Genomic DNA, 57,671 nt, shown 5'->3' with positions numbered 1-57,671 from the left:
AACTGCTTGGTCACCCGGTCGACCACCACCGCGCGGGGCGCGGCGCCGGCCGCGGCGTCCCCGGTCATGTCCCTCGCCCCCAACTCCGTGCCCGGCTCACAACTCGTCCGCGAACCGGCGCTGGAGCCGGCTGAAGATCTGCTGGCCCAGCGCCAGCAGCACCACGGCGAACACCATCAGGATCCCGGCGTCCCTGGTCAGGTGTTCCGGGAACACGAACGTCCGGGGCGTCGTCGGCCACCAGAAGGCCCGCTGGAACAGCAGCACCCCGGTCGCGATCGGATTGGCGAGGTACAGGCCCACCGCCCAGTCCGGCGCCGTCTCCCGCACCACCGTCCACGGGTAGATCATCGGCACCGACCACGTGACGACGAGGGTGGCGATGTCCACCACCTTGTTGGTGTCGCGGTAGAACACGTGCATCGACGCGCAGATCAGCCCGAGCGCCATCGCCAGCGTCGCCACCAGCACGAATCCGAGCAGCGCCGAGCCGATCGCGAGCAGCGACGGACTCCAGCCCCAGGCGATCGCGACACCCAGCACGATCACCACCCCGGGCAGCAGGTGCACGAACGACACCAGCAGCGAGGCCACCGGGAACAGCTCGCGCGGCAGGTACACCTTCCGCACCAGCGGCGCGTTCCCGAGCACCGAGTGCGTCGTGTTGATCAGGGTCTCGTTGAAGAACGACACCAGGATCAGCGCGGAGAACATGAAGATCGGGAAGTGGTCGACCCGCTTGCTCATCCCGAGGAAGATCCCCGAGACGAAGAAGAACACCGCGAAGTGCGCGGCGGGCCGCACGTACGACCAGCCGAGCCCCAGCACGGACCCCTGGTAGCGCTGGCGCAGCTCCCGCCGCACGATCAGCCGCAGCAGGTAGCGGCGGCGGAACACCTCCGCGAGGCCGCCGCCGCGACCGGGCTCGACGAGCTCCGGATCGTCCGCGGCGGCCCCGGCGGGCGCCCCCGAGGCGACGGTCACCGCTCCCGCACCGCCCTGCCGAAGGTCTCCCGCCACTCCTCCTGCGAGGTCAGGGCGGGCAGCGCCTCCTTGTACCGCTCGCTCAGCGACGCCCAGTCCTTGCCGAGCCGCGCGTGCAGCGCCGACGCCCGCCGCATCAGCGACCAGAACCGCTGCGGGTCGCGCTGGTACCAGGCGACCTTCGTGCCGTCCGCCGACGACACCAGCGCGCTGTTGAACTTCGTCAGCAGCCACCACGTCTGGTCGACGTGCGGGACGACCGCCTCCGGGTGCTGCTTCGGGTGCTGGCCCACCGGCTTGATCTGCCGGGCCGCGCCCATCAGCGCCGTCTGGAACATCGCCCGCCGGTTCTTCGGCGGGACGACGTCGCGGCCCTTGCGCGGCGGCTTGCGGCGCCGGACCGCCGGGAACTCGTCCAGGTCCGCCTTGGCCTGCGCGTCGGGGAACTCGGCCCGCAGCTGCCGCAGCTCGCCCATCTTCGTCACGATCGACGGGTGCAGGTCCTCCGGGCCCTTCAGCGCGTCCTCGATCGCCAGCAGCATCAGCTCGGCGGTCGAGTACTGCATCGCCAGCGCGTGCTTGATCGTGATGAACAGGCTCTCCTTGAGCATGTTCCCGCCCCGGTCGTACGGCGAGTACATCAGCGCCGTGATGATCCGGTTCCGCTCGGTGAAGTACGCCTGCCAGTCGGTCATGACGTCCTTGGAGTGCCACGGCACGTGCCAGACCGCGGCGCCCGGCAGCGACACCGTCGGGAAGCCCGCCGCCTTGGCGCGCAGCCCGTACTCGATGTCGTCCCACTTGATGAAGTACGGCAGCGACAGCCCGATCTTGCGGATGACCTCGACCGGGATCAGGCACATCCACCAGGCGTTGTACTCCACGTCCGCGCGGCGGTGCAGCCACGGGGTGTGCCGCAGCGGGTTGTGCGCCAGGTCGTGCGACATGTGGGTGTGCGCGGCCGGCACCATCCACCAGCGGTAGCGGGCGATCGACTCGCCGAACACGTGCAGCACCGACCGGTTGTACAGGTCGAGCATGTGGCCGCCGACCAGCATCGGGCCGCGGGCCAGGTCGGCGAACGTCACCGACCGCAGGATGCCCTCCGGCTCCAGGATGACGTCGTCGTCCAGCAGCAGCGAGTAGGTGCTGCGGCCCGCCTCCACGGTCTCGTGCATGACCCGCGCGAAACCGCCGGAGCCACCCAGGTTCGCCTGGTCGATGACGCGCAGCCGGTCGCCGAGCGCCTGCGCGGCGGCCGGGAAGTCCGGGTGGTCCTCGATCCGGTCGGTGCCCTGGTCGACGACGACGATCTCGTCCACCACGTCGAGGACGTCGCCGGCGGCGGCCAGCGCGGTGAGCTGCTCGACGCAGAACTTCGGCCGGTTGAAGGTCGTGATGCCGATGGTGGCGGTGCCCGGCGCGGTCCGGTCGGTGACCGCGCACCACTCCGCGCTGTCCAGCACGGCGGTGCGCCCGTCGGCGACGATGTCGAACCAGTACCAGCCGCCGTCGATGAACGGGGCGAGCGGCAGGTCGACGGTCTCCTCGACGGAGGCGTCGGAGTCGATGTGCAGCGACTTGATGCGCTCCAGGTGGCCCTTGCCGGTGGAGCGGTAGATCAGGATGGTCGCCTCGCCGCGGGCCCGCACCCGCAGCCGGACCTCCTCCACCGTGCTCCAGCGGCGCCAGTAGCCGGCCGGGAACGCGTTGAAGTAGCTGCAGAACGACACCCGGGTGCCGGACGGCACGACGATGCTGCGGCGGCCGATGATCTCGGCGCTGTCGTCCTGGGAGGCGGGCCGGTAGCGGCCGCTGCGCAGCGCGTCGCCGTCCTGCTCGGCGCGCACCTGCTCGGCGGCGCTGCTCAGGTCGGCGGCGCGGCGGCCGAACACCGCGTTGCCGTCCACGTAGAGCTTCAGCACGTCGAAGTCGCGCTCGGCGGGCATCACGACGCGGTGCAGGACGCGCAGGCCCGGGCCCGCCGCGGCGGTCTCGTCCTCGCGCAGGCCCTCGGCGTGCTCGTCGCGGCCGCGGTCACCGGACGGCGCGCCGTCGGGGCGCTCGTCCGGACGTTCGCCGGGCCGCTCGTTCGCGGCCGGTTCCAGGTCGGCCGGATCGGCCGGGGCCTGGTCCGCCGCGGCCTGCTGGACGAGGGTCCACTCGTCCGCCTCGCCGGCGGCGCCGGTCTCGGGAGCCTGCTCGGTCATGCGTCCACTCCTCCGCTGATCAGCTGCGCGCCCTCCGCGAAGTGGGGCCGCAGCCCGTTGTCGACCATGCCGAGCGCGCTCGCGATCGCCATGTGCATGTCGAGGTACTTGTAGGTGCCGAGCCGCCCGCCGAAGAGCACGCCGTCCTCGCGGCGGGCCATCTCGCGGTAGCGCAGCAGCCGCGCCCGGTCGTCGGCGGTGTTGATCGGGTAGTACGGTTCGTCGCCCCGCTCGGCGAACCGCGAGAACTCCCGCATGATGACGGTCTTGTCGTCCGGGTAGTGCCGCCGCTCCGGGTGGAAGTGCCGGAACTCGTGGACGCGGGTGTAGGGGACGTCCTCGTCGGCGTAGTTCATCACCGGGGTGCCCTGGAAGTCGCCGGTCGGCTTGACCTCCATCTCGAAGTCGAGCGTGCGCCAGCCGAGATCTCCCTCGGCGAACCCGAAGTAGCGGTCGAGGGGGCCGGTGTAGACGACGGGGACGCGGCCCACGACGTCGTCGCGCATGTCGAAGAAGTCGGTGTTCAGCCGCACCTCGATGTTGGGGTGGTCGGCCATCCGCTCCAGCCACGCGGTGTAGCCGTCGACCGGCAGCCCCTCGTGGGCGTCGTTGAAGTACCGGTTGTCGAAGGTGTACCGGACGGGCAGCCGGGTGATGATCTCCGCGGGCAGGTCGAGCGGGTCGGTCTGCCATTGTTTCGCGGTGTAGCCGCGGATGAACGCCTCGTACAGCGGCCGGCCGATCAGCGAGACCGCCTTCTCCTCCAGGTTGCGCGGTTCGCGTCCGGCCAGCTCGGCGGCCTGCTCGGCGACGAGCGCGCGCGCCTCGTCCGGCGAGAACGCGCGGCCGAAGTACTCGCAGATGGTGCCGAGGTTGATGGGCATCGGGTAGACGCGGCCCTTGAACGTCGAGTAGACGCGGTGCTGGTACCCCGTGAACTTCGTGAACCTGTTGACGTACTCCCACACGCGCTCGTTGGAGGTGTGGAACAGGTGGGCGCCGTACCGGTGGATCTCGATACCGGTCTCCGGCTCGTCCTCGCTGTAGGCGTTGCCGCCGATGTGGTCCCGGCGCTCCAGGACCAGCACGCGCAGGCCGAGTTCGGTCGCGCAGCGCTCGGCGACGGTGAGGCCGAAGAACCCCGAGCCCACCACTACAAGATCGACGTTCACGGCCCCCATCTTTCTCCGCGACGCCCGCCGGGCCCGCGCTGATCCAACCTGCTTGCGTGGAAGGAGTTACTTGCGAACTTTAAGGTGATTAGTAGTGTTGCGCGGCTAAGATACCGGCGCCGCGACCGGGATGGGACGGGAACCGTCCAGGTCGAGCGGTCGTACCCGCACGTCTTCCGCGCCCGCCCGCCCCGGGCGCGCGAGCCCCACGCGAACAGGAGCCCGCAGGTGGCAGAGGCCCTCGACGGCACCCCGCCGACCGTCTATCTGCACATCGGAGCGCCCAAGAGCGGCACCACGTTCCTCCAGGGCGTGCTGTGGAACAACACCGCCGCGCTCGCCGAAGCGGGCGTGCTGCTGCCCGGCGGCTCGTTCGCCGCGCAGGTGCGGGGCATGCGGGACCTGCGCGGGCTGGAGCCCGAACCCGGCGAGCCCGACGCCGACTGGCACGGCGCCTGGGACGGGCTCGCGGCGGAGGTCCGCGCGTCCTCGGCCCGGGTCGCCGTCATCTCCAGCGAGGTCATCTCGGCGGTCGACCCCGCGGGCGCCGCGCGCGCCGTCGCCTCGCTCGCCCCGTGCGAGGTGCACCTGGTCTACTCCGCCCGCGACATCGCCGGGCTGCTGCCGTCGGAGTGGCAGGAGTACGTCAAGCACCGGTTCCACTACGACTTCGACCTCTGGCTCCGCGAGGTGGTCGACGGGCCGCGCGACCAGGGCGCCGCCGAGTGGTTCTGGAAGGTGCACGACATCCCCGAGGTCATCGGCCGCTGGGCCCCGCATGTCCCGCCCGAGCGGGTGCACGTGCTCACCGTGCCGCGCTCCGGCGCGCCCCGCGACCTCCTCTGGCGCCGCTTCGCCGCCCTCGTCGGCATCGACCCGGACGTCGCGGACCTGTCGGACGTGCGCAGCAACGCCTCCCTCAGCCACACCGAGACCGAGTTGCTCCGCAAGATCAACAATGCGGTCGGCGAAGAGGCGCCGATGTGGCTCTACCACCGGTACGTCACCAACCTGTTCGCGCTGGAGGTGCTGCCGGGCAAGGGCGTGCCCGGCAGGGTCGGGCTGCCGCCCGCGCGCGCCGAGTGGGCCGGGAAGAAGGCGCACGAGCTGGTCGAGCACATCCGCGCCGCCGGCTACGACGTCGCCGGCGACCTCGACGAGCTGCTGCCGCCCGACACCGGCGGCGCCGCCCCCGCCGAACCCGCGGCCGCCGACATCGCCGACGCGGCCGCCGCGGGCATCGTCGGGCTGCTGGACCGGATCGGCGCGCTGGAACGGGAGATCGAGGAGCTGCGCGAACGGAACGCCGGGCAGCGCAGGGAGCTCGACGCCCTGGTCGAGGAGATGCACCGGCAGCGCGCGGAGCAGCAGCAGACCCCGCTGCCCAAGCTGATGGCCCGCGAGCTCAGCGAGCGGAACCCGGCCGTGTGGAAGATGCGGGTCGGCTACTGGCACCTCGTCGAGCGGCTCCGCGGCGTCGAGCAGCCGGACGAGGACGCCCCGCGGGAGGAGGGCCCCGAAGGCGCCGAGGCCGCGCCCGAGCCTCCGCCCGTGCCCGTGCTGTCGCGGCGGGGCGACCCGCGATGAGCGGCCCCCGGGTCGTCGCCGTCGTCGTCACCTACAACCGGCGTGACCTGCTCGCCGAGGCGCTGACCGCGCTCGGCGGCCAGACCCGGCCACCGGACGCGGTCATCGTCGTCGACAACGCCTCGGCCGACGGGACGCCCGCCATGGTCCGCGACCGGTTCCCCGGCGCCGACCTGGTCGAGCTGGCCGGCAACACCGGCGGCGCGGGCGGGTTCGCCGCCGGCCTGGCGCGGGCGCTGGAGCCCGGCGCCGCCGCCGACCCGGACGCGGAGCCCGACCTGATCTGGCTGATGGACGACGACACGGTCCCCGAACCGGGGGCCCTCGCCGCCCTCCTCGACGCCCGGGACCGCGCCCCCGAAACCCCCGCCCTCGTCGCCAGCCGGGTCGTGTGGACCGACGGACGCGACCACCCGATGAACACGCCGCGGGTGAAGCCCGGCGCGTCCAAGGCGGAGCTGGCCGCCGCCGCCCGGGCCGGCTGCACCCCCATCCGCTCCGCGTCGTTCGTCTCGGTGCTCGTCGACGCCGCGCTCGTCCGCGAGCGCGGGCTGCCGGTGGCCGACTACTTCCTGTGGAACGACGACTTCGAGTTCACGACCCGGCTGCTGCGCGGCCGGACCGGGCTCTACTGCCCCGCGAGCGTCGTCGTCCACAAGACCAGGACCTTCGGAGGCACGGACGCCGACCCGGGCGACCGCTTCTACTACGAGGTCCGCAACAAACTCTGGCTGTTCACCCGCAGCCCTGGCCTCGCCCCCGCCGAACGCGTGCTGTACGCGGGGTCGTCGCTGCGGCGGTGGGCGCGCACCTACGCCAGGTCGCAGGACCGCGGCACCCTGCGCAGGGGCCTGCGGAACGGGCTGCGGGACGGGCTGCGGCGGGCGCCGCGGCCGACCGACGAGGTCATCGCGGCCGCGATGCGTCGATATGATCCGTGACGGCGCCGGCGCAGTGCGCGCCGGCCGACAGCGAGCAGGGCCGACGGGAGGGCGGGTGTGACTCCGAAGGGGACACCGGACGACGAGCACGACGGCGACCGTCAGGACCAGGCCGGTCCGGGACGGGCACCGGCGCCGCCGCCTCCGGGATGGCTCGGCCAGGGCACGCCCCCGCAGGGCGCGCACCTGCTGCCGGAGCCCGCCGAGCAGCCGCCGCCGTTCGGGGAGCCGCTGCCCGAACCGCAGGACGACGAGTCCGACCGGACGGTCAGCGACATCGACATCAGCGGCACGATGCGCACCCAGGTGTTCTCGCCGGGCGACCAGGCCGCCGGCGGTGCCGCCGGGCCCGCGCCGCTCCCCGCGTTCCCCGGCGCGCCCGGCCAAGGCGGCGCCGGCCAGGGCGGCCCCGGCTCGGGCGGCGCCGAATCCGGTGGCGGGGTCGGCGACCAGACGATCCTGGACGCGTCCGAGTGGCTCGGGAAGACCGGTGCCGGCGCGGACGAGGACGACGAAGCCGACGTCACCCGCGTCGAGCGTCCCGGCGCCCCGAAGCCGCCCGCCGCCCAGCCGCCCGCGCCGCAGTACTCCGCACCCCTGCCGCCCGCCGCCCAGCCTCCGGCACCGCAGCCGCCCGCGCCTCAGCCTCCCGCGCCGTTCCCCTACGCGCAGGACGTCCCGGGCACGCCCGCCGCGCCCGCCCCTGAGCCGTTCCCGTGGGCTCAGGAGATCCCGGGCACCCCGCAGGCCGCGCTGCCGCCCACGCCGCAGGCCCGTCCGGAACCCGCCGCGCCGGTGCAGCCCAGCGCGCCGGAGCCGTTCCCCTGGGCGCAGGAGATCCCGGACGACAAGCCGAACCCTCCCGCCCCGGAGCCGTTCCCGTACGCGCAGGAGATCCCCGGCGCGCCCCCGTCGCCCGCCCCCGAACCGTTCCCCTACGCGCAGGAGATCCCCGGCGCGTCCCCGGCTCCCGAGCCGTTCCCGTACGCCCAGGAGATCCCCGGCGGCGCCGCGGCGCTGAACCCGTCCGCGTACCCGCAGGAGGCGGCGCCGCCCGCGCCGCAGCCCGTCTCACCGCCCCCGCCGATCGACGAGCCGTGGCGCACCACCACCGGCGGCGGAGGCAAGCGCCGCGGCGGCTCCGGCAAGAAGATCGTGCTCGGCGCGGTCGGCGGGCTCGTCGCGGCCGCGCTCGTCGCGGGCGGCGTCTACGCCGTGTTCCTGCGCGGCGACTCCGGCGGCGACGGCGGTGACGGCTCGGCCGGCGGCGCGCGCCTGGCGGGCAGGCTGTTCGCCCCCGACCCCGGCGCCCGCGCCGACGGCCGCGACCAGCAGCTCACCGGCGTCGCGGCGTCCGGCGGCACGGTGGTCGCGGTGGGCGGCGAGTCCGACCCCGACGGCGGCCGCGGCGTCTTCCTGGTGTCCACCGACGGCGGCCGCTCCTTCAAGGCGGCGGCCGTGCAGGGGACGGGCGGCGCGGGCGAGGTGCCCGATCAGGTCGCCGGCGGCCCGAACGGCTGGGTCGCGATCGGCTCGCGGCCCGGCGGCGGCGCCGTGTGGACCAGCCCGGACGGGAGGTCGTGGACGCGCGAGCCGGACCGCGCCGGCGACGTGTTCGGCGGCGGTTCCCGCGTCGCCCGGGTGGTCGCGACCGACAAGGGGTTCCTCGCCGTCGGCGAGCACTCCCGCAAGGGCGACTTCAGCGACTCCGTCCCCGCCGCCTGGCTGTCCCAGGACGGCCGGACCTGGCAGGCGCTGATCGGCGACCAGGTCGGCATCCCGGTCCGCGGCACGGTCGTGCTGGACGAGGCCGCCTCCTACGGCGGCGTCATCCTGCTGGAGAGCGTGCACACCCCGAAGCCGAAGAAGCCGTCGTTCCGGCGCGTGTGGACCTCCTCCGACGGCGGCCGCACGTGGGCGCCCGCGAAGGTCCCGGCGCCGAAGGACACCCACGGCCTGGTGATCGGCGGCGGCAAGGCCGGCCTGCTGGCCGTCCGCGAGGCCGGCTCCGGCAAGTCGGCGTACGGGCAGGCGTACACCTCCACCGACGGGACGCACTGGAAGCAGGGCGGCAAGCTCCAGACGTCCGGCTACCAGCGGGTCGAGCGGCTGCTCGGCACCGAGAACGGCTACGTCGGCGTGGTGGTGCGCGGCCGTGACGTGCTGGTGTCGCGCTCCGCGGACGGCGGTTCGTGGCAGGACGCGGGCACGCTGCCCGCGACGGCCGGCCGGACGCTGCTCGGCGCGTCCGCCACCGGCCAGGAGACCGTGCTCGTCGGCCGGGACCCCGGCAACGGCGACGGCGACCCGCTGCTGGCGGTCCGGAGCGCGAACGGCACCGAGGTGCCGGTGGACGCGTCGAAGATCCCCGGTGCGTTCGGCAGCGACCAGGCGGTCACCTCGGTGGCGGCGCAGGGCGGCCGGGTCGTCGCGGCCGGCAGCACCGGCGGCGACGCCGCCATCTGGACCAGCGCGGACGGCGCGTCCTGGGCACGCGCCCGGTTCTCCGGCGGCGTCGCCCGGCCGGGCCTGCAGCGGCTGAGCTCCGTCGCGGCCGGCGGGAAGGGCTGGGTCGCGGTCGGCGACGGCGGCGGCCCCCAGCGCAAGCCGCTGGTCCTGGCCTCCGCGGACGGGCAGCTGTGGGAGCAGGCCGACACCGCCCCCGCCTTCGCCGCGGCGGGCCGTCCGCTGGCGACCTACGGCGCCGCCGCGGGCCCGTCCGGCTACGTCGTCGTGGGCGAGGACGGCACGTCCGGCGCGGTGTGGTTCTCCACCGACCTGCGGAACTGGCAGCGGGGCGGCGGTGTCGGGCGCAACGACCTCACCGCCGCGCCGAAGGCGAACCGGTGGCTGCGCGCCGCGGCCGCCGGGACGTTCGGGTTCGTCGCCGTCGGCGGCGTGCAGGACCCGAGCGTGCGGAACGGCCCGTCGCAGCGTCCCGCGGTGTGGACCTCGGCCGACGGCCTCAAGTGGAAGCTGCAGCAGCTCCCGCTGCCCGCCGGGGTGCCGGGTGGCTGGCTGACGCAGGTCGCCGCCAAGGGCGGCACGCTCGTGGCGCAGGGGAACCCGGGCGAGGGCACGCAGGCGGCGCCGCTGAGCTACGTCTCCACCGACGGCGGCAAGACCTGGCGGGAGAGCGCCCTGCCCGGCGCCGGCGCGCAGGGCCCGGCCCGGGTGTCCGCCGTCGCCGCCACTCCGCAGGGCTTCACGGTCACCGGGACCACGGGCAAGGCGGGCTCCGCCGACGTCGTGACGTGGACGTCGGCGAACGGCACGGGCTGGAAGGCCGAGACGCCCGGCGGCGACGTGCTGGCCGGGACCGGCACGCAGGAGATCACCGGGCTGGCGGCGTTCAAGAGCACGCTGATCGGCGTCGGACGCTCCGCCGGGGCCTCCGGTGAGCAGCCGGTGCTGTGGAGCCGTCCCGACTCCTGACCGGACCGTCCCGTGAAAGGGCCCGGCGCCGATGTGCGGCGCCGGGTCAGCCTTTGCGGGGGTCGGCCTTTGCGGGGTCAGCCTTCGCGGGGGTCGGCGGCGGCGGGGTCGTGCGAGCCGTAGCCCGGCCAGATGTCGTAGCCGGTCTGGACGTCGTCGTCCGGGCGGGCGTGCCTCGGCCGGTACGCCGACGTCTCCGGGACGGTCATCGTCGGGTCGGGGGCGGACGCGACCGGGTCGCGGAGGGTCACGGTCGGGTCGGGGACGGGCAGGCTGGGCAGCCGGGCCGCCGCGTTCGCGGCCGCTGCCTGGGCGGCCTCGGCCGCCTTCGCCGCGTTGCGGCGCGCGCCGTACGGGGCGACGAACGTCCGGTAGAAGGGCCGCCGGATCGCGGTCGGGACGAGGCGGTAGCCGCCCCGGACGACGACGTTGCGCACGTACTGGCGCCGCGAGATGAAGCCCTCGGTGAGCATCTCGCGCTGCAGCCGCAGTTCCGACCGGAGCAGCGCCCGGCCGCCGCGGCGGTGGTAGGCGCCGTCGCCGACGCGGTAGTAGACGAGCGGTTCGGCGACGTTCACCAGCCGGGCGCCGGCGGCGATCATCCGGACGAACAGCCAGTAGTCCTCCATCAGCGGCAGGTCGCCGTAGCCGCCGGCGGCGATGACGGCGCTGCGCCGGTAGACGACCGTCGGATGGTTGAACGGGTCGTGCAGCCGCGAGTAGCGGACGATGTCGGTGGGGTCGCTCGGCGGGATGCGGCGGCCGACGACGTCGGCGGTGTCGCGGCCGAACTCCAGCAGCCCGGCGCCGACCAGGTCGGCGCCCGCGCGCACCAGCGGGACCTGCAGCTCGAAGCGGTGCGGCATCGCGATGTCGTCGGCGTCCATCCGGGCGACGATGTCGTGCCGGGCGGCCTGCAGCCCCGCGTCCAGCGCCGGGCCGAGCCCGCGGTTGACCTCCAGCGGCACGAACGTCACCTCGACCGGGCTGCCCGCCACGAGCTCCTTCAGCGCGGCCAGCAGCTCCGGCGGGACCGGGCCGTCCTGGACCAGCACCACCTGGTCGGGGCGGAGCGTCTGGTCGTCGACGGCGCTGCGGAAGGCGTCCCGGACGTACTCTTCCCGGTCACCGCCGTAGACGGTCATCAGAAGGGTGAAGGGTTCGGGCTGCATCGGTCCGTTTCCGGGTGAGGCCGTGACGGCCTTAGGAGCGCGAGCCGCGGGGAGGCGTGGCTCCTCAGGGGGTGGTCGGGCGGTCGGGGACGGGGGGCTGGGACGGGGGGCGGGCGGAGGCACCGTCGTTCATGTGACGCTTTGGTGTGGTTGATGGTTGCGCGCCGCCAAGATACCGGTGTGGTGGAACATCTGACGATGGAACGTGCCCGCCGCGGTCCGGCGGCGCCCGATCCGGCGCGTCCCGGTCAGGTCTGCGCGCATACGTCGCGGTCGGCGCGGATCTCGCCGGCCACCTTCGGCAGCGCCGGGCCGCCGCCGCTCAGCTTGGCGCCGTCCTTGCCGATGATCAGGTAGACGTAGCCGGGCTTGGCCTTGGCCGAGAGGGCGGGCGGGTGGCCGGGGACCGCGATCGCGGCCCGCGCCGCCTGCCGCTCGGCGCCCGCGCCGTAGAGGATCCGGGTCTTGGCCGCGGCCTTGACGGTGCCGACCTTGACGACCTTGAAGCCGCGCTCGGTGAGCTGGTCGGCGGTGCGCTGGGCGAGGCCGTGCTCGCTGGTGCCGTTGAAGACGCCGATCCGGACCTGGGCGGGCGGGACGGGCTGGACCTTCTGCTGCGCGGGCACCGGGGTCGGGGCGGGCTCGGGCGGGGTGTTGTCCTCGCGGATCGCCTGGAACAGCGGCTCGGCGAGCGCCTGGTTGAACTGGACCCGGTTCTTGTCCTTCGGGTACGCCATCGTCGGCACGGTGACGAACCGGACCTTCCCGGCGCTCATCCCCTTCAGCCCGCTCGCCAGCTTCTCCATCACCGACAGCGTCAGCTTGTCGTCCGCCTTGATCGACTTGGTGGTGGCGGACAGGAACGAGTAGGTGCGGCCCGGGTCGGTGAGCATCCCCTTGTCGGTGGCCTTCTTGACGACCGAGGCCATGAACGCCTGCTGCCGCTTGATCCGGTCGAGGTCGGAGCCGTCGCCGAGGACGTAGCGGGTGCGGACGTAGCCGAGCGCCTCGGCGCCGTGCACGACCTGCTTGCCCGCCTTGAGGTGCAGCTCGGCCTTCGGGTCGTTGATGGGCTTCGGGACGCAGATCTCCACGCCGCCGAGGGCGTCCACGACCTGCTTGAAGCCGGCGAAGTCCACCTCGACGAAGTGGTCGATGTGGATCTTGGTGAGCGACTCGATGGTGCGCCAGGTGCAGGCGGGGCCGGCGTTGGAGAACGCGGCGTTGATCATGCCGAACTGGGCCGGGACGGTGGTGCCGTTCGACTTCTTGCAGCTCGGCATCTGCACCATCGAGTCGCGCGGGAAGCTGATGCCGATCGCGCCGGCGCCGCCGGGCGAGATGTGCAGCAGGATCGTGGTGTCGGACCGCTCGCCCTGCTCGGTGCCGTACTGGGCGTTGGCGCCCTGCCGGCTGTCGGACCCCATCAGCAGGATGTTGATGGAGTCGTTGAGCTTCGCGGGGCGGTTCGCGCCGAGCTTGTCGTCGACCTTCTCGCGGTGGATCTGGCCGTCCAGCCGCCGCCAGAACCCGTACGCGGTGAGGCTGCCGCCGACGAGGACCACCGACATGGCGATCGACAGCCAGCCGAGCACGCGCCACAGGCGCCCCCGCCGCACCGGCGGTTCCGGGGGCGATGGGGCGCTGTAGTACACCGGCGGCGGTGAGGCGGCTCGCTGCATCCGTAACATTTCAGCACAGATTGGACACCGGCCACCCCCGTCACGGAAAACTCGGCCGGGACGGGCCGCGCGCCCCCGCGCGAAGGGGCCGCGCCCGCCCGGAACGCGCCGGCGAGGTGACTAGACTCCGGTGAGGATGAGCATCGTAGACGCGCTGACCGACCAGGCCATGGTCGTGCTGCAGGACCGCCCGGTCGTCGCGCTGAGCGCCTGGCTGAACCGGGCCCTCGGCGAATGCGCCGCCACCGGCCGCACCCTGCAGCTGGTCACGCCGCTCGGCTCCCGGCTGACGCTGCCGCTGCGCAGCGCCGCGTCCGGCGCCGAGCTGCAGTGGGTCGTCCGCAACGACGACGGCTACTACGAGGGCCTCACCGGGCGCCCGCTGAAGTGGGGCGGCGCGATGTTCGTGCCGGTCCCGGAGGCGCGCGACTACGCGGCCGGGTTCACCACCCGCCCGACCGCCCCGATCGGCTCGCAGCTCACCCTCGTCTACCGGATCCGGCACGGTGCCGACGGGCACCTCGGCGGGCCGGTCGAGCGGCTGCTGCAGCTGACCACCGGCAAGCTGCCCGCCGGGCTCGGGCCCGCCGAGCCGCTGGAGCACCCGTGGCGGCCCGACCGGCTCACCGAGTACGCCCGCGGCCGGTCCACCGCCCGGCTGCTCGTCGGCGGGGACGGCCCGCGCCCCGCCCAGGCGATCTGCGACTTCACCGCGACCGAGGGCGGCGGCGTCGCCGAGGTCAGCACCGTCACCGTCGGCTACGGCCCGGAGGACCCGCCGCCGCTGCAGCACCTCGGGTCGCTGGTCGGGGCGCTCGCCGCCGACCAGCCCGTCGCGTCGCTGTTCGTGCAGCTCACCCCCGGCCGCGCCGACCTCACCACCGAGCCGCGCTGGACGGGCGCGCCCGCCCCGGTCGCGCTGGCCGTCGCGGGCACCGTCGGCGGCCCGAACGGCATCCCCGGGCAGCAGGTCGGCCCGCCGCGCCAGCCGCTGACGATGTTCCCGCTGGGCGACGGCCGCTCCCAGGACGGCTGGCAGCGCCACAGCCTCCTCATGCAGCACCTCCAGTCCGCCTGACCCTCCCGAGCCGGTGACATTTGTCCTGGCGAGACGTGGACGGACGGCTCTGCCGGGCCGGGCCCGGTCCCCGCGAAGCTGGGATCACCGCAAGCGAGGACCGCAGGAGGGCCCGATGGTGATCCAGACGACGGACGCGGAGCAGCAGGCCGGCGGCGAGCAGCAGGCCGGCGCCGCGGCGCGACGGCAGGCCGTCAAGGTGCTGGCGCCGCTGGCCGTGGACGTCGCCGTCCCGCTCGGCGTCTACTACCTGGCCCACAAGGGGTTCGGGCTGGACCTGGTGGCGTCGCTGGCGCTGAGCAGCGTGGTCCCGGCCGTGCGGACCGTCGCGGGCGCCGTCCGCGACCGGGCCGTCAACGGGCTCGCCGCGCTGATGCTGGCCGTGAACGTCGCGGGCATCGCGCTCAGCTTCCTCAGCGGCGACCCCCGCCTGATGATCGCCAAGGACTCCGGGATCAGCAGCGTGATCGGGCTGTCGGTCCTGGTGTCGGCGTTCGGGGCGCGGCCCCTGATGAGCGCCGGGCTGAAGCCGTTCCTGACCAGGGGCGACGCAGCCCGGGAGGCGGCCTGGGACCGGCTGGGCTCCGGCGGCGGCCGGTTCCGCGGGCTGGAGCGCCGGTTCAGCGCGGTGTGGGGCGTCGCGCTGCTCGCCGAATGCGCCGCGCGCATCGTCGGCGCGTACACCGTCCCCGTCGAGACGATGGCCTGGCTCGGGACGGTGATGCTCGTCGGCGCGATCGGCGCCGGCGCCGTGGCGAGCGGCACCGCGACCGAGCCGATGAAGGAGCTGCTCGACGCCGAGGTGCGCGCGGAGGCCGAACGCGAGCGGCCCGTGCCGGCGCCCGTCGCGGCCTGACCACCCCTGGAACGGAAAGAGAGAAGGCCATGCGAGCGCGAGGCATCAACTACGACACCGGCTTCTTCCCCGGCGGCCGGGACAGCCGCCCCGGCTTCGACCGGGCGGACGTCCGGCGCGACATGCGCGCCATCGCCGAGGACCTGCACTGCACCGCCGTCCGGGTCAGCGGGGGCGACCCGGACCGGCTCGGCGCCGCCGCCGAGGAGGCCGCGGCCGCCGGCCTGGAGGTGTGGTTCGCGCCGTTCCCCTGCGAGCTGCCGCCCGGCGAGATGGCCGCGCTGTTCGGCGAATGCGCGGACCGCGCCGAGGCGATCCGGCGCGGCGGCGCCGAGGTCGTCCTGGTGACGGGCTGCGAGGTCAGCCTGTTCGCTCAGGGGTTCGTGCCCGGCGACGACGTGTACGCCCGTATCCAGGCGATCATGTCCGGCGACCCGGCGGTGTACGCCGCTATGGGCGACGTCCCGGGCCGCGTCAACGCCTTCTTCGCCGAGACGGTCGCGGCGGCCCGGAAGCGGTTCGGCGGCCGGGTCACCTACGCGTCCGGCCCGTGGGAGGACCTGGACTGGGGACCGTTCGACCTGGTGTCCATCGACGGCTACCGGTCCACCGAGAACGCGGCGCACTACCGCGACTGGCTGCGCGGCCACTTCCGGCACGGCAAGCCCGTCGCGATCACCGAGTTCGGCTGCTGCACCTACGCGGGCGCCGGCGACCGCGGCGGCACCGGCTGGATGATCGTCGACCGGGACGCCGAACCGCCCCGGCTGGACGGCGCCTACGTCCGCGACGAGCAGGAGCAGGTCCGGTACATGCGCGAGCTGCTGGACGTCTTCGAGGCCGAGGGCGTCGACGGCGCGTTCTGGTTCACCTTCGCGGGGTTCGGCCTCCCGCACGTCCCCGGCGACCCGGCCCGCGACCTCGACATGGCCTCCTACGGCGTGGTCGCGATGGCACCGGACGGCACGTGGCGTCCGAAAGCGGCCTTCCACGCCCTGGCCACCGCATATGGGGCACAGAGCCGATGATCTACCCGTAAGGGATGAGGTAGCGTCCCCCTCATGGAACCGGACGGCCAGCTCGGCGCGCTCGAGCGGGCCGTCGAGGGGACGCTCGCCGAGGGCGCGCTGGAGTTCGACGACGACGAGGCCGTCCTGCGGATCGAGGGCTCGCTCGTCCTGACCACCGGATGGTTCCTGTCCTGCGCGGCCGCCGGCGTCGTGCTGCTGCTGTTCGGCGCCCTGCTGTCGCTGACCGGGCTGCGCGACGCCGCGACGTGGGCGCTCGCCCCGGGCGCCGTGATGGTCGCGCTCGTCCTGGTCTTCCTGCTGGCGCTGCGGTTCACGCCGCTGCCCGCGCTCTGGCCCGAGCTGGAGCTGCGGTTCACCGAGCAGGCGATGGTGCACCGGCGGACCCGCGTCCCGTTCGACGACCTGCGCCCCGAGCACCTGGTGTGGAAGAACGGCCGGTTCTTCCGCCGCCTGTACGTCCGGCACCCGTCGCTGCGCAAGCAGCTCGCCGGGTTCTTCGACAGCGAGGAGCGGCAGGCCGAGGAGTTCCAAAGGCGGCTCTGGGAGCTGATCTCCGCGCCGGACCTGCCCGGCGTCCTCACCCACGGCAGCGACCTCACCCCGGTGCAGCGCTGGATCATCGGCGCGGGCGCCCCCTACGGCGCGATCAACGGGTTCCGGCTGGACCGGCTCGGCACCGCGCCCGGCGAGTCCGCCGCGGCCGCCGACCGGCGCACCGCGCAGGAGCTGCTGCGCGAACCGTGGGGCGCCTACGACCTGGAGCAGCTGCTCGCCGCGGTGAACTGGCTCGTCCAGGAGGGCCACCGCGCCGACTTCACCATGGACGCCGAGCTCGCCGCCCGCCCGCCCGAGCCGCGGGACCGCTACGCCGCGCTGCTCCGCGAGGTCGACGGCCTCATCGCCGCCGACCGGCTGGAGCCTCCGTTCGTGGAGCGGCTCATCGAGCTGGTCCGGGTCCGGTACGGGGACGAGGGCGCCGCGTACGCCAAGCTCGTCCCGCCGCTGCTGCGCGACGAGCCCGGCGCCGACGCCAGCGAGGAGGGCGCGGAGCTCGCCCAGTTCCTGCACCGGCTGTTCAACGACCGCGGCCACGCCGCCGAGGAGCTGCACCGGCTGGAGGCGCTCGCCGACCCGGACCTGCGCGCCAACGTCGGCCGGTTCCTGATCTGGGACTACGCGCGGGCGCTGATGCTGTACCGGTGGGGCCACATGGTCGGCTGGCTCACCGAGGAGTACTGCTGGGAGCGGATGCTGCCGCTCGCCCTGGACATCCAGCGCCGCTACACGTCCTGGCACGACATGGCGACCTGCTACCTGCAGGGACGGCTGCTGTGGTCGGGCGGCGGCGGCCGGGCGCAGGCGGAGTACGACCGGCTCGTCGAGCACCTCGCCGCGGAGCGGCGCAGCCCGTGGAACCTGGTGCCGTGGGACCTCGACCTGACCCGCGACTGGTCCTGACGCGGCCCGCCCCGGACGCCGCGCGAACCCCGCCGCGACATGCGGCGCCGGACGCCGCGCGGACGCCGCACGGCATGTGGCGCCGGGCGTGCGGGGTCAGCCGCCGATGACGCCGCCCTGGTAGGCGGCGCCGTCCGGGGCGTTCTGCGGGTTTCCGGGGACCTCCGCCGCGGCGCCGCCGCCCTCGCCGGACGCCTTCCAGCTCTGCGCCGGGGCGTCGCTCTCCCCGTCCGGGTACACCGTCCCGCCGAGCCAGTGCACCAGCGAGTCGGCGAACGTGCGGGCGACGCGCGGCGCGTCCGGCACGTCGGCGACCGCGCGGATGTCCACCCACCAGACCGGCGCGACGACCCGGGCCGCGAACTCCGCGCCCAGCAGCCGGCCGATCTCGCCCTGCACCGACACCTGCACCGCGTCCTCGATCGCGACGAGCAGCCGGCCCTCCGCGTCGTACAGCAGCGTCGGCTCCGGCTCGCCGCCGCGCAGCTCCAGCGGCTCCCCCATCGCGATCATGCCGTCGGCGACGGCGTGCACGTCGGGGCGGCGGCGCACCAGCGCGACCAGGTCACTGCTCATCGGGCCACCCCCGCGCCGAGCGAACGGGCGAACACCTCGTGCACCACCTGGATCCCCGCCATCCGCGCGGCGGCCGACACGCGGCCGAGGTCGAGCGAGCTGCCGGTGGCCAGATGCCGGTCGTAGGGCACCGCCACCACGGGCAGCCCCCACGCGGTGAGCATCTGGTGGGCGCGCTGCAGGTCCGCACCGACCTGCGGGGCGTGCGACACCATCGCGATCACGGTGCGGCGCAGCACGTCCTGCTGGTCGTTGGAGACGAACCACTCCAGCGCCCCGCGCGCGCTCAGCGCCCCGTCGACCGTCCCGGGCGTCACCAGCACCAGGCCGTGCGAACCGGCGATCACGCCGCGGTTGACCTCGGTGAGGATGCCGGCGCCGCAGTCGACGACCGTCGCCGCGACGTACCGGCTGACCGCGCTCAGCGCCGTCTCGAACGTCTCGAGGGTGAACTCGCCGGCGATCCGGCCGCCGCGCGTGGACGACAGCACCCACAGCCCGTCGGGCGTGCGGGTGAGGAACCGCGCCGCCTCCTCGAACGACTGCGGCTTCTGCCCGGCGAGGTCGAACAGCGACAGCTGCGAGCGGACGCCGAGCCGCAGCGGCAGCGACCCCAGCTCGGCGTCGGCGTCGGCGGCCAGCACCCGGTCGGTGCGGTGCCGGGCCAGCTCCGTCGCGACCAGCGCCGCCATCGTCGTCTTGCCCGCGCCGCCGCGCACGCTCGCCACCGCGATCTGCCGGGAGCTGGCCACCGACCGCTGCATCAGCTCGGCGAACGCGGCCAGCAGCCGGGCCTCGCGGGCGCCGCCGCCGACCGCCTTCAGGACGCCGCGCCCGACCCGGCGGGCCAGCGCGTCGCCGTGCTGGTTGCGGCGGACGAGGTCGGCGGGCGGGATCTGCTGGCCGGGCGCCTGGCCGGGGCCGGCGGGCTGCCCGGGCATGACCGGCTGGACGGGCGCGGCGGCCTGCGCGGCCTGCTGCTGCGCGGCGGCCGCCGGGTCGGGCCAGGCGGCCTGCTGCCCGGTCCGCTGCCCCGGCTGCGCGGCCGGGTCGGCGGCGGGCTGGACCGCGCCGAGGACCGGGTTGACCGCAGCCTCCCAGTCGAAGTCGGAGTGGATGAGCGGGTCGCCCTGCTGCTGCGCCTCAGCCGGGACGTCCGCGCCCTGCTGCGCGGCCTGCTGCTGGGCCGCCGCCTGCTGCGCGGCCTGCTGCTGTGCGGCGGCCTGCTGCTGCGCCGCCTGCTCTTGGAACACCTGCTGCTGGGCGGCTTGCTGCGCCGCCGTGGCCTGCTGCGCCGCCTGCTGGGCCGCCGTCTGCTGCTGGACCTGCGGGGACGGCACCGGATCGGGCACCACCGAAGCCGGAGCCGGAGCCGGGGCCGCGGGCTCGGGCGCCGGGGGCTCAGGGAGCAGCGGGGCCGGCTCGTCCTGGACGTCCTGCGACGCCTGCGCGACCTGCGGGAACGGCGGGGCCTCAGGGACGGGGGCCGGGACGTCCGGCTGGGCGGGCTGGGCGGGCGGCACGGGCTGGACCGGCGCGACGGGCGCGGCCTGCGGCTCCGGCTGCGCGGCGGCGGCCTGGGCCACCTGCGGCGGGACGGCCGCGGCGGGCGCCCGTTCCTGGGCAGGCCGGGGTGGCGCATCGGCGCCCCACGTGCCCTGGGCGGGGCCGGACGGCGCCGCGTCGAGGACCTGCAGTCCGCGCCGGGACGCGCCGATTTCGCGCAGTACCGCCTGCTGCCAGCTGGAGTCGGACACCTGCCTCCCCTCTCCTCGCCAAGACTACGAGACACGCGTCGCCCCACGCACCGTCGCGGGCCGGGCGGCCCCCGCGGGCGGCGTCCGGAGCCGCCGTGCACACCGGTCTCACCGGCACAGACAGCCCCAGACCGGCGATCTGCCCTGAAATCACCATTACCTGCCCGCTAGTCTTGCCGGACCTCGATCGGCACCCCGCCACGTGACACACCGCCCGGAGCGACACCATGAACCCCCCTGAATGGCCCGGTCAGCCCGGCGGGCCGGGCTACCCGCCGGCACCGCCCGGCCCGCCGCCCGGTCCGCCGCTGCCCGGTCCGCCGGGCCCGCCGATGGGCTTCCCTCCGCCACCGCAGCGCAGCGGGGGCGGCGCGCTCGTGCCCCTGCTGATCATCGGCGTGGTCGCCGTGCTCGGCATCGTGGGCGTCGGCGCGTTCTTCATCCTGCGCAGCGACGACGACAAGCCGGACCGGACCGTCGTGATGCCGACGGTGACCCACCTCAACCCGTCCACGGAGACGACCTACTCGCCCTTCCCGACGCCGACGACGTCCACCGGCGGCGGGACCGGCGACCCGTCCAGTGTCCTGTCCCGGACGATCCGGACGGCGAAGGGCAACACCTTCACCCAGGCGGGCGTCCGGACCGAGTCGTGCGCGACCCGCGCCAACGCCAAGCTCCTGACGGTGCTGCGCCGGTACCCGTGCGTCGGGCTGATGCACTCGGCCGTCTACGCCAACCCGACCAAGACCATCATCACGTCCGTGTCGATCATGACGCTGGGCAGCTCGTCCGCGGCGATCACCGTCAAGGGCGCCACCGACCAGAGCGGCTGGCCGAAGCTGCTCACCCCGTCGGACGCCAGCGGGCTCCCGCAGCCGCGGCCGAACCCGGCGTACTGGACGCGGACCTGGTCGCAGGGCCGCAACGTGATCTACGCGCAGTCGTACTGGAAGAGCGGCGGGCCGACCGGCGGCCGCACCGGCAGCGTGTTCGCGACGGCCGGTGAGCTGGGCGTCGAGGTCACCAACACCCTGCTCTTCTCGAACTGATGGAGCGTGCCGTGCGGGACCGGGACGGGCGGGCGACCGCCCGTCCCGCCGCCGCGCGGCCCGCCTTCGCCCGTCCCGCCGCCGCGCGGCCTGCTTTCGCGCGGCCGGCGGACGCGCGGTCAGCCGTCCTGCCGCTGCGCCTCGCGCTTGCGGGCCTGCGCCCGCTCGTAGGACGCGAGCGCCCGCTCGCCGCCCGGCCGCATCTCGAAGCGGATCCCGCGGTCGCCCTCGAACGGCTCCCGGTGGTCGAATCCGCCGGTGTAGATCTCGGCGGGCACCCGGTCGGGGAACGCGTCGCAGTACGGGATCCAGGTGTCCAGCGACGTCTCCGCGTCCGGGTTGGCCCGCTGCTGGAGACGCGCGCACGCGTCACAGATGCTCGGTCTCCTGCGCATGGTCCGGCCGTCCTCTCCGCTGTCCGGTGGCGCCGCCCGCACGCGCCGCCGGCGGCCTCGCCGCAGTGTTCCACACCCGCGGTAACGCGTCCGCGACCTGTCACGATCACCAGTGAACGGGTTGCGACATGAGCGACCAAATCATCATAATGATCGCTCTCTGTGTGTCTGTGATCGTGCGCGGTCGCGGGCTCGTTCAGCTCCCGACGAACAGAGGGGTCCCCTGTGCGCGCTGAATGGCAGGCGCATATCGACGAACTCCTGCAGACCTACCAGGAGAAGCGCCGGCAGATCCAGGAGATGCAGTCCCGGCTGGAGACCATCGAGGCGTCCGCCGAGGCCGCCGACGGCATGGTCCGCGTCAAGGTCGACCGGCAGGGCCGGCTGACCTCGCTGGAGTTCGACCCGCGGGTCTCCCGCAAGCTCGGCAGCGAGGAACTCGCCGAGGCCGTCATGGAGGCGTCCAAGAAGGCGCAGGCCGACGTCGCCGACCAGATGCGCGCCGCGATGCAGGGCCTCGCGCCCGAGGGCGCGTCCGGCGAGGGCGGCGGGTTCGACCTCGCCAAGCTGCTGCCCGAACGGCCCGACGACATCGAGGCGGTCCGCGCCCGCCTCGGGATCCAGCCGAAATGACCTTCGACGGGTACGAGGTCGACACCGAGGACCTCAAGCGCGCCGGCGGCGGCTTCGAGACCAACGCCAACACCCTGCAGCAGATCTTCGACACGCTGAACTCGGCGCTGCAGGCCGAGGGCAAGTGCTGGGGCGCCGACGAGACCGGCCAGCAGTTCGAAGAGGGCTACGGCGAGCCCAGCAAGAACGTCCTGGAGGCCTTCCCCAAGCTCAAGAAGGGGCTGGACGGCATCAAGAAGGGCGTCGACGAGATGGCCAAGGAATACAAGAAGGCCGAAGACGCCTCGAGGCTGAAGTGAGCTGATCCCGTGGGTCTGGAAATCCCCGCCGAGGTCCAGTGGCTGTCGTGGATCGTCGGCTCCGACTGGCCCGAGGGCGACGAGACCGCGATGCGGCGCTGCGCGGACGCCTGGCGCCAGGCCGCCACCTCGATCAACGACCTCGTCGGCGACGTCACCGGCAGCGTCAACGACGTGCGCGGCACCCTCGACGCCGAGGCCGCCGAGAAGTTCCAGAAGAACGTCGAGCAGTGGATCACCACCGATCCGCGGCTGCTGCCGAGCATGGCGGACGCCTGCAACAAGCTCGCCGACGTCATGGACAACGGCGCGCTGGACATCGAGTACGCGAAGTACATGTTCATCGCGCTGCTGATCGTCACCGCGATCGAGATCGCGATGCTGATCGCGGCGGCGTTCGAGACGTTCGGCGCGTCGACGGCGGGGATCCCGGCGGTGGAGGGCGCGGCCCAGGTCACCGCCCGCACGATCTTCAAAGAGCTGATGGAGAAGCTCGGGGAGAAGTTCCTCGGCGCGGTCCTGAAGGGCGCGGCGTTCGGCGCGCTGCAGGGCGGCGGGCTCGACCTGATCGTCCAGGGCGTGCAGATCGCCCAGGGCAACCGGAAGGGCGTCGACTGGGCCAAGACGGGCCAGGCGACCCTGGACGGCGCGATCGGCGGCGCGATCTCCGGCGGCATCGGCTTCGGCGCGGGCAAGATCCCCGGGGTCGGTGACGCGGCCGCGACCCCGCTCGGCAACATGTTCAAGGGCATGGCGCGCGACGGCGTGTCCGAGGCGGTCAGCGGCGTGGCCGGCACGGTCGCCACGTCCGCGATCCACGGCGACCCGCTGAGCTGGGACGCCATCGCCAAGGGCGCCACGTCGGGCGCGTTCGGCGGCGCGGTCGGCGGCGGCAAGGGCGGCCTGACGGAGTTCGACGGCGGGATCCCGGGCGGCGACCCGGCGCCCCCGAACGTCGACCCCACTCCGGTGACCACGCACACCCCCTCGACCGGCGGCGGTTCGGGCGAGGGCGGTTCGGGCGGAGGCGGCTCCGACGGCGGCGGCTCGGGCGGCTCGGGCTCGGGCGGCGGTGGCGGCGGCGGTTCGCACGCCACCGGCGGCGGTGGCGGGGGCGGCGGCTCCTATGACGGCGGCGGCTCCGGCGGAGGTGGCGGCTCCCACGGCGGCGGCGGTTCCCACGACGGCGGCGGCTCGGGCGGAGGCGGCGGCAACCGCATCTCCACCCTGCTCGGCGACAACGGCGGCGGTGGAACGAACCACGGTGTCAGCCTCGCCTCGGCGGCCCCCGAGGGCGGCGGCGGTGGAGGCGGCGGCTCGTCCTCCTCCGGCGGCGGTTCCGGCGGTGGCCTCGGCGGCAGCCCCGGCGCCTTCAGCGGCGGCGGCTCCGGCGGCGCGGACGGCGGCGCCCCGAGCTCCCCCTCGTCCGGCGGCGGACCGAGCGGCGCCGTCCCCATGGGCGGCGGCACGGCACCCGGCGGCGCACCTGCGGGCGGCGGCGCCGTCCCCGCCGGCGGGGCCCCGTCCGCAGGCGGCGGCTCCGGAAGCACCGGCGGCTCGGGCGCGGGCTCTGGCTCGGGTTCCGGCGGCTCGGGTTCCGGCGGCTCGGGCAGCGGCGGCTCGGGCAGCGGCAGCTCGGGCGGTTCCGGTGGCGCTCCCTCCGGCGCCCGCCCAGGTGGCGGCGCGCCCGGCGGTACGCCGGGTTCTCCGGCGGGCGGCAGCCCGTCCACCGGCTCGGGCTCGTCCGGCGGCGGCTCCGGCCGAGGACGTGACGACGCCCCGTCCGGCGGCTCGACCCCGTCCCGCTCCGGCGGCGACGGCCCCACCCCGGGCGACGAGCACACCTCACCGTCCGGCGGCACCACGGACCCGGCAGGCCGCACCGAAGCCCCGGCCGGTGAGCACACCACCCCGTCGCCCACCGAGCACGCCCCGCCCCCGGACGGCGAGCACAGGCCCACGGCGGACGGCGAGGCCCCCACCGGCGGCGACACCACGCCCCCGGCGACCGAGCACACCACGTCGCCCGCAGGCGGCGACCCCACCCCGGAATCGGGCGGCGAGCACACCCGGACCCCGGGCGACGACGCGGCGACCGGCGGCGAGACCACGCCGCCCGCGACCGAGCACACCACGCCGTCCGCCGCCGGCGAGCCCACTCCCACGTCGGGCGGCGAAGCACCGTCCGGTGGCCGCACCGAGGCCCCGGCCGGGGGCACGACCACGCCTCCGGCGAGCGGGAGCACCACGACGCCGACCGGCGGCAGCGGCAGGACGACGTCCGAGGGTGGCGGCACGACGCCGTCCGGTGGCGCCTCCACGCCCTCCAGTGGCGCCTCCACGCCCTCCGGTGAGCACGGCTCCGCCCCGTCCGGCGGCGGCTCCCCGACCGGCGGCGGCGCCGCGTCCGGGGACGGCGGCGGCGCCGCGTCCGGGGACGGCGGCGGCTCCACGCCGACCGGCGGCGGTTCGGAGCCGTCGGACGGCGGAGCGCTGCCCGGCGGCGACCCGTCCGTGCCCGAAGGCGGCGAGGTCCCGCCCACCACCACGTCCGGGACGTCCGACTCGCAGGACGGCGGCCACTCGACCGCCGACCTCCCCGACGCGATGGAGGCGCCCGACCACGGCGGGTCCGACGCGTCGAACGGCCAGTCCGGCATCATCGCGGGCGTGCCCATGCCGATGGGCGGCATGGGCGGGATGGGCGGCGGTTCCGCCCTGCGCGGCGGCGGTGCGTCCGGCGGGTCCGGTGGCACGCGGGTCCGCATGTCCGAGTCCACGTCGCGTTCCCCGCAGGAGCCGGGGAGCCGCGTCCCGAAGCCGTCGCGGCCGGGGGACGGCACCACCGGTACGCCGGGCGAGGACGGCGCGCAGCCGCCGCACGAGACGCCGTCCGGCCCGGGCATGGAGAACGCCCAGCCGCCGCACGAGCAGGCGCCCCCCGGGCAGGAGGACGGCCGGGCTCCGGCCGAGCACACGCCGTCCGACGCGGAGAACGCGCAGCCCGCGCCCGACGCGCCGTCCGGCGACGAGGGCGGCCGGCCCGCGCCGGAGCGTCCCCTCACCGACGACAACACCCCGGCCGACCCCGCCGAACACCCCATCCAGAACCTCGACGACCAGGGCGTCGTCCGGCCGGACGGCCCGCAGGGCGACGCCGCGCCGGGGCCGGAGCACGCGCCGTCCGGCGACGAGGGCGGGCAGCCCGCGCCCGAGCGCCCGCTCACCGACGGCGACCCCGGCGAGCGTCCCATCCAGGACGTCGACGACCAGGGCGTCGTGCGCGGTGACGCGCCGCAGGACGGCGAGCCCGCACCCGGCGAGGGCGGCCCCGCGCGGGAGAGCGACGCGCCGTCGCCGCGGAACGCCGAGCCGGCGGACGGGTCCGGCACGCCGGAGGAGCACCCGAAGCAGGCCGGGACGCCCGGTGAGCACGAGCAGCCGGAGGCGTCCGGCCCGCACGACGGCCAGGGCGACGACGGTACCGGCGACCACGGCGCGGACGACGCGTCCGGCGACGGCGGCGACGGCACCACCCACGACCTCGGGGACGCCGAGCACGAGGCCCGCGAGATCCTGTCGCAGTTCGGCGACGACGCGCCGAGCGTCGACTTCACGTCCCACCCGATCGACCCGGCGGCCGCCGCCGAGATCAACCGGGCCCTCGGCCGGCTCGCCGCCGACTACCCCGGCACGATGCAGCGGCTCAACCGCATCGAGTCGATCCAGATGCCGCCCAACGAGAGCGACACTCTCGCCTACGCCCGGACGGGCGGCCCTGACCAGGGCATCTACATCAACGACGACGCGTTCGGCGACAACGCGGCGCGCAACGCGGAGGGCGCCGACGAGGAGGCGGACGGCTTCACCGTCCCCGGCGGCGGGTCGACCGAGGGCGTGTTCACGCACGAGTTCGGGCACCAGCTCGGGCAGCGGCTCCTGAACGACCCGGTGATGCGGGCCGAGCTGAACAAGGCGATCTCCGACGCGCTCGGCGTCCCCTACGACGCCACGCAGCCGCACGACGCGGCCATGAAGACCCGTATCGAGAACGCGCTGTCGCAGTACGGGGCGACCAACCCGCACGAGCTGATGGCGGAGGCGTTCACCGAGCACCGCCTCGCCGAGAACCCGCGCGCGCTCGCCCGGGCCGTCGGCGACGTGATGGACCGCCACTTCCGCGGCGAGGCGCCCGCGAGCACCCCGTCCGCGAATGACGGCGGTACTCCGGGCAACCGCGTCTCCCACGACGGCACGCCCGGCAGCGACCGAGGCACGCCCGAAGGCACCCCCGGCACCGACCGAGGCACGCCCGAAGGCACGCCCGGCACCGACCGGGGCACGCCCGAGGGCGCGCCGCGGACCGGCGACGGCACCACCGATCCGTCCCGCGCCCCGCATGACCAGGGCACGGGCGAGGGGACGCCTCGCCACGACGACGGCCAGATGCGCCCGGACGACGGCCGTCCGCGCACCAACGAGACCGAACCGGGCCAGGGCGAGACCCCGCCCCGCCACGACAGCGGGCAGCTCCCCACGGACGACGGCCGCCCGCACGAGAGCGGCCCCGGCCGCGGCGAGGAGCCCCCGGGCTACGACGGCGGCGAACGCCGTCCGGCCGGCGACGAGACCGAACCGCGCCCCGACGAGGGACGCCCGCGCACCAACGACACCGAACCCCGCCCGGACGACGGCCGTCCGCGCACCAACGAGACCGAGCCGGGCCGCGGCGAGGCCCCGCCGCGCCACGACAGCGGCGAACTCACCCCCGGAGAACGCCGCCCGGCCGGCGAGACCGAGCCCCACCCCGGCGGGCGGGCGCCCGGCGAGGACGGCCCGCAGTTCCGGCGGTCCCGCCCCGGTGAGGACGGGTCCGACCCCGCCGGCGGCGACGGCGCGAACCCGCCGCCCGACACGCCGTCCGGCACGTCGCCCGACGAGCCCCGCATGCCGCACCAGCAGGCCGAATGGGACCCGCCGCAGGACGTCCACGACAGGTCGATCGACCTCGACCCCACCCAGCGGGTGGTGGACGCGGACGGCCTGCTGCCCAACTCGCGCTATACCGTGAACGAGGTCGGCCCGGACGGCCGCAGGACCCCGCGCAGCGTCGCCTACACCGACCGCAACGGCGAGGTCAGCCACGTCACGAACTACACCTCGGACGAGCCCGGCGCCCGCGTCGTCCCGCCGAACGACAACGTCGACGTCACGCGCCCGGAGCCGGGCGTCACGCACCGGGTCGACCTCGGCCATGTGAACCCGCACGTCTTCACCGGCGAGGAGAACGCCCACGGGCAGGGCTCGGCCCCGTCCGCCGTCCGGTTCGACCCGCCCGCCGACGCGACGCCGCACCCGTGGCCCGGCAGGTACGACCCCAGCACGCAGGGCCCCTTCAGCAACCAGCCGGACCTGCCCAGGAACGCGCGCATCGAGGTCACCGGCCCGGACGGCAAGCTGCACGGCGTCTTCTGGACCGACCGCGAAGGCAACATCACCCACGTCCGGACCTGGTACGGCGACAAGACGCGCGGCTTCAACCCCGAGCTCGGCGACAGCACCCGGACCACCGCGCAGGACATCCCGAAGCCGAACACCCACTACCTGATCGAGCCGCACGACCGGTTCGAGGTGACCAACCCGAGCCGCCTCGACCCGCCCGACGCGGCCCGCCACGGCGACTTCACCGACAACGGCGTCGAGCCGGGCACGTTCATGTACCACACGGACGAGCACGGCCAGGCGGACACGGCCACCGGGCGCCCCGAGTACGACGCGGGCCACAAGCAGCGCAACGAGGGCGTGCAGACCGACGTCGGCCACATCGGCGGCGGCAGCCCCGCCACGGCCTCGTCCAACCACCCGGGCGAGTACCCCGGCGGGTCCTTCGACGGCGGCCACATCTTCCCGCACGAGGGACGCGGCCCCGGCGAGCGGATCAACTACTTCCCGCAGGAGAGCAAGACCAACCGCGGGAACAGGGGCGCCGACTTCGAGCCCAGCGAGAGCTGGCGCCGCTCCTTCGAGGCGCACCTGCACTCCCAGCACCGGGCCGGGCACACGATCGACCGGATCGACTTCTTCCCCGAGCCGAACGGGGACCACGTCACGCCCGAGGTCGTCCACGTCCGCTGGACGGAGACCGTCCCGAGCCCGATCCCGGGCGGGGAGCCGACCGTCTACACGCACTACCGGAGCTACCACAACCTGGAGCCGAACCTCCGCAACGGCGGTTCCCCGGGCGGCCCCACTCCCCCGACGGGCAACGGCCCCGCGACGGGCGGCGGCTCCCAGCCGCCGGCGCACCCGGGCGGGTCGGACGCGCCGCAGCCCCGCATGCGCGGCCCGCGCCCCGAACCAGGCGACCAACGCGTCGCCGGCCGCGACCCGTCCTCGACCCCCGAACCGTCGACCCCCCAACCACGCCCGGAGCCGTCCAGCACCGAACCGCGTGCCGGCGAGCCGTCAGGTTCCGAGCCGCACGCTGCCCAGCCGCGCTCCGCCGAGCCGTCGAGCACCGAACCGCACACGCCCGACCCTCGCGGAACCGAACCGTCCGGCACCGAGCCGCGGGCGGGCGAGCCGTCCAGCGCGGACCCGCGCACGGCCGCACCACGCGAGACCGAGCCGTCCGGCACCGAACCGCGCCCGGGTGAGCCGCGGGCGGGTGAGCCGTCCGGGGTTGAGCCGCGGGAGGCCGGGCCGGGAGCCCGTGGGACGGAAGAGCGGCCCGGTTCCGAGGCGGCGACGACGCCGGAGGCGTCGCGTCCGGACGCTCGGTCGCATTACGGCTGGTACGAGTCGGAGTCGCCGAGCACGGCGCCCAGGCCCGAGGCGGGTGCCGGGAGTCCGGGACGGTCGTCCACGGTCGGCTCGCCGGGGCCGCATCGGACGGAGGGCGCCGCGGGTTCCGCGAGCCGGTCGCCGGAGACGGCGCGTCCCGGGGAGGCTCCTCGGGGCGAGAGCGCGGTTTCGCCTGGCGGCGAAGGCGTTCGCCCGGACGCCGCGCGTCCTGAAGGCACCCCTCGCGCGGAAGACGTCGCCCCCGGCACGGACGCCGCTCCAAGGGCGGCGGACGCGCGTCCGGAGACCGAGAGCGCGCCGTCCCCGAGTGACGCGGGACGCGGCGAGGGCCCGGTGCGGCTGGAGAACGAGGCGTCCGCACCGCATCCGGACGCGCAGCCGCGGTCGCGGGGGCCGGCGGAGCCGGAGGGCGAGCGGCCCCGCACCGCCGATCCGGAGCTGATGCGCCGGATCCAGGAGAACGAGCAGATCCGGCAGGTCGTCGACCAGGCGCGCGACACGGTCGTCAACGACCGCGGCGACCGGCTCGGCGACCTCCTGGACGACGACCTGCGCAACCGGCTGCCGGACCATCCGGAGCTGGCGCGGATCATCGAGGGGAACGGACCACCGCCGCTGACCCGCGCGGAGCAGGCGCTCCACGACTCGCTGCTGGCGAGGCCGCGGACGCTGCACAGCCTGCTGACCCACCCGGAGGCCGTCCACGTCCTGGAGGAGTCGATCCGGGAGGTGAACGAGCGAGGTCCGGACGCGGTCCTGGCCGACGGGCCCGCGCAGCCCGTCCGGACGCCGCTGGAGGACTGGCAGCGGGAGATCAGCGACCGGGTCATCGGCGAGATCGGCACCTCGAAGGCGCCGGGCCAGCCCGGGTTCGATCATGAGGCGCTGGCGGAGGAGCGGGCGAGAGCCGGTGAGGGCCGGCCGATCCCGAAGGACAGCCCGCTGGTCAACGACTACCTCGACGACCTGTACCGGGCGGCGGAGGAGCAGCGCGGCACTCTGCACGACGTCCTGCGCGATCTGGCGAACGAGCCGGACGACGCGAAGATGCGGCCGGGCGCCAAGGACCGGGTGCGCGCCCTCGACAAGATCATCAACGAGAACAACGGCGACGCCTCCACGCTGAACGACCTGCTGGGCGGCAAGGTCCAGTTCGACAGCGTCGCGGACCTGTACCGCGCGCTCGACCGCGTCCAGGACGTGACGCGGCGGCACGGCGTCGACGTGGTGTCGATCAAGGACCGGCTGCGCAGCCCGCAGCCGAGCGGCTACCGCGACATCCGGATGACGGTGCGGATGCCGAACGGGCACATCGGCGAGCTGCGCCTGCATCTGCGGTCGTTCGACGCCGTCGCCGACCACGAGCATTCGCTGTACGAGGTCTCGCGGGACCTGCCGAACGTCGCCGACGAGCAGGCCGCGCGGGGCGCGCGCGAGCCGGGGCTGACGAACGAGGAGCGGGCCGTCGTGGAGGCGGTCAACCGGCGCCTCAACGAGCAGTTCAAGGACGCCCTGGACCAGGCGCTGCCGCCGCACCTGCGGAGCACGCCCGGGGAGGAGCCGCCGGAGCCGCAGCACCGCGACGCGGGGCCGCAGCACGCGCCGTCCGAAGGCCACGCGCCTTCCGAGGGCCACGCCCCATCCGAAGGCCACGCGCCGCCGGACCACGGGGCGCACGAACCCGCGGAAGGCACCCACGAGGGCGAGCAGACCCACGAGGGCGAGCACGACCCCGCGGAGCCGGGCGAGACCGCGATCCCGGCGGACCTGCCGCCGCACCTGCACGAGGTGTTCCGCGGCAGCGACGAGACCCCGGCGGGCCGGTCGTTCCACGACCCGTCCGACCCGGCGATGCGCGACCTGGCGCAGCGGGTCCCGGCGGACCCGCACCGGTTCGTGGTGGACGGGCACGGCGACGCGGACGGGCTGCGGCTCGGCGGCGGGCGCCGGCTCGGCGCGGACGACCTCGCCGACCTGATCCGCAACGACCCGAACTGGAACGGCCGCGAGGTGCTGCTGCTGTCCTGCCACACCGGCGACGGCGAGTTCGCCGCCCGGCTGGCCGAGCGGCTCGGCGTCCCGGTCGTGGCGCCGCACGGCCTGGCCTGGTCGGACGGCGACGGGAACGTGTACGCCTCGTCCGGCCATCCGGACGCGGACGGGCAGGTCCGGCCGGGCCTGCCGCCGGACGGCTCGTGGACCGCGCATCACCCCGACGGCACTACCGCGCCCGCGGGCGAGGGCGGCTACGCCCCCGGCCACCGGGGCGGGGACGACGCGCACTCGCGCGGCGACGCGGAGGCGCGCGGGCTGCGGGACTGGTTCCGGCGCCGCCGCGACCCCGAACCGCCCGCCGGCAACGGCTGGAACGGCGGCCCGCCGCACACCGGGCACGCAGGGCACACCGGGTACGCCGATCCGCGCCGTCCGGCGCCGGGCTACGGCGCCCCGCACACCCCGTACAACCCGGCGGCCCATCCCGGCGCGACGCCGGCCGCCCACCCTGGGGCCACCCCCGCCGCGCACCCCGGTGCAACGCCGGGCGTCCACCCGGGCGTCCACGCAGGCGCGAACCCCAACGTCCACCCCGGAGCCACGCCGGCGGCGCACCCCGGAGCCCATCCGGGTGCGACTCCGGGCGTGCACGCCGGAGCCAACCCGGTCGCGCACCCGGGTGCCGCTCCGGGCGGTGCTCCCGGTGTCCGGCCTGGGGCGAACCCCGGCGCGGGCCCCGGTGGACGCCCCGCCGCCCATCCGGGGACGGCTCCGGGCGGCCGTCCGGCCGCGGGTCCCGGCGTCCCGCCGAACGCGCGTCCCGCCGCGCACACCGGCACCGCGCCCGGCGCCCGTCCCGGCACGACACCGCCCGCGCACCCGGGCGCGCACCCCGGCACCAGCCCGGCCGCGCGCCCAGGAACGCACCCGGGCGCGGCCCCCGGCACCCACCCCGGAGCACACCCCGGCACCCCCGCCGGAGCACACCCCGGAACACATCCCGGAACACATCCGGGCACCCACCCGGGCGTGCATCCCGGCGCCCACAACCCCGCCGCCGGTCATCCCGCGGCGCACCAGCCGGGCGAGCACGCGCATCCCGGCGGGCCGCACCACCAGGAGATCGGGCACGTCGACTCGGACACGGTCCGCCGGTTCGACAGCGACCACGACGGCGAGCTGTACGGGGAGACGCGCCTCGGGCACGTGTTCCAGCAGCTCCCGCCGCATCTCCAGCAGGCGGTGCACTGGTACACGGTGCAGTCGATGCCGAACCCGCACCTGCGGCCCGGCGCGGACGTCGGCCGGTACCTGAACCAGGTGCGGCTGGAGGAGAACTACGCGCGGCACCTGACGTACCTGAACGGCGGCCGCATGCCGGTCGACTCGCATGCGCTGAACGCGATGTGGCGCCGTCCGGACCTGACGGACTACCAGCGGCAGATCGTCCAGTACGTCCTGTCGCATGAGAGCCCCGAGCTGCGGCTGCAGGAGATCTGGCGGCAGCACCAGGATCACGAGCGGCTGAGCCAGTACCTCGGCGGGGAGCCGACGCCGGAGGCGTTCTGGCGGCGGATCGCCGAGCTGGACCAGGCGCTGCACCAGCCGCTGCTGGAGCCGGTCGAGACGGTCCGCGGCCTGCACGACGTGTCGTTCCTGCTCGCCCCGGACGGCACGCCGCTCGGGAACCGGGACCCGCGGATGCTGATCGGTATGACGCAGACGGAGCCGGGCTACATGTCGACCTCGCTCGGGGTGAACCCGACGGTGGTGGACGGGAACCCGTTCGAGTTCCGGATGCGGATGCGGCTGCCGGAGGGCGCGCACGGGCTCTGGATGGGCACCCGCAGCGCCTATCCGGACCAGCGGGAGCTGATCCTGCCCCGAGGCACCCGATATCGCATCACGAACGTCGTCCATACTGGATTCACCTGGACGCAGACCAGGGACGGCGGCTGGGTGCAGCGGCCCACGTTCGACATCTGGGCGGACGCGCATCCGCCCCGCTGACGCCCCGCGCAGGGGACGCGCACAGGGGACGCGGCGCGAACGGACACGGCGCCAACGGGACACGGCGTGACCAGGACGCCGCGCAGATAACGGGACGGCCATGCAGATTCGGAAGGGACAGATGCCATGAGCACCCCGCCTCACCCGGGCGGTAACAGCGGGTTCCCGGGCATGCCCTGGCCTCCCGACCCTTCGCGGCCGCTGCCGTCCCCGGGCGGTGCGCACGACCCGCTGGACCTGCCGCCCGCGCCGGCGCTGCCGGGGGAGCCGGTCCCGCCGCCGGAGAGCTACGAGCGCTCCACCCGGCAGCGGGTGCTCTACCTGCCGGTCATGGCAGGCGGTGATCTCCTCGGCTACCTGTGGGCCGCCGAGAGCAACACCAAGGCGTGCGGGTTCATCCGCAACCTGGCGTTCTTCGAGCGCAGCCTGGACGCATCGTCGCTGTGGAACCGGCGGCTGGACCAGTCCTACGGCGAGGGCCTGCCCGCGCAGGACGCGGTGCGCCGGTGGCGCGGCGCCCCGGAGGACCCGGAGGGCGGCGCGATCCCGGCGGACGCGCAGGAGCAGTGGGCGCAGAGCCTGAGCGAGCTCGGCGCGTCGCTGAACCCGGACGCCCCGCGCTCGCCCGGCCCGCTCGTCCAGGACGGCCTGTACCCGGACGGGACGCCGGCGGACCGGTCGAAGGGGTGGGGGCCGCTGGTCAGCGCCCCGATGCCGGCGTATCCGGAGGAGACGGCGGGGCCGGTCGTGCACCTGCCGGTGGTGCTGGGCGGGAACCTCGTCGGGTACGTGTGGGCGGCGGTGTCCGGCGACGCGGCGGGCTACCTGCGGCGCGTCCCGGCGGGCCGGGCCGGGGAGATCGCGACCGGGCTGTGGAAGGCGCGGCTGTCGGACGCGTTCGAGGCGGGCGTCCACGCCGTGCAGGCGATCCGGGCGTTCCGGGGGCTGCCGGAGGACCACCTGTCCGGCACCGTCCCGGCGGACGCGGCCGAGCAGCAGGCCTCGGGCCTGGCCGACCTGCGGCGGCTGGCGGAGCAGTGACCACCCGCCCCTGCCTGCGGCGACGCCGCCCTATCCTCGGACCGAACCCCCTTGTTCGTCGTAACGGAGATCGACTGCAATGAGCCCGGCGAGGAAGACACATCCGCGCTACTTCACCTATAACGAGCGGCCGGTCGTCTTCGTGGAGCCGCCGGGCGGCGGGCTGGACTGCGTGGCCTGCACGCCCTGGGCGGGCGACTTCGTGCGGGAGATGCGCTACTTCAGCGAGATCAACTTCAACCGCGACGCCGACATCGAGGAGCTGCCGTTCGAGGACTTCGTGCCGGCGGTGGAGCTCTTCCGGGCGCGCAACGGGCTCGGCGAGGGCGCGGTGAAGGCCCTGTACGAGACCATGGTCGCCCTGGAGAAGACCGCCGAGCAGGAGCGCCGCCCGCTGAGCGCGGAGGAGCGGGCGCTGATCCGCTCGATCGGCAAGCGGACGCATCCGATGTTCGAGGAGTACCTGAGCGGGCGCGGCCTGGCGGGGACGCCGCCGCCGGTGCCCGCCGCGCTGCGGGTCGCGCGGGTCTTCGACGAGGTCGGCGCCGACGGCACCCCCCGCTACGACCGGCCGCCCGTCCCGGAGCACGAGCGGGACGCGCTGCTGCGCTACCTGCGGGAGGCGCCGATCGTGCTGGCGGCGCGCGGCTACGACACCGACCGGCTCGATCCGGCGCGTCCCGCCGAGGTGCCGCTGACGTACCACACCGACGGGACGTGGATCTGGCCCGGCGCGGTGCACTACTACCTGCGGGTGCACGGCGTCCCGCCGGAGCCGCGCCTGGTCGGGTACGCGTCCGCCGAGAACTTCCGGGTCCCGGAGGTGGACGAGCAGACCCGCGCCGAGGCCGTCGCGACGATCAACCGGCCCGCGGAATGACCGGCGACCCGTCCGGCCTCCCGCAGGACGAGCACGACCTGACGGGCGCGCTCGCGCCCGAGAGCCCGATCCTGTTCTACCGGGCCCGCCGCCTCCTCGGCGACTGGACCCGGGACGGCGCCGCCCGCTTCCGGGTCGGGCGCCTGGAGGACGGCTGCTGGTCGGTGCTGCGCGGCGAGGAGGGCTGGCGGTCCGTCCGCACGGACGGCGACCGTCCCGCCGCAAGCGAGGCCCACGAGACGGCCCGCGACGGCGAGGCCTACGAGACGCCCCGCGCCGCCGTAACGCACGAGACGGCCCGCGCCGCGGCAACGCACGAGACGGCCCGCGACGCCGTGGCGCACGCGGTCGGCGGCGTGCTCACCGAGGCGGGCACCGGCCTCAACCCGAAGATCTTCCAGATGGCGGGGATCATCCGCCCGGGGCCGGACGACCGCACCGACCGGGGCCCGTGGTACCTCACCGAGACCGGCGAGCGGCTGCGGGCCGAGTCGGAGGACGCGCCCCGGCCGGGTCCCGAGGTGCCGTGCGTCCCGCTGGAGCGCCTGCTCGGCCGCGAGCGCGGCTACTTCACGCTGCGCCGCGAGCCCGCCCCGGAACGCGGCGGGTTCGTGACCGTCCACCGGGTGTTCGAGCTGGCCGCCCGCGACCAGCTCCCCGGTGACCCCGGCGAGCCCGCCGGGACGCTCCCGGAGGGCACCGTCCTCGACGGGTACGGCGCCACCGACCAGGTGTTCCTGTACGAGCCCGGCACACCGTTCCACAAGCGCGGCATCCAGGGCATGCCCGAGATGTACGAGCACCGCTTCTACGAGGTCCGGCGGCCGCTGCGCGTCCACCCCGCCTTCCCGCTCGAGCACACGATCGTCGCCCGCGGGCGGACGACCGGCACCGGCCGCGGCTTCTACCTCGTCGACTCCGTGGCCGACCTCCTGAGGGACGGCCGCCTGGCCGAGGCCACCGGACCGCGCGAGGAGACCGCACCATGACCCCGGAGGACGAGAAGGCCCACCTCCAAGGCCTGATCGACGAGGTCGTCCGGCTGCTCGGCGGCGGCTGGCGCGACGCCCGGCTCGCCTACCGCGCCGTCGGCGGCCACGAGGTGATCGGGCTCACCGGCCACGAGGACGGCTCCGCGCCCGGCGCCGTCGCCCGCGCCGCGCGGCTCGTCCCGGGCACCGCGATCCCCGCGCTGCTGCGCCGCCACCGGGAGATGACCTACCACCCCGACTACGGCGCCTGGCTGTCCCTCACGTACACCATCTGGAACCGTCCGGACGGGCCGGAATGGGGGGTCGAGGCCGACCAGCCCGACGAGTTCGCCTGGACGGACGAGATCGCCCCGGCCGACGCCGCCGCCGAACTCGCCCGGTTCCCCCGTCCCGACGCGTACGTCCCCGGCTGGCTGGGCCACCTCAACGCCCTGCACGCCGCCGGAGAGGCGTTCGATCCGGACGCTCTCCGCGCGGCCCCGCAGGACGAGGACGACCTGACCCGGCAGCTGCCGCCCGGCCTGGAATCCCTGTTCGCGCGGGCCCGCGAGAAGCTCGCCGCCTACGTCCCGGGCGTCGACCGCCTCCGCGTCGGGACCGTCGCCGACGGCTGCTGGACGATCGCCCGCACCGGCGGCGCGTGGCTCGCCATCGGGCCCGACGCGTCCGTCCGGCCCTTCGACGACCCGCGCGCCGCCACCGTCCACGCGATGGCCGGCGTCATGGCGGGCGCGGACCTGGAGATCAACAGCCAGGTCCTGCACGCCGCCGGGATCATCACCAGGCAGCGCTCCCCGCGCAAGAAGCAGGACGCGTGGAACCTCGCGGCGGACACCGGCTCGCCGGTCACCCGCACCTACTCCTCGCCCCGCCCCTCCGCACCCGGCCCGTACGTCGCCCTGGAGGGGATGGCCAACCGGCCCGGCGGCTACTTCGTCTGCTTCCCCGGCCCGGCCCCCGAGCACGGCCCGTACGCCTCCGTCCACGAGATCTGCGGCCTGCTCGCCGCGACCGGCCTCCCGCACCCGGCCCCCGCCGCCGAACCGGAACCCTCAGCGCCGGCCCCCGAGCCGCCGAGCGAGACCCTCCCGGCGGGCAAGGAGGTCGACACCTACCACGACCCCGCCGACCGGTTCGTCTTCGAGATCGGCACGCCCTGGCTGCGCCGCGGCCACAACAACCTGCACGGGCTCACCTACCGGGTGTACCGCGTCCAGAAGCCGCTCCGCGCCTACCCCGTCCTGTTCGAGGTCGGCCCGATCGGCTCCAGCACGCCCCCGGAGGAGACCGGGATGGGCTATAACCTGGTCCACCCGATCGCCGACCTCGTCGCGTCCGGCCACCTCGTCGAGATCACCGGGCCCGGCGGCGAGCCCGGCCCCACCGTCCACCGGCCAGAGGAGCAGCCATGACCCAGCCCGCCGGTCCGGCCCCCGGCCGCGGCCCCCTCCCCTACGACCAGGCCCGCTACCAGGAGCTCACCCGCGGCATCGCGGTGCTGCTGGCGCAGGCCGCCCCCTCCGGCTGGCGCCGCGTCGACCTGCGGATCATGATGACGGTCGCGGTGTCGGACGCCGCGCTGACCGTCGCGATGGACGACGGCACCACCCGCCCCACCGAGATGCCCCGCGACATCCTCGACATGGCCGCCGAGCTCCGCTCCATCATGTACCGGCAGGACCGCGGCACCTGGCTGAGCATGCGCGTCATGCTCGACCCGCCCGGCTCCTACTACACGAGCTTCAACAACGACTACGACCCGCACTGGGAACCCGAGATCCCGGACGACGCCTACGCGCAGGACCTCGCCGCGTTCCCCCGCGCCGAGGAGAACATCCCCGGCTGGCTGCGCGCCCGCACGGGCCGCCCGGAACTGCCGCCCGAGCCCGTCCAGCCCCTCGGCCCCGTCGAGCAGAAGGACCTCCTCGAGGACGTCACCTCACTGCTCGTCGACGCGCTCCCCGCCGGCTGGCAGCAGGCCGACGTCTACCACAACGCCCTCGGCTCCCACGCCGAGACCGTCTCGCAGCTCCTCATGTGCAACACCCACATGCCCCGCCTGTGGACGCCGCCGCCCGCCGCCGACGCCCTGTTCGGCCGCCTCCGCCGCGGCATGTACGCCGACGGCCTCGGCACCTGGTTCACCGCCCGCTTCCTGCTGACCTTCCCGTTCTCCTACCAGGTCGAATACACCCGCGACACCGAACCGCGCTGGAAGACCCGCCCGGAGCCGTCCGCCTACGCCGAGGACCTCGACCTGTTCCCCCGCACACCCGACAACACCCCGGCCTGGCTCCACCCCCGCACCTGACCCGCGTCAGCGCTTCAGGGCGTCGAAGATCCGCGGCAGGAGCATCACGTTCTGGTTCTGCTGCGGCACCCGCAGGATCGGCTTGGCCGCGCCCCGCGCGTGGACGAAGTACCAGCCCTTGTCGAACGTGACGCCCTCGATGCCGTCCCAGCCCCGCGACACGTTCCCGCCGACGAACCCGTTCCGGTTGATCCGCACCTTGCCGACGTCCACCGTCTGCCCCGCCTCCACCGCGGCGAGGAACTGCCGCAGCAGCCGCGGCTCCACGTACGTCCTGGACAGGTCGACGAGGAACTGCCAGTCCGACGGCGGCGTGTTCGCCCGCAGCCCCGTCTCCTCGAACGCGATGCCGGGCGCCTCGTTGACGGGGAAGAACCCGATCTCGAAGTGGTAGTCCGTCGACGTGTGGACGCTGCCGATGTTCAACGGCCCCCGCATCCTCGTCTGCACCGCCGTGTACCCGACGAACTCCGCCTTCGCCAGCTCGATCGTCGTCCCGTCCCAGGTGATCGCATGCGAGTCCGCATGCAACTCGACCCCGTACCGAGTCTTATGCAACCCAGCAGCCTGCTGAGGCGCCCCCTGCGAGCCCTGCTGAGGCGCGCCCTGCTGAGGCGGGCCCTGCTGAGGCATGGCCTGCTGAGGCGCGACCTGCTGAGGCATGGCCTGCTGAGGCTGAGCGGGCGTCGCATTGACGTGCTCGGTCCACTGCGTCCCGTCCCACCAGCGGTGCCCTCCCCCGCCGTAGGGGTCCGCGTACCACCCGGCCTGAGTCACGATCCACACCTCCCGGCAAACCCACCAACCGCCCCGAACATATCCGCTCCCGCCCGAGCATCCAGCCCCCTCCCCCAAGCCGCCCCCCTGCGCCCACAACCACCCGCGTGCCCAGAGCCTCCACACGGCTGCACACCGTCCGCCGACCGCTCTACCGCCGCAACGGCACAAGCAGAAGCCGTTTAATTCGCCGCTGATCAACTACGCATGGTATTTGCGCATTACGTCCTGGGCGAGCCGCCGGAAGTCCGCTTCATGAAGTTCCGGGCAGGTCGAAGGACATACTTTGACGGAGTCGACCGGGACATAATTGATCCATACAATGACATTGTCATAGCGAAGCGCAATGTGCATGTACCAGTAACTACCGTAATACCACTCCCATATTTCATCCACCTTGCCGATCTTCGCCTGCGGGGTGCGAACGAAGGCCTTCGGCGTCATGTAGTCGGCGACGGCGCGGTCGGCGCGCCGCTCCCCGTCGACGTTCCCCTTGTCGGAGAACCTTTGAACCTTGACCATCAGGTCTTCGTGGCCATGCGTCCAAGAACACACAGCGGTGTCCTTGCCGAGCGACCGGCCCTTATTGGCGGGGTCAGGCACCAAGAGCTGGGCATCCTTGGCGGGGACGAGGGAGCACGAATCCGTTACCCTTCCGGCGCGGTCCACCAGCCACCACCCCACCACGGCGACCGCCAGAAGGATCCCAACAGTGACGATCACGCCCGTCCGCCGGCGGAGAATCCTGGGCCGCACTCGTCATCCTCCGGATCCCTGGATCGTCACGCCGCCGGCGTGATCGCGCGCCTGAGAGAATTCGAGCTGCGCCCGCTCGTTCAAATGGGCCATATCACCGTGACCGTACTTGGCGGCTTCGCGCGCGAGGAAGTTGACGTAGTCCTCGGTCTTTCCGGTGTTCATCGCCGACTGCGCGGATGCGGCTTCCGAGGTGTTGTGTTGAGCCGACTTGAACGCCTCGTTCACTCCTCCCGACAGCAGTTCCCCGACGCCTGGAACCGGAATCCGACCGGCGACGTTGCCGACCACGAGGTTCGTGACCTTCTGATACCGCCCCAGAGCCTGGTTGTACTGTGCGTCCGACTTGGTGGCATCGGCGCGGATCGCTTCGTTCTCCCCGTGGTCCAGTGTCCCCAGAACTCGAGCGGCCGCGTCGAGGTCACCGGCCGGGTGATGCCCGTGCATGAGCTGGTGCGCGTGCAACTGCTCCGCGGTATAGACGACCGCGTAGTCGTTCGGATCCTTGGCCAGATCCGTGAGGACACGACGATAGTTGTCGGTGTTACCGTCGAGATTCTGACCGAGGAACTTGTCGTGGACGTCGTTGATGTCGTTGGCGATGACGTTTGATATATGCCCGCGCAGGCCGTCGGGGATATGGCCGTTGAGCCCGCCGTAGTCGGTCGGCCTGCCGATGGTCTCGATGGTGTGGCGGGCGATCTCGGCGGAGGCCGGATCCGTGGCGGCGTTGGCGGTCGCGGACTCCAGCGCGCCGCCGAACATGCCCATCGCCGGCGGCTGGTAGTTCTTCGGCATCGCCGGTTCGCTGAAGTCGAGGGGCCACCGGCGCTGGGTGAGGAAGTAGTCGATCTTGCCGTGGTCGGCGAAGAACTGCCTGGACGCCTCGGGGTTGTCGGCCATGGCGCGCATGAGCCCGTACATCGGGTCGTTGCCCGCGCCGTTGCCGTCGCTGATGTTGAGATGCAGGTGGCCGTTCAACCCGGTCGGGCTGTTCTGCTGCCAGATCCCGGGATGGCTCTTTTCGAAGCCGTACAAGTCCCCACCGACGTCCTTGAGGAAGGATGTCGAGTAGTGGCCGCTGCGCATGAGGTTTCCGAGGATCTGGTAGCCGTATGGCTGGTAATCGCGCAGGCCGATGTCCATCTTCTGCTTGCCGGCGGCTTCGAGTTGCTTCACCCAGGCGTCCGGGACGTGCTGATGGTTGGCCGGGTCCGTTCCGGCCGCCAGCGCCGTCCCCATCTGGCGCTGGAGGTCGCCCAGCAGCGCGGTACGTTGCTTGTCGCCGCCGTATGGGTCCATCGTCGAGAGGACCCCGCCGAATCGGAGCGCACCCTGCGGACCGAGATCGTTGAGGAACGCCGTGGCGAACAAGGGGTTGCCCGAGTTCTGCTTGAGCAGGTCGTCCAGTTCCTTGAGCTCGGCCTTGCTCAGGATCGGAGCCTTCTTCGCCAGCTCTGCCGCGCGCTTGGCCTGGGCCGCTAGCTTGGCGTCGTTCGCCGCCTGGGTGTCGGCGTCCGGCATGGCGACACCCCACTTGCGCAGCTGCTGAGCCGCCTCCTGGTCCGCCTTGGTCGCGCGATCGACCGCATCCTTGATCAGCTTCGCGATGTTTTCTACGACGCCCTGCATTTCCTTCTGGCGCTGCGCCGCGAGGTCGGACTGGCCCGCCGGCACGGGGATCTTCGGGGCAGTGACCTTGGAGCCGTCGCTGGAGACCGTCACATTGCTGCGACGGGCGGCATCGAGCGCGCTGTGCAGCTCCCGTTGGGCGGCCGTGATCTCCTCCGAGAGGGTACGCAGGACCCCGGCCACCTGGCGCATCTCATCGACGGCGTCCGTTGTGGCCTGCTCGACGTTTCCGCAGTGCTTGGCCGCGGCCTGTGCCGCAGGCCCGGCCCACACGTCAGGGCGCTGCATCGGCCGGAAGACCTGGGAGGTCAGGTGCCCGGCCTCGTCATCGAGTTTCGCCGCGCAGTTGCTCCACGACTTGGCCGTCTCGCTGAAGAGTTCCGGCTTGGCCTTACGTAGCTGGTCGAAGCTCACCATGGCGCGTCACTGCCCCCCGACCTGCCGGACGTGGTGAATAACGCGCTGCTCCGCCTCGTGATAATGCTGCACGGACGTGTGCAGCTTGCTGCCCACATCGGTGGTCTGGCCGCCCAGCTTGCCGATGTTGCCGGTCCATGCCGTCGCGCATTGCGACAACGCGGAGCCCGACTCCCACCCGCCATGGCCGGTGACCGCCTCCCGCGACGGCCCCTCGATCACCTTCGACAACTCGGCGATGCGCTTGCCGATCGCGTCCGCCTTACGTGCGATGTCGGCCAGTTCGCCGCGATGGACCCGGAACTCGATCCCGTCGGCGGTCACCATGGGGGCTGTCATGCCTGTTCCTCTGCAGTTTTGAGCCGGAGACGATGACGCCGCCGGCTCACGATTCCACTTGGCTGGATCTCGCACTACGGCGAATCTCCGGCGACACCAGGCAGGCTTCAGTCCGGTCCACCGCACGTCCGCCTCCAACCAGTGGGAGACCGCGCCGCCGGGATCCGGCGGAATCTTTCCGCTCATGGCAAGACAAGTCAAGCCTCAGTCAACAATCCCGGCCGGATCGAGGTCACCACCTCCGTCTTAGCCGTTCGGGCGACGCCTCGCGCCATGGCCACCTGCGCCGAGAGCCCGTCCCAGCGCGGCCTGCACCAGGCCCGTCATCGTCGGACATTTCGGCCATGCCCGTGCAAATCGCCCCGGCTTACCGCGAGGACGCTAGTTGCCGATCGCTGTTATCGTGACCTGGCTCTTTGTCGGCGGGTGGTCGGAAGTGGCGATGAAGAGGGTGTTGTTTCCGGCGGCGATCCAGAAGGGTTTTACCTTCAGTGGAGGCTTTATGTCGACCGTCTTGGGTTGGCCGACCGTCACTACCTTGATCGAGCCATCCTGTTGTACTCCGTATGTGCGGACGCCGTCGAAGGTTGCCTCACGTACCCGGTCGGAGAGGTTCACGGTTGAGGGGTTAGCTCCGCTGGTGGTCATGATTGCGAAATAGTGCTTACCTTGGCGCACGAAAGGGAATATCATGGTGCTGCCTGCTGTCACCAGCGGCGATAGAGGGCCCCAGATGTCATGGGATTGAGCGTTGTTCAGCACCGTTCTTGGTTGGCCCGAGGAACCTTGGCTGGTCAGGTTGTGCAGGCCCTTTTTAGATGTTCGTTCGAATAGGCCGTAGCCGTCGTCGTTGATGCCTACGAACCTGTCGTTTGCGGATGGGCCGGGAGCGTCATCCGGCGCTAGCGTGCTATGGCGCCATGTGGGTTGGCCTGTGGCGGCGTTGACGGCGACGACGGCCTCTTGTGTGCCGCATGTTACGGGGACTGCGAGCCAGTTCTTGCTGACGTATCGCTTCGTCTCAACGCTGTTGGGCTGGGTCAATCGGGACGTGTCCGGTGTGCAGCCGTAGAGTTGTGGGCGGCCGATGTTCCACTTGGTGCGTCCGGTCTGGCCGTCGATGCCGCGGACGGTGTTGGTGGCGATCGAGACCACGGGGATGGTCGCGGACGTGGCCAATGCTTGAAGTTCGTCGGAGTACGGGATCAAGGCGCCGGATGGCGATGGCGATCGCCAGGTGACCCGGCCGGTTGGTGCGTGAACGCTGAACCAGCGCCCGTTGCGGGTGGCGATGACCACCTGCTGCCCGCTAACCGCGAAGGCCGCGACTCCTGAACGGTCAATGGAGACGCTGCGCCATACGGTCGCGCCAGTGCGGGCGTTGAGAGCCTCGACGTCTTGGGGCGAGGCCGTTACCAAGACTCCTGCGACCAGGGTCAGGTCTCTGATTTCGCCCGCTTCTGGAGCGAGGGCGAGGGTTCTTGTCCATGCGGTGTGCCAGTGGCCCGGCGTAGGGCCTGTGGAGGTGATCGGGGCGACGGACGGGGTCGCGGGCGGTGAATTCGTGGAGTCGCAGCTGGATACGAGCGCACAGGCCAGGAACAGCACTGCTGCTTTGCGAGGCTGTGCCGGCATCAGCACCCTCTCTGTGGCCGGTTTCAGCGGACGGGAGACGGCCCGCTGAGATTCGGCGGGATCTTTCCGTGGGGCGCATGACGAGTCAAGCCATAGTCAGGAGAGCGGGCGGAGCGTGCCGTTCCGTCGCCGCGTCGAGGCGATGCGGTGCGACCTGGGCGGAGTGGCTCGGGGAGCCTCTTCGATTTCGGGACGTGGGAGAGCGCCTTGGCTTCGGTGTTAATCTCGCGGCGTATCGGACGGTCGTTGTGGTTTGGGGGCTTGGGGGTTGGCTGAGGGTTCGCGGCCGGAGTTCGTTGCTCCTGATCAGGAGTTGGACGGGTCGTACCGGGAGGCTTACGAGGCCGATGGCGGTGGCGAGGCCGCGTCGGAGGTCGTCGCGCCGGAGCCGGCTGCGGAGGGCTCAGAGCCTCTCTCAGGCCCTGAGGGGACGGCGCGGGGGTCTGCCCTCGGGTGGCTGAAGGCTCGGCCGCGAGCGGCGATCGCTGGGGCGGCTGCGGCGGTCGTCGTGGTCGGTGGAGCGGTGGTCTGGGGCACGTCCGGGTCGGATGAGAAGCCCGCGCCTCGGATTCACTTCTCAGCGTTGCCGGTGGCGTGCCAGTCGCCGTCCGCGGCCGTCGTGTCCAAGTACATGCCGACGGCGGAGAAGCCGACGCCGGACACCGGCGGGGTTTCCGGCGACCAGCAGTACGCGGCCTGCGATTGGCGCGAGCCGCTCAGCGCCCAGAAGGGCAAGACGCTGATTTCGCGGCATCTGCGCGTCGCGATGCGGTTGTTCGTGGGTACCTCTGGGCTCGCCGATGCGGAATCCGAATACCAATCGGCCTGGCGGACATCGAAGCAGGGAACGGTCACCGACAGCGTCGGATCGATCCACAACGAGGCGCCGATCCTGACGCGCGGGGTCGGCGACGAGGCCTTCCTGCATCACAGCGTGACGACGACCGCGCTCGGACGCAACGGCACCACGAGAATGGTCGTCCGGACGGAGAACGCCGTCATCACCGTCGACTTCGACGGCGCCACCTACCCGCTCGACCACGACGGCGTCGCGGTTCAGAAGAAGGCCGTCCCGCTGGACGAATCGGTGACGCGCGAGGCCGCCCAAGCCGTCGCCCGCGACGTCACCACGGCGTTGTCGTCCTGCAAGACCTGCGTGCGCCGCTGACCCGGGCCGGCCACCAACCGGCCCGGGTCCGAAACGATCACTCGGGAGGCGGCGCCAGGTTCGGGTTGGGCGGTCCCTGCGGCGCGGGAGGCGCCATGTTCGGTCCGCTCTGAGGCGGCGCCAGATTCGGGTTCGGCTGCCCCTGCGGCGGCCCCTGGAACTGCTGCCCACCGCCCTGCGGAGGCAGCGGCTGTCCACCGGTGTGGCCACCGAAGGACGGCGGCGTCCCCGGCTGCCCCATCGGCTGAGGCCCGTTCGGGAAAGGCCCCGACGCGTACGGGCCGCCACCCGCGCCGCTCGACTTCCGGCGCCGCATCACGATGAAGAGCCCGGCGCCGACCAGCACGACGACGACCACGATCCCGCCGATGATCAGCGGCCCGTTCGACCCGCCAGAATCGCTGCTGTCGTTCTTCGTCGCAGGAGCGCCCTGGTTGCCACCGCCGCCGGTAGAGCCCTTGACGACGGCCTTGTCGAGCCGCGCGTACACGGGATTCGGAGCGTTCTGCGGAACATCGTTCTTCAGCGCCCGCGGAATGCTGATGACGCCGTAACCGAGCTCATCGTCCTTGCCCGGCTTCCCGAAGTCCTTCGCCGTGTTGGTCAGGAGCTGGACGACCCGGCGCGCCTTCATCTGCGGGTACTTGCTGCGAATGAGCGCCGCGGCGCCCGAGGTCAGCGCGGACGCCTGGCTGGTGCCCGCACCGGTGGTGTAGACGTGCCCGCTCTTTCCGATGCCGCCGACGTCGGCGCCCGGAGCGCTGACCGTGACGTAATCCTGGCGCTGTGTGTGCTCCCACGGCTGCCCCTGCCTGGTGAGCGCGCCGACGGCGAGCACCCCGGGGCAGGAACCCGGATAGTCGGGGCTGTTGGCGAAGTCGCCCTCGTTGCCTGCGGACGCCACGACGACCACGTTCTTGGTGTCCGCGTACTTGAGAGCCTGGATGACGTCGTCCGGGCAGTTGTACTGCCCGGATCCAGAGGCTCCCTCGGAGAAGTTGATGACCTTGGCTCCGTGGTCGACCCCATAGCGAATGGCCTTGGAAACGGTGGTCGGCGACACGTTCGGCGCATAGATCGGCAAGATCTTCGCTTCCGGCGCGATGCCGTAGAAGCCCGAACTGGTGCCGCGAGAGGCGATCAGGCTGGCCATGGCCGTGCCGTGCCCCTCGTTCTTGTCCAGGTCCTGCCGGCCGTCGCCGCTCCCGTCCTGAAGGTTGACGCCGGGGAGGACCGCGGGCTTCATGTCGGGGAGGGAAGCGTTGACCCCGGTGTCGACGACGGCGACCGTCACGCCACCGCCCTTGGTCTGCGGCCAGACGTCCTTCTGGATCGCCCAGGAGCCGAACCACCATTGATCCGGGCTCACAGGAGCGGCGTTGGCCACGGTCACCGGGCCAAGGGCCAGGCCCGCCGCCGCCGCTGCGGCCGTCGCCGTTTGGATCAGCCGTCGCATGTGTCGTTTCCCATCCAAATGCAGAAAGGGCGGACGGAGGTCAGGCCCCCGTCCGCCCTGTTCATGTCGTCGGTACCGCGGCGATCAGCCGATCACCGGAGGTGCGGTGTCGTCGTCGGCGCCCCAGATGTCGTCGTCCTCGGACAGCCAGGTGGTGCGCTCGCGCTCCTCTTCCTTGCCGTTGCCGTGGCCGCCGTGGCCCATGGGCATGCCGCCCATGCGTCCGGCGCCGGCGCGTCCGGCCGCACCGGCCGCTCCGCCGGCACCGAGGCCACCGCCGGCGGCGCCGAGACCGCCCGGAGTCGCGCCGAAGCCGCCGAGGCCGCCACCGGCTCCCGCGCCGCCACCGAGGCCGCCCGGGTCGGCGCCGAAGCCGCCACCGCCGCCCCCACCGAGGCCGGTGGACGGAAGACCTCCGCCGCCACCGCCGCCGGGGAAGCTGGACAGGTCGCTGCCGAGGCCGCCTCCGCCGAGGCTGCCCCCGCCGCCGTGGCTTCCACCGAGACCGCCGGGGTCGCTGCCGAAGCCGCCGCTGCCGGAGCCGCCGCCCGGAAGGTGCGGACCGCTGTTGGCCGCGGGCGCGAACGGGCTGGACCCGCCGGAGCCGCCAGAGCCGTACTTGCCGAGGCCGCCGGGGTCGCTGCCGAAGCCGCCGCCACCGCCGCCCGCGCCGCCGCCCGGAAGGCCGCCGCCACCGCCGCCACCGTAGCCGCCACCGGCCCCAGGGCCGCCGGGCGTCTTCGGGTCGTCTCCGAGACCGCCCTTGCCGTCCTCGGGGAGGTCCTGGGTGATCTCGCTCGGGTGGGCGTCGTAGGCCTGGCTCGTCCGCGTGAGGAAGCGCTTGAGCAGGTCCTGCGCGTGATGGTCGTCGCTGCTGGTGTGGATCAGGCCGTCACCGGCGTCGGAGCCCGCCTGCTTGTACCAGTCGAGGATCTTGGTGCCGTACCAGTTGTAGGTGGTGGCGTTGCCGCGGCTGCTCTTCGACAGGTTCGTCGCGGTGGTGTGGATCTGCTGGAGCTGGTCGAGCGCCTTCTTCGCGTCGTCGCCCTTCCAGTGCTTGACCAGCGTCTCGGCGTATCCGCGCAGCGCCGTGGTCATCTCGGCGAGCGCGTCGGCGGCGTCGGAGTACGCCGTCGCGGCGTCCTTGACCGGCTGCGAGTTGATGCTCGACAGCTGCTTCTTGACGTCGTCCATGCTCATCCCCGAGACGTCGGGAATGGCGCCGAAGGAGTTGTTCCCGCGGATGACGTAGAAGTTGTTGCCCATCTCTCCTCCTTCCTTCCCGATCCGACTCAGGTCAGGTTGGGACCGCCGCCGGGATTCACGCTGTTGACCTGCTTCTGCGTCGTGTGGTGCGCGTTCTCGTAGCCGTCCGCGGTCGCCTTCAGCTTCTCGATCACACCGTTGTAGGCCTTGGTGATGTCCTGGATGTACTGGCCGAAGCCGTCGCGGCTCTGGCTGGCGAGGTCCACGAACTTCTGGCTGTCCGGCGTGTTGCCGAGGTTGCCGGTCGAGATGGCGATCTTCTGGACCTTGCCGAGCCGCTGCTGCCAGCCGGTGAACTCGCTGTGCATCTTGCTGGCCAGGTCGCGCAGTTCCTTGGGGTCGACCTCGTAGCCCTTGCCGGCCTCGATGTCCCACTTCTTGTCGTCGAGGGGGGAGCCGGGCGGGAGCGCGTTGGAGGGGTCCGTGGGCTTGCCGGCGTCCGGGCTGTACTGGTAGTAGAGCTGCCGCTGCTCGTACTCGGGAAGGTCGTTCCACTCTTGCTGGGTCAGCCCGTGCTGCGTCTGGACCTGGGTGTATTCGCCCGCCCCGGTCGTATAGGTGTAGTCGATCTTCGACAGCACGTCAGGCGGCAGGGTGTACTTGCTCATAGCTCATCCTCCTGGCGAATGGCCTCCGGACCCCCCTGGCGCGCCTACGCCGTGCGGCCCGGGCGGGGCGGCACGACGTAGGCGGTCCAGCGGTCGTTCAGCCCCAGATGCCCTGGTTGCGGCGCTCCGCGGCGCTGTAGTTGCTGTGCGCCTCGCCGATGACGACACCGAGCTGGTTGAGGACCTGGCCCATGTGGGCGGCGGCGGCGTCCCACGTGCGCTTGGCCTCCCAGTAGGCGCCCTGGGCGTCGCCCTCCCACTGGGAGAGGTGGCGCTCGAGCTGCGACTCCAGGTCGTGGAGCTCGTCGGTCAGGGCGCGGTAGGCCAGCGAGAAGTCGGCCTGCGCCTGCTGCATGGTGCCGAAGTTTGCCTTGGTGTAACTGTCGCTCACGTCACGAGTCCTTCGCGTTCAGGGGGTCGGCGGGTGGGAGGGGCGATCAGGTGCCGCCGTTGAGCAGCTGGTTGATCTTGTTGACCGCGTCGGTCTGCTCCTGCTCGGTCGACTCGTACGTGATCTTCGTGTGGGTCAGCTTCTGGTGCATGCCGTCGAGGGCGGTGCGCACCTTGTTCATCTCGGTCTGGAACTCGTTGAAGACCCGGTCGAACGACACCGCGGCGTTGCCGGCCCAGCCGGACATCAGCGACGACTTGTGGCTCTCGAGCTGGCTCTGCAGGCCCTTGACGATGTTCGCGGAGTCCTCGATCCGCGTCGCCGCCTGCTGCATTGCGTTTCTGTCGACTGCGGACTGTCCACCCACAGTGTCACCTCCGTTTGCGAGTCTGTGGCGCCGCGCCGCGGGAGCCGCAAGGAGCCGGCGCGCGGCCTGCCCGGGGAGCACTCCTGAGGCACGAAATGTCAGCGATCATAGGTCGTATGTCCCGCCTATGTCGACGTGAATGATGATCTAGTGGTTCATGGCGGGATGGGAATATTCACGTGATCTACATCACACCGATTTCGGACGGTCCCTTCGTCAGCCTCCGGCGGTCGGAATGGGCTTTCGGGCCTGTGTCGGGTCCAGTGCGGGGCCCTGCGGGATGAGATGCACCACGCTCGACGGTACCGGGGCGGCCTTCTTCGCGTCATAGCCGAGCTTCTTCGCGACGTCCGCCGACGGCAGCGCGAACCGGATGCCCTGGTCGTTGACGAGCGACAGCGACCCCGAGCCCTCCGTGGTGGTGGACGAGTCGCCGCCGCCCGGCACCAGGCTCATCAGCGCGGCGCCGCCCGGCGGCAGCACCATCTGGTCGACGGTGCTGGACCCGCCGGCGGAGCCGGACCCGAGCACCCCGGCGGACGGCGCGGGCAGCGACCCGCCGACCGTCAGGTGCGACGTCGACGACCCGACCGGGAACACCGAGCACAGCGGCGTCGACGGGTCCCAGCTGACGAACTTCGGCAGCGTCGGCGGCAGGTTCTGGTCCAGCAGCCGCGTCTTCGACGTGATCTGCTGCGCGGACGACACGTCGGTGTCGACCGGCCGGACGCTCGCGCCCGGGTAGGCCTGGCTCTCGTTCGGGTCCAGCAGCAGCAGCTGCGCCTGCGTCGCGTTGATCTGCGACAGCCCGTCCTGGAGCATCACGTACCAGAGCGTCTGCCCGCTCGCGCCGGTCTGCGCCCGGAACACCTGCCCGACCCTGGCCTGCCCGCCGCCCGGCCCGGACACCGTCGTGCCGCGCCCGGGGACGTTCGGGGCGCCGAACCCGCCGGCGGACGGGATGGCGTTCAGCCACTTCGGCGGGACCTGGGCGGCCTCGGGGCCGTTCGTCAGGACCGACACCTGGTTCGGCGGCAGCGACAGCTGCATCCGGTGGTCCTTCCAGATGACCCACCCGACGCCGCCGGACTGCACCACCAGCGCCTCGCCGTCGCCGAGCCCGCGGCCGCCGACGTCGCGGCCGGCGGCGAGGGCGGTGAGCTGCTGCGGCACGCCGTTCGCGGCCTGCGTCTCGCGCACGCACACCGACCACGGGCCGCGGATGAGCTGGTCGCTGCCCGGCAGCGAGTCCGGCGCGCCCTGGATGCCGATCATCGCGCCGCGCTCGAACCCGTCCAGCGACTTGCGCGACACCGTCCGGCGGGAGACGTTGTCGGAGTCCAGCGCCAGCATCGCGGAGGCGTAGTTCGCGACCGGGAACATCTTCTTGGTGTTGGCGTCGTAGATGTACTTGGTGCCGGTCTCCTTCTCGATGATGAGGACGCCCGGCTGGTCCAGCCCCTTCGCGCCGCCCGGCGACAGCACGCCCCAGATGCCGAACACCGCGACGACCAGCAGCCCGACCATCACGCCGCCGAACGCGGCCGCCGACAGCCGCCGCATCGGCGACTCGGCGACGTCGGGCTCGCCCTGCAGCAGCGCGAGCCCGACGCGCTGCGTCATCAGCCGGTGCGCCTGGTAGAGATCCCGCCGGCTCTGCATCAGCGCCTCACCCGGCCAGCCCGCGGACGCGGGAGTAGACGTCCAGCACCGCGAGCGCCAGCGGGATCAGCGAGATCATCACCAGGACGTCGAGGATGTCGCCCCAGCGTCCCCAGAACGGGGTCGGCTTGTGCGTCGGCAGCCACATCGTCACCCCGACCACGACGCCGACGAGGATCAGCAGCGGGACGAGGGCGGCGGCGAGCGCGACGAGCTGGCTGCCGTGCACCGCGACCCCGATCACGGTCAGCACCAGGCCGAACAGCCCGACGACCAGCATCCAGGCGCGCTGCGACACGCCGCGGAAGACGCGGGCGCGCAGCAGCAGCGACACCGACATCACCGCGCTCGTCGCGGGCCCGGCCCAGCCGTCCGAGCCGAACAGGAACAGCATCGCGCCCGCGGCGACGAGGGCGATGGACGCGATGAGGCCGGTGGAGAAGCGGTCCGCGGCGGCGGTCCGGGCGAGCACCATCCGGCCGTCGACGGTCTCGGTGTCGCTGCGCAGCTCCTCCGCGCTGGCCGGGACGGGCGGCAGCGGCACCCGCGCCAGCTTGAACGACAGCGACGGGACGGCCGCGATGAACATCATCACCAGCACCGCGGCGACGGCGGCGATCCCGGCGGCGGGAAGGTCGTCGAACGCGAACCCGACGCCGGAGCCGACCGCGCCGACGAACGCGGCGAACGCGACGCCGAGGAACACCGGCAGCCCGTCCGCGACGCCGAACGCGGCGATGATCGCGGCGAGGGCGGCCACCCCGAACCCGGCGAGCAGGTGCGGCGCGCCGAGGTCGGCGAGCTCCGCGCCCTTGCGCGCGGGCGCGAGCGCGCCGGCGAGGAACGCGTACGGCAGCGCGGCGTAGCCGAGGACGACTCCGGCGCCGGAGTCGGCGAGCGCCCGCGACAGCGCGATCGCGACGACGAGGGTCAGCAGCGCGATGAGGCCGGCGGCGGCCGCCGGGATGATCCACGGCGGGCCGGACAGCGCGATGACGACCGCGCCGACGGCCAGCGCGACCCCGGCCGCGCCGAGCCCGAACGAGCGGGTCGTCGTCGGCCGCCAGCGGTCCGAGCGCTCCCGGATGCCGGTCGCGATGACGTCGGCGACGTCGTCGAACGACATCTCCGGCAGCTGCGCCATCCGCGGCCGGAAGTAGAGGATCTCGCCGTCCCGGACGCCGAGCGCGCTCGTCGTCTGCGCCGGGTCGAAGGGGTTGCCGTCCAGCCGCTGCAGCACCCACCCGGAGTGCGCGAGACCGGCATCGGCCATGTTCTCCCCGGCGGCCCGGAGGAGGGTCGGCAGCATGTGCGCGAGCGGCACGTCGGCGGGCAGGGACACGTCGACGCGCCGCCGCGGCGCGACGATGGTGACCCTGCACAGTTCGGTTGTGGCGGGGGAATTCACGGGAGCTCCCGTCCTCCAGGTCAGATCGCGGGCTGGATCCGATCGACGCGCAGCTTAGGATGTGACGTCCGATTACGCTAAATCAACACCAAACTCCACCAACCCGCGGGTCGGTCGTGCTCCCCGTCGTCGTCCGGCCGCCCTCGGGACGCGTAGGCCCGCGGAGGGAACCCCCAGGTGAGCACGGAACTCGTCAAGCGCAAGGAGCGCCGGAAACCGCCCCCTGCCCCGAAGGGCGAGCTGCTCCTCGAGTCGCCTCCGGAGATCCCGGAGATGCAGAGCGGCGGCATGCAGGCGGTGCTCACCTACCTCCCGATGGCCGTCATGCCGGTGATGATGGGCCTGATGTTCGTCGGCGGCGGCACCAAGTCGCCGATGATGATGATCAGCAGCGGCGGCATGGCGCTGGCCATGGGCGGCATGATGATCGGGCAGCTGAGCCGCGGCTCCGGCGAGCGCAAGTTCAAGCTGAACGGCGCCCGCCGCGACTACTTCCGCTACCTCAGCCAGGTGCGGCGCCGGGTGCGGCGCGCCGCCGAGCAGCAGCGCGAGTCGCTGGAGTGGAACAGCCCGGCCCCCGACTCGCTGTGGTCGCTGGTGATGAGCGCGCGCATCTGGGAGCGCCGCCCCTCCGACGCCGACTTCGGCAACGTGCGGATCGGCGCCGGCCCGCAGAAGCTCGCCGTGCAGCTGATCCCGCCGGAGACCAAGCCCATCGAGGACCTGGAGCCGATGACGGCGGGCGCGCTGCGCCGGTTCGTCCGCGCGCACTCCACCGTCCCGAACCTGCCGGTCGCGGTGTCGCTGCCGTCGTTCGCGCGGATCCTGCCGATGGGCGACATCGACGCGGTCCGCGGCATGGTCCGCGCGATGATCGCGCAGCTGACGGCGTTCCACTCCCCCGACGACATGCGGGTCAGCGTGTGCGCGTCCCCCGACGCCATGCCGCACTGGGACTGGGTGAAGTGGCTGCCGCACTCGATGCACCCGACGCTGACGGACGCGGCGGGGCCCGTCCGGCTGATGGCGGGCAGCCTGTCGGAGCTCGAGCGGATGTTCGGCACCGAGGTGAAGGACCGCGCCCGGTTCACCCCCGGCCTGTCGCAGAACGACCTGCCGTACCACGTCGTCATCGTGGACGGCGGCGCGATCACCCCCGACTCGCAGATCGGCTCGGACGGCATCGAGGGCGTCTGCGTGATCGACCTCACCGGCCACGTCGCGCCGACCGCCGACAACACGATGCTGCGGCTGCGTGTCGCCGCCGACAAGATGGCGATGCTGCGCCGCGACCGCACCGGCAAGGACGTCGCCAGCTCCCTCGGCAAGCCCGACCACTACAGCTACGTCCAGGCCGACGGCCTCGCGCGGCAGCTCGCGCCGCTGCGGGCCAGCGCCGCCGCCGGCGCCGAACTGGACGCGCTGTCCGCCGCGACGACGCTGACGACGCTGCTCGGCGTCCCCGACCCGACCCGGATCGACCCGCGGCAGGCGTGGCAGCCGCGCGCCCCGCGCAACCGGCTCCGCGTCCCGATCGGCCTGGACGCCGACGGCCGCCCCATCGAACTCGACATCAAGGAGGCCGCGCAGGGCGGGTACGGCCCGCACGGCCTGTGCATCGGCGCGACCGGTTCCGGCAAGTCGGAGCTGCTGCGCACGCTCGTCCTCGGCCTGGCGATGACGCACTCCTCGGAGGTGCTGAACTTCGTCCTCGTCGACTTCAAGGGCGGCGCGACGTTCCTCGGCATGGACGGCCTCCAGCACGTCTCCGCCATCATCACCAACCTGGAGGACGAGCTCCCCCTCGTCGACCGCATGTACGACGCGCTGCACGGCGAGATGGTGCGGCGCCAGGAATGGCTGCGGCAGGCCGGCAACTACGCCTCGCTGCGCGACTACGAGAAGGCCCGCGAGCAGGGCGCCGCGCTCAAGCCGATGCCGACCCTGTTCGTCGTGCTGGACGAGTTCTCCGAGCTGCTGTCCGCCAAGCCCGACTTCGCCGAGCTGTTCGTGATGATCGGACGCCTCGGCCGGTCCCTCGGCGTCCACCTGCTGCTCGCGTCGCAGCGCCTCGAGGAGGGCAAGCTCCGCGGCCTCGACACCCACCTGTCGTACCGGATCGGCCTGCGGACGTTCTCGGCGATGGAGTCGCGGGTCGTCCTCGGCTCCCCCGACGCCTACGAGCTGCCGCAGGCGCCCGGCAACGGCTACCTGAAGATCGGCACCGAGTCGCTGACCCGGTTCCGCGCCGCGTACGTGTCCGGCGCGTACCGTCCCGAAGAGGAAGGGACGGCACAGAACGGGCAGCAGGGGCCGCGGCAGCTCGCCCAGATCGTCCCGTTCACCCCCGCCTACGTTCAGCCGCGGATGCAGGAGCAGCCGCAGCAGCAGCGGCAGGCCAAGGACGACGACGGCCCGCAGATCAGCCTGTTCGACCTCGTCGTCAAGCAGCTCGCCGGGCACGGCCCGCCCCCGCACCAGATCTGGCTGCCGCCGCTGGAGGACCCGTCCACCCTGGACCAGGTCCTGCCGAACCTGCAGCAGACCCCCGAGTTCGGCTTCACCACCGCCGGCTGGGACGGCCGCGGGCAGCTGCACGCGTTCGCCGGCATCGTCGACAAGCCGTTCGACCAGCGCCGCGACCCGATGTGGCTGGACCTGTCCGGCGCCGCCGGCCACGTCGGCGTCGCCGGCGCCCCGCAGGCCGGCAAGTCGACGCTGCTGCGCACCCTCATCACCTCCCTCGCGCTCATGCACACCCCGCAGGAGGTGCAGTTCTACTGCCTGGACTTCGGCGGCGGCTCCCTCGCCCCGCTCGCCGACCTCCCGCACGTCGGCGGCGTCGCCAGCCGCCTCGACCCCGACCGCGTCCGCCGCACCGTCGCCGAGGTGTCCGGGCTGCTGGAGTCCCGCGAGCGGTTCTTCACCGAGCGCGGCATCGACTCCATCGCCACCTACCGGCGGCTCCGCGCCACCGGCCAGATCCCCGGCGACGGCTTCGGCGACGTGTTCCTCGTCGTCGACAACTGGCTGACCGTCCGGCAGGAGTTCGAGGCCGTCGAGACCACCATCACCGACCTCGCCGCCCGCGGCCTCGGCTACGGCATCCACGTCGTCGCCGCCACCAACAAGTGGTCGGAGTTCCGCCTCACCATCCGCGACCTGTTCGGCACGAAGCTGGAGCTCAAGCTCGGCGACCCGTACGAGTCGGAGATGGACCGCAAGCTCGCCGCGAACGTCCCCGAGGGCCGCCCCGGCCGCGGCATCACCCGCGAGGGCCTGCACTTCCTCGCCGCGCTGCCCCGCGCCGACGGCCGCCCCTCCTCCGAGGACCTCGCCGACGGCGTCAAGCAGCTCATCCAGACCGTCCAGGCCGGCTGGCAGGGCCGCCCGCCCGCGCCGCAGGTCCGGATGCTGCCGGACGTGCTGCCGCTCACCTCGCTGCCGCAGGTCGCCGAGACCGGCAAGCGGATCCCGATCGGCATCGACGAGGACACCCTGTCGCCCGTCCTGCTGGACTTCGAGAACGACCCGCACTTCGTCGTCGTCGGCGACAACGAATGCGGCAAGTCGAACCTGCTGCGCGTCATCGTCGACGCCGTCAAGGCGCGCTACACCCCCGACGAGGCCCGCATCATCATGCTCGACTACCGCCGCGCCCTCCTCGACTCGGCGGAGAGCGACCAGGTCATCGGGTACGCGGCGTCGTCGACCGCGGCGGCCGGGCTGATGAAGGACGTCAACGGCGCCCTCGTCAACCGGCTCCCCCCGTCCGACCTGACGCCCGAGCAGCTGCGGAACCGGTCCTGGTGGAGCGGGTCGGAGCTGTTCCTCGTCGTGGACGACTACGACCTCGTCGCCACCCCGTCCGGCAACCCGCTCGCGCAGGTCGCCGAGCTGCTGCCGCAGGCCCGCGACATCGGCATGCACCTGATCCTCGCCCGCACCATGGGCGGCGCGGGCCGCGCCATGTACGACCCGGTCATGCAGCGGCTGAAGGACATGGCCAGCCCGGCGCTGATCATGTCCGGCAACAAGGACGAGGGCAACCTGTTCGACGTCCGGCCCGGGCCGCTGCCCGTCGGCCGCGGCACCCACTCCGACCGCCGCGCCGGCAAGCGCCTCATCCAGACCGCCTTCCACGGCGACGTGCAGTAGCGGCCGCGACCGAAGAGCCCCGGGCCCGCGCCCGGGGCTCTTCGCGTTCCGCGGCGCTTGACTTCAAGTTCACTTGAAGTCCCAGCATGGCCGCATGCCCACCGACCTCATCGCCGCGCTCGACGCCGCCGACGCCACCCCCGCCGCGACCCGGCTCCGCGCCCGCACCTACCACCTGCTCCGCACCGCGCCCGGCGCGCACGTCGCCGACATCGGCTGCGGCACCGGACGCGCCGTCGCCGAACTCAACGCACGCGGCGTCCGCACCACCGGCATCGACCTCGACCACCAGATGATCGAGGCCGCCCGCACCCGCCACCCCGACGCCGACCTCCGCGTCGCCGACGCCCGCGCCCTCCCGTTCCGCGACGCCGAACTCACCGGCTACCGCGCCGACAAGGTCCTCCACAACCTCCCCGCCCCCGCAGACGCGCACGCCCTCGCCGAGGCCCGCCGCGTCCTCACCCCCGGCGGACGCGTCGTCCTCTGCGGCCAGGACTGGGACACCCTCGTCATCGACTCCGCGTTCCCCGACCTCACCCGCACCCTCGTCCACGCCCGCGCCGACCAGATCCCGTCCCCGCGCGCCGCCCGCCAGTACCGCGGCCTGCTGCTGGACGCCGGCTTCCAGGACGTCGCGGTGGAGGTCCACACCGCCGTGTTCACCGACGCCGCCGTCCTCCCCCTGCTCACCCGCCTCGCCGAACCCCGCCTCGCCGACGACTGGCTAGCCGACCAGCAAGAACGCGCCCGAACCAACCGCCTCTTCGTGGCCCTCCCCCTTTTCCTGGCATCCGCCACCAACCCTTGAGACCCAAGAATTTCCTTCAGCCGATAGCAGGTGCTCTGGGGCGGTAGGAGGGCTCTCCAGGCCCGTGGCGGGTTCTCCAGGCCCGTGGCGGGTTCACCGCGCCCGTGGCGGGTTCACCGCGCCCGTAACAGTTCTCCGCGCCCGTAGGAGGTTGTCTAGGCCGACAACGGGTTCTCTAGCCGATAACAGGCTCTTCAAAGTCGATAGCAGGTTGCTCCAGGCGCATAGCAGGTTCTCCAGGTCCATAGCAGATTGCTCCAAGGCCCATAGCGGGTTCTCCAAGGCCGATAACAGCGAATGGGTGTTCGGGTGGTGGGGTGGCGCTTGCGTACGGGGCCGCCCCTCCAAAGTCAAGGGCGCCTTCGGCGCCGCTACGCGATGGACTTCGTCCACCCTTGACTTTGGAGCCTCTGCGGCCCCTGGGCAGGTGATGGGGGCAGGCTCCGCCTGCCCCGCCCCCGGGTCGCGC

The 57,671-nt window shown here is 73.2% G+C and carries 40 protein-coding genes and 1 pseudogene (1 of these 41 running past the window's edge); 19 read left to right on the top strand and 22 right to left on the bottom strand.

The genetic code is table 11. The features are described 5' to 3' along the window. The 4 genes in view from AB0C78_RS30035 to glf are tightly spaced (at most 28 nt apart) and all read right to left on the bottom strand, a layout consistent with a single transcriptional unit that may run on beyond the window. A protein-coding gene (locus AB0C78_RS30035; RefSeq protein ID WP_360754234.1) for an ABC transporter ATP-binding protein crosses the window boundary here: on the bottom strand, window positions 1-68 show its beginning. 796 nt of this gene lie to the left of the window's left edge; only the first 68 of its 864 coding nucleotides appear in the window; the start codon lies at window positions 66-68; its stop codon lies off the left edge, out of view. Between the two features lie 28 nt (window positions 69-96). Then, window positions 97-984, bottom strand: a complete 888-nt coding sequence (locus AB0C78_RS30030) for an ABC transporter permease (RefSeq protein ID WP_360754231.1) — start codon at window positions 982-984, stop codon at window positions 97-99. Next, window positions 981-3,194 (bottom strand): glycosyltransferase, encoded by a 2,214-nt coding sequence (locus tag AB0C78_RS30025; RefSeq protein WP_360754228.1) that lies wholly within the window; start codon window positions 3,192-3,194, stop codon window positions 981-983. Before AB0C78_RS30025 ends, AB0C78_RS30030 begins: the two co-directional genes overlap by 4 nt. After that, window positions 3,191-4,366, bottom strand: coding sequence for a UDP-galactopyranose mutase (gene glf / locus AB0C78_RS30020; protein WP_360754225.1), 1,176 nt, complete (start codon window positions 4,364-4,366; stop codon window positions 3,191-3,193). The genes AB0C78_RS30025 and glf overlap by 4 nt, the downstream gene beginning before the upstream one ends. Window positions 4,367-4,594: 228 nt before the next feature. Here glf and AB0C78_RS30015 point away from each other — a divergent pair, with 228 nt between their 5' ends. Genes AB0C78_RS30015 through AB0C78_RS30005 form a run of 3 tightly spaced genes read left to right on the top strand, consistent with a single transcriptional unit; the run spans window position 4,595 to window position 10,329 of the window. Further along, a complete protein-coding gene (locus AB0C78_RS30015) occupies window positions 4,595-5,953 on the top strand; it encodes a hypothetical protein (RefSeq protein WP_360754223.1) in 1,359 nt (452 codons plus the stop codon). Further along, complete coding sequence (locus AB0C78_RS30010; RefSeq protein ID WP_360754220.1) at window positions 5,950-6,894, top strand: glycosyltransferase; 945 nt, start codon at window positions 5,950-5,952, stop codon at window positions 6,892-6,894. The genes AB0C78_RS30015 and AB0C78_RS30010 overlap by 4 nt, the downstream gene beginning before the upstream one ends. Before the next feature lie 57 nt (window positions 6,895-6,951). Beyond that, complete coding sequence (locus AB0C78_RS30005) at window positions 6,952-10,329, top strand: hypothetical protein (RefSeq protein ID WP_360754217.1); 3,378 nt, start codon at window positions 6,952-6,954, stop codon at window positions 10,327-10,329. 77 nt (window positions 10,330-10,406) lie between these two features. On the opposite strand, the gene AB0C78_RS30000 is transcribed toward AB0C78_RS30005, so the two are convergent. Together AB0C78_RS30000 and AB0C78_RS29995 are read right to left on the bottom strand one after the other, a co-directional pair. Next, entirely contained in the window at window positions 10,407-11,501 is a 1,095-nt protein-coding gene (locus AB0C78_RS30000) for a glycosyltransferase (protein WP_360754215.1), read from the bottom strand. A 248-nt stretch (window positions 11,502-11,749) separates the two neighbouring features. After that, window positions 11,750-13,183, bottom strand: a complete 1,434-nt coding sequence (locus AB0C78_RS29995) for an LCP family protein (RefSeq protein ID WP_360754212.1) — start codon at window positions 13,181-13,183, stop codon at window positions 11,750-11,752. 136 nt (window positions 13,184-13,319) lie between these two features. Here AB0C78_RS29995 and AB0C78_RS29990 point away from each other — a divergent pair, with 136 nt between their 5' ends. From AB0C78_RS29990 to AB0C78_RS29975, 4 genes are all read left to right on the top strand, one after another. Next, complete coding sequence (locus tag AB0C78_RS29990; protein WP_360754209.1) at window positions 13,320-14,261, top strand: DUF6177 family protein; 942 nt, start codon at window positions 13,320-13,322, stop codon at window positions 14,259-14,261. A 115-nt stretch (window positions 14,262-14,376) separates the two neighbouring features. Next, window positions 14,377-15,117 carry a VC0807 family protein gene (locus AB0C78_RS29985; RefSeq protein WP_360754207.1) on the top strand — a complete coding sequence of 247 codons (741 nt, stop codon included), beginning with the start codon at window positions 14,377-14,379 and terminating at the stop codon, window positions 15,115-15,117. A gap of 29 nt (window positions 15,118-15,146) precedes the next feature. After that, on the top strand, window positions 15,147-16,145 hold the full coding sequence (locus AB0C78_RS29980; protein WP_360754204.1) for a hypothetical protein: 999 nt from the start codon (window positions 15,147-15,149) through the stop codon (window positions 16,143-16,145). Window positions 16,146-16,178: 33 nt separating this feature from the next. Further along, window positions 16,179-17,606, top strand: coding sequence for a DUF1266 domain-containing protein (locus AB0C78_RS29975; protein ID WP_360754201.1), 1,428 nt, complete (start codon window positions 16,179-16,181; stop codon window positions 17,604-17,606). 96 nt (window positions 17,607-17,702) lie between these two features. Here AB0C78_RS29975 and AB0C78_RS29970 read toward each other — a convergent pair whose 3' ends face one another. Further along, complete coding sequence (locus AB0C78_RS29970; protein ID WP_360754199.1) at window positions 17,703-18,182, bottom strand: hypothetical protein; 480 nt, start codon at window positions 18,180-18,182, stop codon at window positions 17,703-17,705. Continuing rightward, window positions 18,179-19,939, bottom strand: coding sequence for a MinD/ParA family protein (locus AB0C78_RS29965; protein ID WP_360754196.1), 1,761 nt, complete (start codon window positions 19,937-19,939; stop codon window positions 18,179-18,181). Before AB0C78_RS29965 ends, AB0C78_RS29970 begins: the two co-directional genes overlap by 4 nt. Window positions 19,940-20,166: 227 nt before the next feature. Here AB0C78_RS29965 and AB0C78_RS29960 point away from each other — a divergent pair, with 227 nt between their 5' ends. Further along, the gene (locus AB0C78_RS29960) at window positions 20,167-20,991 is read left to right on the top strand and encodes a hypothetical protein (RefSeq protein ID WP_360754193.1); all 825 of its coding nucleotides are present in this window, start codon (window positions 20,167-20,169) and stop codon (window positions 20,989-20,991) included. 119 nt (window positions 20,992-21,110) lie between these two features. On the opposite strand, the gene AB0C78_RS29955 is transcribed toward AB0C78_RS29960, so the two are convergent. After that, entirely contained in the window at window positions 21,111-21,386 is a 276-nt protein-coding gene (locus tag AB0C78_RS29955) for a hypothetical protein (protein ID WP_360754190.1), read from the bottom strand. Between the two features lie 225 nt (window positions 21,387-21,611). Here AB0C78_RS29955 and AB0C78_RS29950 point away from each other — a divergent pair, with 225 nt between their 5' ends. From AB0C78_RS29950 to AB0C78_RS29915, 8 genes are all read left to right on the top strand, one after another. Further along, entirely contained in the window at window positions 21,612-22,019 is a 408-nt protein-coding gene (locus tag AB0C78_RS29950) for a YbaB/EbfC family nucleoid-associated protein (protein WP_151547174.1), read from the top strand. Then, complete coding sequence (locus tag AB0C78_RS29945; RefSeq protein ID WP_151547173.1) at window positions 22,016-22,318, top strand: WXG100 family type VII secretion target; 303 nt, start codon at window positions 22,016-22,018, stop codon at window positions 22,316-22,318. The genes AB0C78_RS29950 and AB0C78_RS29945 overlap by 4 nt, the downstream gene beginning before the upstream one ends. A 9-nt stretch (window positions 22,319-22,327) precedes the next feature. Beyond that, window positions 22,328-33,127 (top strand): ADP-ribosyltransferase, encoded by a 10,800-nt coding sequence (locus AB0C78_RS29940; protein WP_360754187.1) that lies wholly within the window; start codon window positions 22,328-22,330, stop codon window positions 33,125-33,127. Between the two features lie 126 nt (window positions 33,128-33,253). After that, window positions 33,254-34,168, top strand: coding sequence for a hypothetical protein (locus tag AB0C78_RS29935; RefSeq protein ID WP_360754184.1), 915 nt, complete (start codon window positions 33,254-33,256; stop codon window positions 34,166-34,168). Between the two features lie 79 nt (window positions 34,169-34,247). Continuing rightward, window positions 34,248-35,048, top strand: a complete 801-nt coding sequence (locus tag AB0C78_RS29930; protein ID WP_360754181.1) for a hypothetical protein — start codon at window positions 34,248-34,250, stop codon at window positions 35,046-35,048. Further along, entirely contained in the window at window positions 35,045-36,037 is a 993-nt protein-coding gene (locus AB0C78_RS29925; RefSeq protein WP_360754178.1) for a glycohydrolase toxin TNT-related protein, read from the top strand. Before AB0C78_RS29930 ends, AB0C78_RS29925 begins: the two co-directional genes overlap by 4 nt. Then, a complete protein-coding gene (locus AB0C78_RS29920; protein ID WP_360754175.1) occupies window positions 36,034-37,452 on the top strand; it encodes a glycohydrolase toxin TNT-related protein in 1,419 nt (472 codons plus the stop codon). The genes AB0C78_RS29925 and AB0C78_RS29920 overlap by 4 nt, the downstream gene beginning before the upstream one ends. After that, window positions 37,449-38,351, top strand: a complete 903-nt coding sequence (locus AB0C78_RS29915) for a hypothetical protein (RefSeq protein ID WP_360754173.1) — start codon at window positions 37,449-37,451, stop codon at window positions 38,349-38,351. The genes AB0C78_RS29920 and AB0C78_RS29915 overlap by 4 nt, the downstream gene beginning before the upstream one ends. Window positions 38,352-38,357: 6 nt before the next feature. Here AB0C78_RS29915 and AB0C78_RS29910 read toward each other — a convergent pair whose 3' ends face one another. The 6 genes and pseudogenes from AB0C78_RS29910 to AB0C78_RS29885 form a co-directional block, all read right to left on the bottom strand. Further along, window positions 38,358-38,909 carry a hypothetical protein gene (locus tag AB0C78_RS29910; RefSeq protein WP_360754278.1) on the bottom strand — a complete coding sequence of 184 codons (552 nt, stop codon included), beginning with the start codon at window positions 38,907-38,909 and terminating at the stop codon, window positions 38,358-38,360. Window positions 38,910-39,032: 123 nt separating this feature from the next. Beyond that, window positions 39,033-39,128 (bottom strand): annotated as a pseudogene (locus AB0C78_RS29905) (DUF2510 domain-containing protein); the annotation flags it as partial. Window positions 39,129-39,329: 201 nt separating this feature from the next. Next, window positions 39,330-39,851: a hypothetical protein gene (locus AB0C78_RS29900; protein WP_360754170.1), complete on the bottom strand. Its 522-nt coding sequence runs from the start codon at window positions 39,849-39,851 to the stop codon at window positions 39,330-39,332. A gap of 36 nt (window positions 39,852-39,887) precedes the next feature. Beyond that, window positions 39,888-41,933: a hypothetical protein gene (locus AB0C78_RS29895; RefSeq protein ID WP_360754168.1), complete on the bottom strand. Its 2,046-nt coding sequence runs from the start codon at window positions 41,931-41,933 to the stop codon at window positions 39,888-39,890. A 6-nt stretch (window positions 41,934-41,939) separates the two neighbouring features. Then, window positions 41,940-42,272, bottom strand: a complete 333-nt coding sequence (locus tag AB0C78_RS29890; RefSeq protein WP_360754165.1) for a hypothetical protein — start codon at window positions 42,270-42,272, stop codon at window positions 41,940-41,942. Window positions 42,273-42,653: 381 nt separating this feature from the next. Next, the gene (locus tag AB0C78_RS29885; RefSeq protein ID WP_360754162.1) at window positions 42,654-43,907 is read right to left on the bottom strand and encodes a PQQ-binding-like beta-propeller repeat protein; all 1,254 of its coding nucleotides are present in this window, start codon (window positions 43,905-43,907) and stop codon (window positions 42,654-42,656) included. Between the two features lie 619 nt (window positions 43,908-44,526). On the opposite strand from AB0C78_RS29885, the gene AB0C78_RS29880 reads away from it, so the two are divergent. Beyond that, window positions 44,527-45,075, top strand: coding sequence for a hypothetical protein (locus AB0C78_RS29880; protein WP_360754159.1), 549 nt, complete (start codon window positions 44,527-44,529; stop codon window positions 45,073-45,075). Window positions 45,076-45,112: 37 nt separating this feature from the next. Here the strand turns inward: AB0C78_RS29880 and AB0C78_RS29875 are convergent, their stop codons facing one another. The 7 genes from AB0C78_RS29875 to eccD form a co-directional block, all read right to left on the bottom strand. Next, window positions 45,113-46,531 carry a S8 family serine peptidase gene (locus AB0C78_RS29875; RefSeq protein ID WP_360754156.1) on the bottom strand — a complete coding sequence of 473 codons (1,419 nt, stop codon included), beginning with the start codon at window positions 46,529-46,531 and terminating at the stop codon, window positions 45,113-45,115. 84 nt (window positions 46,532-46,615) lie between these two features. Continuing rightward, complete coding sequence (locus tag AB0C78_RS29870; protein ID WP_360754153.1) at window positions 46,616-47,797, bottom strand: hypothetical protein; 1,182 nt, start codon at window positions 47,795-47,797, stop codon at window positions 46,616-46,618. A 26-nt stretch (window positions 47,798-47,823) separates the two neighbouring features. Next, complete coding sequence (locus AB0C78_RS29865) at window positions 47,824-48,405, bottom strand: hypothetical protein (RefSeq protein ID WP_360754149.1); 582 nt, start codon at window positions 48,403-48,405, stop codon at window positions 47,824-47,826. A gap of 97 nt (window positions 48,406-48,502) precedes the next feature. Then, entirely contained in the window at window positions 48,503-48,796 is a 294-nt protein-coding gene (locus tag AB0C78_RS29860; protein WP_151543136.1) for a WXG100 family type VII secretion target, read from the bottom strand. Window positions 48,797-48,842: 46 nt separating this feature from the next. Next, window positions 48,843-49,163, bottom strand: coding sequence for a WXG100 family type VII secretion target (locus AB0C78_RS29855; RefSeq protein ID WP_264159802.1), 321 nt, complete (start codon window positions 49,161-49,163; stop codon window positions 48,843-48,845). Window positions 49,164-49,379: 216 nt separating this feature from the next. After that, window positions 49,380-50,825 carry a type VII secretion protein EccB gene (gene eccB, locus AB0C78_RS29850; RefSeq protein WP_360754145.1) on the bottom strand — a complete coding sequence of 482 codons (1,446 nt, stop codon included), beginning with the start codon at window positions 50,823-50,825 and terminating at the stop codon, window positions 49,380-49,382. Between the two features lie 7 nt (window positions 50,826-50,832). Beyond that, the gene (eccD, locus tag AB0C78_RS29845) at window positions 50,833-52,233 is read right to left on the bottom strand and encodes a type VII secretion integral membrane protein EccD (protein ID WP_360754143.1); all 1,401 of its coding nucleotides are present in this window, start codon (window positions 52,231-52,233) and stop codon (window positions 50,833-50,835) included. Window positions 52,234-52,410: 177 nt separating this feature from the next. Here eccD and eccCa point away from each other — a divergent pair, with 177 nt between their 5' ends. Both eccCa and AB0C78_RS29835 read left to right on the top strand, forming a co-directional pair. Beyond that, complete coding sequence (gene eccCa, locus AB0C78_RS29840) at window positions 52,411-56,391, top strand: type VII secretion protein EccCa (protein ID WP_360754140.1); 3,981 nt, start codon at window positions 52,411-52,413, stop codon at window positions 56,389-56,391. A 94-nt stretch (window positions 56,392-56,485) separates the two neighbouring features. Continuing rightward, window positions 56,486-57,202 (top strand): methyltransferase domain-containing protein, encoded by a 717-nt coding sequence (locus AB0C78_RS29835; RefSeq protein WP_360754137.1) that lies wholly within the window; start codon window positions 56,486-56,488, stop codon window positions 57,200-57,202. Window positions 57,203-57,671 lie beyond the last annotated feature (469 nt).

Origin of the sequence: Actinomadura sp. NPDC048394 (assembly GCF_040651755.1) — a bacterium.
In the GTDB taxonomy this organism is placed as follows: domain Bacteria; phylum Actinomycetota; class Actinomycetes; order Streptosporangiales; family Streptosporangiaceae; genus Spirillospora; species Spirillospora montaniterrae.
This window is presented reverse-complemented; position numbering and strand designations above follow the sequence as displayed.

Bases quoted from the DNA above. Each gene is read 5' to 3' on its own strand.
- AB0C78_RS30025 (WP_360754228.1), bottom strand. From the start codon at position 3,194: ATGACCGAGCAGGCTCCCGAGACCGGCGCCGCCGGCGAGGCGGACGAG.
- AB0C78_RS30010 (WP_360754220.1), top strand. From the start codon at position 5,950: ATGAGCGGCCCCCGGGTCGTCGCCGTCGTCGTCACCTACAACCGGCGT.
- AB0C78_RS30000 (WP_360754215.1), bottom strand. From the start codon at position 11,501: ATGCAGCCCGAACCCTTCACCCTTCTGATGACCGTCTACGGCGGTGAC.
- AB0C78_RS29995 (WP_360754212.1), bottom strand. From the start codon at position 13,183: ATGCAGCGAGCCGCCTCACCGCCGCCGGTGTACTACAGCGCCCCATCG.
- AB0C78_RS29990 (WP_360754209.1), top strand. From the start codon at position 13,320: ATGAGCATCGTAGACGCGCTGACCGACCAGGCCATGGTCGTGCTGCAG.
- AB0C78_RS29985 (WP_360754207.1), top strand. From the start codon at position 14,377: ATGGTGATCCAGACGACGGACGCGGAGCAGCAGGCCGGCGGCGAGCAG.
- AB0C78_RS29980 (WP_360754204.1), top strand. From the start codon at position 15,147: ATGCGAGCGCGAGGCATCAACTACGACACCGGCTTCTTCCCCGGCGGC.
- AB0C78_RS29975 (WP_360754201.1), top strand. From the start codon at position 16,179: ATGGAACCGGACGGCCAGCTCGGCGCGCTCGAGCGGGCCGTCGAGGGG.
- AB0C78_RS29970 (WP_360754199.1), bottom strand. From the start codon at position 18,182: ATGAGCAGTGACCTGGTCGCGCTGGTGCGCCGCCGCCCCGACGTGCAC.
- AB0C78_RS29960 (WP_360754193.1), top strand. From the start codon at position 20,167: ATGAACCCCCCTGAATGGCCCGGTCAGCCCGGCGGGCCGGGCTACCCG.
- AB0C78_RS29955 (WP_360754190.1), bottom strand. From the start codon at position 21,386: ATGCGCAGGAGACCGAGCATCTGTGACGCGTGCGCGCGTCTCCAGCAG.
- AB0C78_RS29945 (WP_151547173.1), top strand. From the start codon at position 22,016: ATGACCTTCGACGGGTACGAGGTCGACACCGAGGACCTCAAGCGCGCC.
- AB0C78_RS29935 (WP_360754184.1), top strand. From the start codon at position 33,254: ATGAGCACCCCGCCTCACCCGGGCGGTAACAGCGGGTTCCCGGGCATG.
- AB0C78_RS29930 (WP_360754181.1), top strand. From the start codon at position 34,248: ATGAGCCCGGCGAGGAAGACACATCCGCGCTACTTCACCTATAACGAG.
- AB0C78_RS29925 (WP_360754178.1), top strand. From the start codon at position 35,045: ATGACCGGCGACCCGTCCGGCCTCCCGCAGGACGAGCACGACCTGACG.
- AB0C78_RS29920 (WP_360754175.1), top strand. From the start codon at position 36,034: ATGACCCCGGAGGACGAGAAGGCCCACCTCCAAGGCCTGATCGACGAG.
- AB0C78_RS29915 (WP_360754173.1), top strand. From the start codon at position 37,449: ATGACCCAGCCCGCCGGTCCGGCCCCCGGCCGCGGCCCCCTCCCCTAC.
- AB0C78_RS29895 (WP_360754168.1), bottom strand. From the start codon at position 41,933: ATGGTGAGCTTCGACCAGCTACGTAAGGCCAAGCCGGAACTCTTCAGC.
- AB0C78_RS29890 (WP_360754165.1), bottom strand. From the start codon at position 42,272: ATGACAGCCCCCATGGTGACCGCCGACGGGATCGAGTTCCGGGTCCAT.
- AB0C78_RS29885 (WP_360754162.1), bottom strand. From the start codon at position 43,907: ATGCCGGCACAGCCTCGCAAAGCAGCAGTGCTGTTCCTGGCCTGTGCG.
- AB0C78_RS29875 (WP_360754156.1), bottom strand. From the start codon at position 46,531: ATGCGACGGCTGATCCAAACGGCGACGGCCGCAGCGGCGGCGGCGGGC.
- AB0C78_RS29870 (WP_360754153.1), bottom strand. From the start codon at position 47,797: ATGGGCAACAACTTCTACGTCATCCGCGGGAACAACTCCTTCGGCGCC.
- AB0C78_RS29865 (WP_360754149.1), bottom strand. From the start codon at position 48,405: ATGAGCAAGTACACCCTGCCGCCTGACGTGCTGTCGAAGATCGACTAC.
- eccB (WP_360754145.1), bottom strand. From the start codon at position 50,825: ATGCAGAGCCGGCGGGATCTCTACCAGGCGCACCGGCTGATGACGCAG.
- AB0C78_RS29835 (WP_360754137.1), top strand. From the start codon at position 56,486: ATGCCCACCGACCTCATCGCCGCGCTCGACGCCGCCGACGCCACCCCC.